Genomic DNA, 57,671 nt, shown 5'->3' with positions numbered 1-57,671 from the left:
ACCATTTAGAGCAGCAAATAGTGAATGATAACGACTGTTAAAATGGGGTAATAAACCTAGCAACAAGGCATCACGTTCAAATTCAGTGAGTTCAAAACGTTCAACCAATAGTGATAATGCATCAAAGGCAGGGTTTTCCTCGGTTGTTTCTGAGCAGTGAATAATATTATCTGCTTTAGGTAGCCAATGAGGAACGCCGAATGGTTCTGCCAGACGTTGTTCTATTTCATCTTCGGCAAGTAAAAAACTCTCCGGTAATGAATCGTATCTGTCTCTTTTCTGGTAATAATAGTGCTGCAATCGCAGGTCAATACGTTCCAGATGGGAATAAAGCCAGCGTAATTCAGGCGTTATAGGTTGAAGTTCACCGTGATTATTTGTTAGCAGGTAATCCATATAAACCTTTTAAATGTTTTGCCAGTTAATCCTTAAAGGGCGATCTAGCCAGGGGAATTTGGCGATATTTAATGGCCACGGCCAATCAGTTAACAGCACATCGAATGGTTGATTTTCTACCGTGATGTTGATTTCTTGCTCATTTATCAGCAATTCTCCTGGTCGTTGTAAAAATAGTTGACGAACGTCATTACAATTTAATTTTTTCCAGCCAGGAAGTTGATTGATAACCGCACTCAGCCATTGATCTATTATCAATTGTTTTTCTGGTTCAATAGAGATTGATTCACTGTTTTCATCAGCCATGAGTCCACACAGAACGTTATTCAGGACTTTTTGCTCTGTTGGTGTTTCTTCGGTTTCCCAAATCAGGTAATCAAGGAAATTGACGGCACTAAATTGGGCCTGACGATGGGTAAATTTTTGTTCCTTAAGTAAACCAAGCTGATTAAATAGTGCTGGTAGCATCGGCCATAGAATTAATATTCCAGCATTATTGACTTGGCACGATTTAGGTAATAAAACGGTTTTGGCGTGTGGCAGGTTAATTGTTTGACGTGGGTTATTGTTATTTACTCCTGTAATGAAAGTGTTATCTGATGCTGATTCTGCGTCAGATCTATTTTTATTTAATTTATCTGAAATGAAGTATTCTGATAAGTACGAGTATTCATTAACCGATAAATGTTTTTTACAGAGTTGTGAAACAGGAATAGTTTGCCAAAGTTGTTTTAACCAACTATTTAATGGAGTCTGGTGAGTTATAATTTGGTGAAATAATTCAATAATAGGTGTTGCATTTAGTCTACTGTTATTCAGTTCAGTTGTGATGCGCGATATGACTTTCACATCAAGTTTCGGTATTTCCTGTGTATTGTGCCGCTGCATGTATCCCAATGCGTTGAGTATCAATTGCCCGGAGGAGATAAACTCCTCCCGGTATTGTGGTCTGTTTGCTCTTTCAGATAATCTGTCATTGATAGCGCTTAATAAAGTAGGTTGTTTGATTGTCAAGAGTCGTTTTAGACTCGGTTCAGATAAACAGCTTTTTGCCAATAATAATGCTAGCTTGCTCTTTATCTGTATTATTTGGTTAGTTAAATGTTTAATATCACTATTTTTACTATTGATTATTGCCTCCATTTGATTTAATGTTGAGTCTTTTTGATATAAAGTGTGAATGAATTCCTCTGCATTGATTGAGCTATAATCGCCAAATAAAATGGGGCTGTGGATAACTTTATTTGGTATAGGTTCATTCAAACTGATTTTTTCTTGATGATTTATTTGATATTGATTTAGAGCTTTACTTAAGGCTATATTAAGCTGGCGTGGAAACACTGAATTGAAGTTATGTAAGCTTATTTCACCAAGATTTAAGGTCAATGTTTCTAGATATATATCCTGATTAATAGGATGTTGAGTAAAGAATGTATTGAATAAGCTATTTATATTGGCTTGATTAAGTAGGGAGCCATGCAATACTGTTTTAGCCACCTGTTGATTGTTAGCTTCAATAGTAATGGTAATCCGATTTAACAGATTTGGCTCCGAAGTCATATCAATATATCCTTGATGATTAGCAAATAATAGATAGTTTAGATCTGTATTTATGGAATTAAATCTTCATAATAAATGCCAGAATATAATAAGGAGGGATAATATTAGCGCTCGCATCAACATCATGGGTGTGTTCCTTTCCATTACCAATGTAAGATGTGTAAAAGTAATGAGGGATACTTTCCCTTCCTACAAAAAGGCTTCTACCATATTCTTCTGTTTTGCTCATAAAATCACGAGAGTAAGGATTATTATCAAGTTGTTGGGGAACTTGATTCTTATCAAGTTGACTAGAGCCATATTTTGCTCCTGTTAGGTCAAAGTAGGCCATTCCTCCTATATGTTGATGTTCTGGTATTTGATCCAAGGACAGTTTTGTACCTTTTATGGTGATTGTCAGTTCTTTATTGGTAGTACTTATTTTAAATTGCTTATTATTAGCAAAAAGACCAGAAGCTTTTTTTCCATTATTTTTATTAATATCGGAAACTTTACCGCCTAAAATAAACCGATCGATTAAATCTGGCGTGTCATTCTTACCATCACACAGCGCCCAACCATCAGGGATATCACTACCAGAAAACATCACAATTATCCCTTTGGGGAGTACATTATTGGAATCAATACTGACACCGCTTGAATCAACAATGATTCCGCTACCGGCTTTGACTGAAACACCATTATTATCAACGTTAATCCCATTGTAAGGTTTAATTGCTAACGCTTTTTTATCAAAATGCAGTCCGCCAGTTGAATTAATAATTGTCTGTAAAGTTCCGTCATCCGTCAAACTCAAGCCATCACCAGGTTCTCCTGATTGTCCGGGGGCTTGCCCGGTTGCTTTGCGGCCAATGTCAGCAATATCAATCAAGTCAGAATAATCGGTTTGTAGGGGAATACTGCCTTCTTTAAAACGGCTTTTTAGATCATTTGTTGAAGGACCTGTTGATTTAAGATGAGTATTTTCTAAATTGTTTTCTGAATTATACGGGTTATATTTATTTGCCATTTTATCACCTTGTATAAATTATCAAATAATTCTATTTTCTTGATTTCTCATTCGCAGGTTAAATCTGAGAATTTTAAAATGTTAGTATTTAAATATTTTTACTAGAGTAGGGTACATATAATAACTGGTTGCTGATAATGACTTCTGTATTCCATTCAGTACCGGATTCACCAATTACCTCAATACGCTGCTGTGCGGTAGCGATTCGCATACTACCAATACCTGTTACCGCGGAAGGTACTCTTCCTAAGGTTAAGGTTTCTAAAATGTTATATGCCTCGTCTCCTAAAGGAGCGCCATTATTTTGCCAACGTTTATAGGTACTGGCAAAGTTATTAAAATGTTCCGGTGACAGCCAGTGAATAATCATGGAAAGATGAGCGGGAAACTCAGATAAAATTTCGGTTTTCACCCAAGATTCCAATTTATAAGGATCAACGCCCTCATTCTCAATGAGTTGGCGATTAATCACCACACTGACCACGAATGAAAAGCGATCAGCTAAAGCATATTTTTCGCTGGAGAAATACCAACGATAGCGCCATGCTTCTGCCTCTGGTGGAAAATTACCTGATGAATCTTTACTGCGTTTAATGAGTATCTTTCCTTGAATGCGATCAAATTTAACCACTGTTGCTTTGAGTTCATAATCAGTTTCTTGGGTTGGTTTGGATGGGGTAATCACATATTTCAGTGTAATTTCATCATTTTCTTCGATCATCGCTGGAAAGGGGCTTTGAGTGCTGGAAGTGATCCAGCGTTCATCTTCGGCATCGCTTTGATAGGCTTGATTGGTATAAACCAATTGATAATCCATGTCTTCCAGCCATACCGGACTGTTTAGCCAGCGCAGTTTATCTTGCTCAAATGCCTGTTGCACTCTGCTCAGATTACGCTCCAGTTCGCTGCTGTTACTGATACTAAGAGAGAAGGTATCTTCTGTGACATCAGTAATCATTTGACCACGTAATACGAGTTTATTATCACCTTCATAGACAATGAGATTGATTACCTGTCCTTGCAGTAACCGGCCTGCTGTACCTTGCTGGGTAATTTTTAATTGATCGCCTTCAACTATTAGAGAATCAGGTTTTTGCTCGGTATCAAATGCTTTGTCAGGTTTTACCGGTAAGAGTTGACGATGTTCAATCAAATAGAAAGGCAAGTTAGCCAGATTAGGCGTTTCACTAAAACACTCTCCGCCCAGACCTAGCCGGGCAGCGATACGTTTCTGGAGCGCTGACACCTTATCGATACGAATATTGTTACGCTGATAGGCCAGTTCGGGCTGTTGAGCCAGGTATCCCCGTTGGGTAGATAAAAAATCCAGTAAATCTAGGGTAAGTGGCCGGGCAGCGCGCTGAGTGCCAAAATAGCCTAGTAGATAATCTACAATTGTCAGCTCTTTTGCATAGTTTTTGGTTTGAATAGCGCCTTGATGAGAGATTTGTGAATCGTTGTTGAGCTTTGTTAGCAATTCAGATGCTATATTTTGATGAACTTGCTGATTGACCGTATCAGCTTTAAAAGGCCATTGAATACCGTAGACGTTATTTTCTCGTTGTTTAAACGCCAACAGTTTTGGCAGCAAGTCGAGTTCGGCGCAGCCATTAGCCAGCATCTGTTCAAACGGCAGCATAAATTGGTGTAATTGTATCTGTTGTTGGCTATTGGCATAGGTTTGTAATCCATAGCAAGCAGGTAATTTATTGCTTACCGGATAGTAATCCAGGACTTTTCGATGTTTTCCCCAATTTAATAATTCCGGCTGGGTATTAATTAGCGGATCGGCAATGATTTTTTCCTCTATTTGTTGTTTGGAAACGATAATATTAATTCCACCTTTGGCGGTAATGGTGAGTGGACTGTTTGATGAGGTAATTAATGCCAGTGGATCGCTGCCCCATAATCTGGGGTAATATCCTTGGGCGATTTTCCAGGACCAATTATCGTTCGGTAGCGGGGAAATGATTTCATCGTGCTGAGTGAGAGCTAATCGGGTGATATTTTGCACCCCTTTAATTGCCAGTAATTGATTAACCAAGTGGCTTAAATTTAATACGGTAGCGCCGGTGTAATCTTTGACTTGCGGTAATGTCGGTATCCAGCCGTGACGCAAATAGGGGCCGGAGAATATCTCTTCGTTACTGTAACCCTGATCTTTTATGGTTTGCGTGGTATATCGTTCGGGTTTTGCCTGCGCCATCTGTTCCGCTGTTATATAAACTTGGGCAAATATGCCGGCGATATCGTTGACATCATCATCAAGTTCAATGTCAATTTGTAGAGGAAAATCGGTGGGTTGTAGCCAGATAATATGGCTGACAGATTCCCCCAAGTTACGATTATTTTTCAGGAAAGTCTGCAAACTTTTCTGAGCGAGTGTTTTATTGTTTTCAGTTTCCCGGCTAGGGAGTAAATAGAGCCAATAATTTCCTCTTAACGTTAATCGTTCGCTATTTGGGGTTGAAGTGAAACTGTATTCACGTTTTTCTTTGTTATACCAGTATTCATAACGTTGATTTTCAGGTTCGCGAATAAGCTGTACATCGTTAAAGAAAAAATAATCTGTGTTTTTTTCACTCGCTGCGTCGCTGCTATGCAGGTCCAGCAAAGCCCGGCGATAATCTTCCACAGTAATCGGTCCACAAGTCAGCATTTGTTGCGGGCCAAACTCTTGCGGGAAAATGCCGTCATTGGGAGGTTGTTGCTCTTCTTTCGGGGTAAGCAGATCCCTGAGCGGCAGTGAATGACGATAGGCCAGATCGGAAGCGCCGTAGCAGCACGCTTCTAGTAAGGTGATTCCGGGATCGCTGGTACTGGTATTGCTCCAACATTGGCCGGATTGCTGTTCAATAACGGTCTTGGCCTGCGAGAGTAAGGCGTCAAAGGTAATATCGTCTTTAACAATGGGGAATAGCGCATCCTGATTATTCATTATCAACTCCTTGGCTTGGGGAAGTGTCATCAGGCCAGACTAGAATCAGTACCTCGTTATCGGCAGCCTCGATACTTTCACCCACCGCGCTGGTGGGATGGTTGGCGATTGTCATACTTAGGTCAGTGACGCGTTCTACCAGCGGGGATTGTTGGATGGCGGCTAACAAGGGGTAGTAGTCAATGCGATTACCGGTTGTGACGCCAATAGCGCTATTTTCTCCCCACGGCATATATTTTCGGCTTAATTCCTGTTGTAACTGATAATGACCGTAATCAGGGTTAACGCCTGGAGCAAACACCAGTTGATAGCGGATCAGGACATCAACGTAGGTGGGATTGTCAATTTCAATGGTTGTCCAGAGGCTGCTTAATTGGCTTAGCCATTCGACCATCTCTGTCAATCGAGCCGGGTTTAGTGTTGGACGTAGTGCATCATCGTTATCTTTATAACGGCTGTCAGGGATCACAATCAGTCGTTGTATTTCCGGCGCCGGGATTTTGGTTAATTCATTGACGGAGGGGGATTGGACGTCAAATAAGCTGACAAAATGATCTTTTAGCAAGGTGGCGATATTTCCCCAACTCAGTACCCGATTACGGTGTGACAATCGGGCAGGGACCCTCGTCAGGAAGGATTGCCCGGTTTCTGGTGGGCGACCGTTCCAGGAGGCCCAGGGTTGTGTGACGCTACTGATTGCAACAGATGCGTTGACCGGTTGTTTAATGCTGTTGGCGATCAATCCGTTGATAAAGTGCTCCTGCTCAACGGTTTCTGGGTTGATTAAAGTCGCCGTGGCGGCGTTATACAGCAGGCCCTTAATGCGTGGGTAATCCTGAGGCTTAGTCTGATCAGTTATCTCTGCTTTTAGCCAGTATCGTCCCACTGGCATCAAGGCAGACTGATTTGATGCATCCTGTGGTAATAAGGTACGCCAGATACCCCGGTCAAATAGGTGACGAGTTTGATCATCAACTAATTTATCCAATTTGTTCCAAGTGTTGCTGGTGTTGAGGTAAAACCAGGATAAATTGAGCGCTTTAAAACCGACTAGTTGCCAGTAGAGAGACAAAGTTTGCCCCGGCAGTACATCCGTAAAGCCTAAGTAGAATGCTTCATGAGTGAGTGTTGGCGTTTCTGTGTTGGCATTACCCCAACCAAAAGGTGTCAGAGGATAAACGGTGTATTGCTCAGTTTTTACTTTAGCGCTGAATGTGATTTGCAACGCACTGATTTGCGGAGTGTAGGGTACGTTTTTGTCAGTAGGATTTTGCCAGTATTGGGCATGCATAAAATCCTGTTCGGCCAGTTCTATGCGTATTGAAGCAGGCCAATCATTGGGTGAGGGGCTGTCTGCGAGAGGGTAATCCATTGCAGGTAAAGTAAAAGTTAGGCTTTGCCCTTGCGGTTCGTTATCTCCACTGAATAATGATTGGAGTCCATTAATCGTCTTTCTTTCCTGAGGCGTGATTAAGTAACCCTGTACTTTAAATGCGCTATTGTCAGGTTCAGGGTTGTACCCTTTATACCACGCTTTAAAACTCTTGGTAGGTAAGCCAACCCATTGAGGCGTAAGGGTCAGTATCGCATTTTCGGAACCATACCATTCAGGGGCAACCAGATTAAAGCCGGAACCTGGCAATGGCGATTGACCAAAGGGGAAACTGGTGGTATCCGCCTGTTCGATACCGCTATCAGAGGCATAGTGCACATTGCGGTTGCCGTTAATATTGATTTCAATACCGGTAATTTTGGGCAACGAGGGTTGCTGAGTGGCGCCTAATTTTAGTACCGGTACGTCGAATGTCATGCCATCAAGGTTATCTGGCGGGCTGGTAGGATCATCTGTGGATGATAATTTAAGTTCAATAGTGGTTTTGTTAGCAAGATTTACCGATAACGATAACCAGTGATCTGCTGCACTGATTTTAGCGGTGAGGTGTTCAGCTTGACCTTGCCAATCGTTTTCCAGCGTCAATGTGATATGACGTTCTCCAGCGGACATAGCAAATAAAGATGAAGTGATCAGATAACCGGATAGAACCGGCATATCATGGGCTGTTGGGCTAAAAAGTTGAATGCCATTTTCAGGTAATGCAATGTTATTCGAAAGGTTAAAAGGTATCGCTGATTGCCAGCCATTGTTACCCTCTTTCCGATGCCAACGTAAATCGGTCAGCTCCCCTTGATTCGCCAATAAATCCATGTCTGATGCATATTGTAACGGGTTTCCTGCGCTATCCTGCCCGGCATCAAACAGCGTGCCTTGTGGTACCAGAAATTCCTCGTTATTGGTATTCAGGCTAATGCCGATGGCAACACTATCCGCTTGGGCGTTTCTGGGATTCAGCCCCAGTAATTCCCGGTAATAAAGATCACGGTGTCGTGCCGGGAAGGTGTTTAATAAGCGGTTGGTTGTTTCTAATAGTTTTAAAAAAGCCAGTACAAAAACTTGATGTGCGGGTAAAAGGCCATCCGCTTTGTTAGCATGTTGGTAAATATCGGCTAATTGCTGAGGACTATTTTCCTGAATAAAGTAAAAACTATCCCAGAACTGTTTTTTCTCTTGATCGAAAGGGATGATTGCGGTGTATTCTTTAAGCCAGTTTAAAATATCCAGCGTACTTCTTTCATCAAGTTTAAATTCAGTATCTGGCACAATAGCAGAGAGTTTATTGTCTAACTCGGCCTGTCCCATATTTATACCACCTGTTATTTGCATATATTCCTGATCGTTTTTCAGGAGATCGTTGTTATTTAAAAATAAGGTTGAAGAGGTTATTTATCCGGCAGTGACACTATATTTATCCGGTAGTGACACTATATTTATCCGGCAGTGACACTATATTGACTGGCAATAAAACGACCTTTTCCCATACTCGGCGTTGTCACATCTGGGCCCGTCGATGGATTATTAGCAGGTTGCGTCGGGGTAAAACGAGCGATAAATTGTTGCCCGACAATAATCATCGAGGCAGGAGTGCGGCAAAAGTTTACTTGCTGGCTGGCATTTAATTGAGCAATGGTGACGATTCCCATACCGGGTACCGGATGGCTAGGGGTAATATATTGTGCTTGAAGCTGTACTTTTTTTTCATCACCCGCAATAACGATTTTTTTGCCCTGGATTTTGGCGTGTCCGCTGCCCCGAATGGTCGCTGGTCCCAGGATGGTAACTTGCCGGTTGCCAAATAACGGTTCGAATAGCAGGTTGTCGCCATCAACTACCAGTTGCTTACTCATAGGTTCACCCGTACCCGGCCTTCGTTAACTTCAAGGACGCCTTCAAGCTGCTGGCTGATGTCGCTGCCCCTTAGGGCGTAAGTGACTTGAACATGCAGGGTATTGGGTAAGTTTGTTCTCTGGTTTACTTGAATCTCGGTAATTTCCGCACGCGGCTCATAGCGTAATACTCGTTCTTCAATGCGGGTTTGAATTTCCGCCATCAATTCATCGCTGATATTGGCAAACAGATAATCATTCAGACCACAGCCATAGTCTTCACGCATAATCCGTTCGCCGGGTTCAGTAAGAAAAAGAATATTTACACTCTGGCGGACATTTTCTGCTCCCTCCGCCATGATGACGCCGGATTGTATTTCAGGCGGGTTGTCATTGATAAAAAACTGTGGCGGAAATGCCCAACCGCGGCCATAAATATCGGTCAATATTTTATTTGTCATCTTATTGCCTTGTTATTGTGTTAGGTTAATTTTCGCCCCTTTAATATCAACGCCAGATTTTCCGGCGGCGGAGAGGGATTTTTCAGCCTGTAGGTTAATTTCTTGCGCATGAGTAATGAGATTCTTAGTTGAATTCAGCGTGATGTCTTTATCCTGTTGCAGAGATACGGTATTTTTTCCGCTATTCAATGCGAGGGTTTTATTTTGATTATCGAAGGCTAATGCTTGCTGATTATTCCCTTGTTTGATTACCAACGTTTTTACCGGATTTTTTTCACTCGGCTCTAGCGGGGATTTATTTTTCGGGTTGTGCATAGAACCTAATATCACCGGGAAACGGGGATCGCATTCAAAAAAGCCGACAATCACCTCATCACCCGGTTCAGGATAGAAGCAAAATCCACTTTCATGACTGGCGTAGGGTTTACCCAAGCGAGCGAAAAGTACGCCATTAGTTAAGTTTAGGGCCGGTATTTTGACCGGAATACGGTCCAGTGATTGTTGGTCTTGCTGGTATTTTTCCACGACGCCGATGTGTAGCTCTTTTACTTGCGGTACTGCATGCTCCGTTTCCGGCAATAAACCGAGTGTTAACCGGGTACGCCAGCCTTGTCGCTGTGAGAGCGTTTGACTGACGCCGGTGATAATGGCTTGACCATCCATCCCCTGACCAAAGCCGCTTAACGCCAGAACATCCCCCGGTTGATAACGATCATCGCCTTCGACTTCAACATTGCCGGATATATTATGGCTTCGCCGGTTGTCCATAATGCCTTGAGCAAGATGTCTGGCTTGTTCATTATCCAGTGGGTAGCTGAAAGTCCATTGCCACTCTTGATTGGTTAGATCTGACAGGCCATCTGTGGCAAGTTGACCACCGCCAAGGCCGCTGTTTTTTGCTTGAATTGCCTGAGATAGCTTTTGTTGGCTAATGTCCCAAGAGTGTACGCTCACCGTTTTAGGGCTATGTTGGTTATCCCATTGTAGATTCGCTTCAAACAGCACAATGTCCTGATCGTTGGCCCGTTGGCGAACAGTATGCACGGTTGATTGATTAAGCGCTTTCGGCGTAATCAGCGTGACCGTCTCGTTACCGGGCAGCAGCCAGGTGTTCGTGGCAAGCAGACGATTTTTTAAAAAGGTCCAGTCATTGCAACGGAACTGCACCATTTGTTCATGCACCGTTTTAAGTTGAGGGGCTTGTTTTATTGTTGCGGTTATACCTATTTGACTGCATAACTTTCTAATAATCGCTTCGTCACTCTGTTGACTGAATAGTTGCGAATGGAGGCCGTGAGTGAGTTTTTGTAGCGGATGTTTGGCTGTCAGGGTAATTAGGCTGTCTTGGCCTTTGAACTTAAGCGCTTGCCGAACAATGATCCCCTTAAACAATACCGTTTTTTGCATCTGGACGATAAGTTCATGATTCGGACGGCAGTTTGCCAGTTCAGCTTGTGCCTTGGCGCTAAAAATTTGGCTGGCATCACCGGCTATATTTAAGGTGATGTTAGCCGAAGGGATACCATTGATGTGATGGTTGACAGTAAGCGTGATGACAGAGAATTGGTTGAGTGTTTTTCCATCTATTTTAATGGTTATTGCGGGTGTCTTCATGCATCCCCCTGCGCTTGCAGTGTTTGACCGGGAGTGAAGTCATCAAGATTATCCAGATCGTTTTGCCAAGCTAGGGAGAGATAATCAATGCCGCCAGCTAAAGAAGCTCCGGCACCTAAGGCGATTAAGGGCAGGGAGATCATATCGGTTACGCTGACTGCGGTAACTGGCGGTGATTTTAGTTGTTGCTCGGTGGCTTGAATAACCAAGCTTTCGTCTGCGACTAAAGATAAAGTGGCGCTAGCCCGTAACGGAGTCGCATCACGATCAAATAGGGTGTAATTAATGGCGAGGCCGCTGGCTCGGCAGGCAAAATAGCCTTTGTTTTCCCAACGCATTTTGCCCCATTTGATTTTAAGAAAGTGGGGAACGTGGGTGCTGGCATCAACCGCACATAGGGATTTTAGCGTCGCCAGTTGGGTTTCTACCGGGGTGTTATTGCCGGGCATCGTGGCATCAAATAACAGGACTAATGACAGACCGGCGGGTTGGGATAACACATAGCGGCTGCTTTGACTGGCGCTGTTAACGCTTTCATCTTGTTGATAGCGAGTCTGATAATCGAGTTGGATGGCGTCGGGGTTATACATGGCTTGTAAACTGCCTACCGAGACTTTACCTTCCCGGTCTTTGAAGGCGGAGAGAGTGAGTCTGGATAGGCTACGTTCAATTAAGCTCATAGTGACCTCCTGCTTCACGCAATGCGTCTAATACTTCCCGTTTCACTATCTCAATCAGACGGGCATTATCCAGCGCTTCCTGAGCTAACGTCCGTGAAGGAGCGGAATCGTTCACGGAGTCGGTGACTTTGACTTGAATAATCAGTTCCTTAATTTCGACGGTCATATTTTCGCTCCTAACCAGCGCATATCCTGATAACGTAATTCCAACGAGTTCACCAAAACGGCATTGCTATTGGCATCAAAGTCGCTGGTGGACCAGCGAACCGGTAAGGCATTACTTAATGTCCAGCTTGCCACTGGTAACGCATTTTCATTCAGTAACATGATGACAACATCGGCATAAGTCGCTTTTTCTCCGCGCAGGATGCGATCAAAGATTAAAGTTAACGGGGTGACTGTCATCACGCCGCGTTCTAGTATCAAACTGCCATGCTGGATCTTCTCCACCAGCCAGGTATTGCGGGCGTTTTCTCCACCTTGACTGTGTTGGGTGGTTTGCAGTTCACGGTTAAGGCCCGATATACGCTGAAAGGCAATATCCAGTGGGCTAGGAATATTATTAAACAGGAAACTGGCGATAAAACGGTGTGACACCGATGGGGTGTAGAGGTTGTTCATATTTTGCCCCTGTTTAACTCGGTATGGTACCGGCACGGGTATCAAATGTCAGATTCAGCTCAATGAATTCCGCCGGAATTAAAACGGCCAGTCTGATCTTGATGATCATTTTTCCGGCCCGCAGATCCTCTTCGCTCATTGATTCGTCAACGCCCAGTAGTACTTCAAATGCTTGATCTTCCTGGGTTCCCCTTAGTCCGCCTTTTAGCCATAACTGACGCAGCCAGTTGTGGGCTTGACCTTTAAATTTCATCCAGGTAATGGCGTTATTCGGCTCAAAGACAAAGGCTCGGCCCAGTTGAGTCATATGGGCTTCGATATAGGAAATCAAACGGCGGATCTGAATATAGCGCCAAGGGGAGCCGGGAGTGTTGTCCAATGTTCGGCATCCCCAGATTCTGATGCCTTTACCGGGAAAACTGCGCACCAGATTCAGTGAGGTACCCTCTGGGTTAAAGAGAGCATCAGCTTCAATATAGGAACGTATTGGGCTGATCACTTTGGCTAACGCGACATTGGCTGGCGCATGCCAGACAGCCGTGTGGTTATCGTGGTGTTGGATGACGGCAGCAACCGCAGCGGTCGGTGAGAGCACGATAGACTGGCCGTTTTCCTGGTAGGCGCTTTTCACCCTTGGCCAATAGAGTGCGCCCCATTGTCGATCAGAGGAAGAAAACTGTTTTAAACATTCAGCGGCCAATATTGGATCGTCTGGCGCATCCAGTAATCCCATGATACCGCGACGACTTTTGCAAAGATCGAGTACTGATTGCCATGATTGTAACCAGAGCTGAATTTTATTGTGTTGGCCTGTTTTTATCGGATTAAGAAGATGGACAATATCAGGGACAACAATCAATGTGATTTCGTTCTCTGTGGCGATTGCCTGTTTAACCCAATCCTGTTGCAGTGTGGTGAGCAATGACGGGAGATCTTTTAGCTGCTTATCAGAACCCAGAGACAGGACATAAGCTTGTTGACCGTCGTTTTCAAAGAAGTGGCGCACGGAATAGTACATTAATCCTGACTTGTCCCAGATTAGGGGAAAATCGGCCAGGCTGTTTAGTTTGATGGTAAGGTTATCGTTAGTATTTTCATTTGTGACCGGTCGGGTATAACCAATAAAGACCGGTACGCCGATAAATTCATTATCCGGTTTTAGGGATATTAGATTTTCCGTTATCGCAACGCCTGGCTGTTTTATCTCCATTATCATCTCCTCAAATGGCTGAGTAGACGCGGTGTTAAGCCGCGTCTCGGTACGGTTACTGGGCTACATTTTGGCTAAATTGGAGGATAATAAATTCAGCCGGGCGTACCGCCGCCATGCCAATTTTGACGATCATTTTCCCTTGTTTAATGTCGTCGTCGGACATGGTGATACCCTGGCCGATTTGGACAAAATAGGCTTCTTGTGGTTTATTTCCCGCGAGTGCTCCTTGTTGCCATAAGGAATAGAGATAGTTGTCAATGGCTGATTTCACCCGTTCCCAAGTGGGTTGGCTGTTGGGTTCAAAGACGGCAAATCGCATTGCTTGCTTGATGTCCCGTTCTGCGCTATTAAATAAGCGACGAACTGGGATGTAACGCCAGTTGTCATTGTTTTGCAGAGTACGAGCGCCCCACACGACAAAACCTTTGTGGCTGAAATAGCGAATAGCATTGATGCCTTTCGAATTCATCTCCCCTTGTTCATCGTCAGTAAGCCGTTCGGCTACATCACTAATTCCGCTAAGTACAACATTCGCCGGTGCTTTCCAGACGCCACGGCTGGCGTCAGTGGCGCAATATACGCCTGCTATCACTGCGCTGGCAGGAATGATGTTGCCATTGGATGTTATTGCGCTCTTTATTGCATTAACCGTCTGCTGGTAGACGTTTTTGTTCTTCTCTTTGAGTTGCGCCAGATTTTTGACGACATCCGGTTTTGTTGTTGCATCCTCATAACCTGAAACGGTTATCGAGTTCTCTTCCGCTTGAATAAGCTGTGAGACTCTCACCGCAGGATAATAAGCGGCAGTTTGTGATGCGACGTTAGTGCTGATGGCGGTTGTTTTATTCTGATTGTCAGCGATCAGGAAGTAGCCTGCATTCAGTAATGAAGGTGTGAGGCTGTTGTATATTTGACTTTGGTAACTGGCATCCTGCTCAGGGCAAACTATTAAGGTGATTTCTAAAGCCTGCTCAATTAATTCGGGGATTAATGCCAGAGTGGCGCTATCTTCAGTATTAGCGATGGGCAGGATATAACAGGGCCCGCCGCCATTCTGAAAATAAAGTCTTAAAGCATCACTGCTCGTTGTATAAGTGCCGACAGTCACCTCGTAAGTGTAATCTGTGCCGGTATCGTCTGCATCAGGGGCGATATCGGTCATGGCGGCAACTTCTGCATTGCTGTCCGCTTTTTCAGGGGGCGGCGGTGGAGTAGGCGCAGTTGATTTGATTGTTATTGAGGTAATACAACCCACATTAAATAAGTGAGTGAAATCCAGCCAGCTACTAACGCGCGTCGCTTGTGGCTTTGTGCCGGTTTTTTTAGGTGAGAAACGGCCAATGAAAACGGGGATTGCGGTGTTTCCTTGGCTGACAGAAAGCGCCAGTGATGCATCTTCTTCAATATAGACGCCGGGGTAGGTTGGTGTTGTTGGCATTCTGCCTCCAATTATTGTGCGATATCCTGCGTGAACTGCAAGATAATGAACTCGGCTGGACGAACCGCCGCCAGACCCACTTTGACAATCATTTTGCCTTGTTTGATATCGTCATCGGTCATGGTGATACCTTTGCCGATTTGGACAAAATAAGCCTGCTCGGCTTTGTTGCCCATCAGTCCGCCTTGTTGCCAGAGAGCATAGAGATAGTTATCGATAGCCCGCTGGACGGCTTTCCAGGTGGGTTGGTTGTTAGGCTCAAACACCGCGAAACTCATGGCGTTTTTAATGTCTCGTTCTGCGCTGTTAAACAGGCGGCGAACTGGGATATAACGCCAGTTATCACTGTCCTCAAGCGTGCGGGCGCCCCAGACTGTGGCGCCAGTGTTCGGAAATTCGCGGATGATATTAATCGCTTTGCCGGTGTTATAGATGCCTTGTAAATCATCGGTAACTTTAAATATCGGTTTCATCCCACCTTGTAACATGACATTGGCGGGTGCTTTCCAAACGCCACGGGAGCGGTCAACCGAGCAATAGATGCCGGCAATGGCGGCGCTTGGGGGAATTAGGGTATCGGTTGCCCAATCTGCCGTTAGCCAGGGATAATAAACGGCGGCAAACGGGTTTTGATCATAATTATCTCGGGATGTGCCATCAGATTTTAACGCGGTCGTTGGGCCATCAAAAATGGCAAATAAGCCTTTGCCCGGTTGGCAAAGTGTGCTGACGGCATTGTTGATGGTTTCTCCGGCGGCAACCAGTAATGTCACATCGTCAAGTACTGGGACCTGCTTTTCTAAATCTTGAGTTCTGATGAGATAGCCATATCCCCCGCCGTTAATAAAATAGGCTCGCAGTGAAACATCAACGATATTTTTAGGATCAAATTGCTCACCTTTTAGCGCCAAATAATCCAGCCAGCTATTAATACGGACTGGAACATCTGTGGGTAAAAATGAATTGTCATTTGCAACGGCGAAAACAGGCACTGCTGTTGCTCCCGAGCTAACTGAGAGTGCGAGTGAGGCGTCTTCTTCAATATAAACGCCGGGATAGGTTGGTATCGTTGGCATATTGCCTCCAATTATTAGGTGATATTCTGCATGAATTGCAGAATGATGAGTCATACATTGTGATGATCATTTGTCGGCGTATTGGCAGCTTGATTAGGCTGCTTGAATTGTCACTCGGTCTGCTGTCAGGGTGATTTCCTGAATTGCAATTTCATTACTGGCGGCATCAAAAGAAGGGGAGGTTAATGAGGTTGGAAAGGCATTCGCCACGCTCCAGGACATTAAAATTTCAGTGCCTGTTTCATTGGTTAAGCTAATAGAGATATCTTTTTTTTCAACCTGATTAAGCTGAATAGAATTAATCCAGTCAAAAAGTTTGGTATCGCCGGAGAATATACCTTTGCGTAAAGTAATATTAATAGACTGACGTTGGCCTGGCATTTTATAGTAATTACCGATGCCATCTTTATACTCGATTACGTCATGAGAAATATCGAGTCCAGAAACGCTGGTAAAAGGAATTTGTTCATCACCAATCGACACAACAAATCGATAAGTGGGAATAGGATAGTCAACAGCAATTTGTTCTGGAGTTATAGCCATGATTTTTTCCTTTGTTTATTATTTACATTTAAAATATTCAGAAAGTGTTTTTCACTTTATTTTCATTAGTCACGAATTATGGGTATAGCTACCGCAACAACCTGAATTTAGCGGGTTATTATCTATAATAAATATTTGTTCAGTGATTTATTTAAATCACTTGTAGTTAAATAGTGAAATTATAAGTGGCAAGGTATACATATATTTTTTATTTTATAATTATCATTAATTAATAGGAAGAGCAAGATGAATTTATTAATGATGTTACATATCCACATATTTATATTGTTTTTATAATTCAGACAGGGTAATTAATAGAGTTATTTTCTATTTATCTGGATTAATGACTTAATTTTATTTTTTTATCTGATCAACTTATGATCATTATGTGTATTTCGTTCTGTTATTTAAAAGATGAGATTGGTATTATTTTGCTTTAATTGAGCCCTATTCCTTTCTCAATAGATGGCGAGCAAAAATTCGCTTTCGGCGTTTAAAAAAACCTTGGTTAATGAAAGGCATTTTCCTTCAACAAAGTGCACTGTCACATCCCCCATTTTTACAAAAAAGTTATCGATGATAAACGCGGTACAACAGCGAATCTTAACAACAACATCATTAAATTTATTAATAAATTTAATGATTAATTATTTTCAACTGATTGGTATGACAAAATACATTGGTTTTTTAATAGGCTATATTATCAATTTTAATCGATATTCACGATAGAAATTAAAATATTTGATAGTTTTTAACGATTGTTTGTATGATTTTTGAGCGATTTAAGCAATTTTATTTTTATAATTGGAATCTATAACATTAGTTTCAATATGAAATACTAAAGTGTTTTAAATATTTAAATGTATGTTATTATTGCGTTAATATTTTGTTTTATCTGGTTGGTATGTGAGTGGTAATGCGTCTGTTATTTTGATTTTGGAGTGATTAGCATGAATAAGAAAGTCAATGTACTGCGTGGCGCCAGGCGTCAATCGGGTTTTACGCTGATTGAAGCATTGGTGGTGATGATTGTCGGTATTGTGATATTGGCCGCCGCCGCCGCCGGAATTGGTAAGTTGTTTCGGGCTTCGGAAATTTCAACCGAATCGTCGAATATTACTCAGATGGCTGCAAATTTGAAGTCAATTAAAAATGGCGCCAAAGGCTATGACAGTTTGGATAACAAGATTGCCATTGATTACAAAGTCGTTCCCGCCAATATGACTCAGGATGGTAAGAGCGGGATTATTTTTAATAGTTGGAATGGCAAGGTAATCATTTCTCCGGGAGATACCACTGCTCAGACTTTTAAGATTGAGTATCAAAATGTGCCTGATGAGGCTTGTCAACAACTTTCGCTGAAATTGCGGGTTGCCGGTTGGTCGAAAATGACCGTGGGTGGCGGAGGTGGAAAAGGGCAGAAATCTGGCATAGAAATTAAACCAGATTCGACTTTGGCGCAAATTGAATCAGCATGTAATGCCAATGATGCAAATACCGTGACGCTTGTTTCCGCCAGTTAGAACATTGATTTTAGAACATTGATTGTTTTGATGTGGTATGTGGCTTGGCAAGCTTGGTGAAGGCTTCTCAAGCTGCATTTTCTTGGTGAGGGAAGTCGCCGGTTTCTCTGGTTTTGTTGTTGTTTCCCTTATTTAATGGGGTTCATTGTGTGCTGAATCTGCCGGGAGATCATCATGGTGATAGGGTGGTTGCAATCTTCTACCGGATGTTTGGTTCTGGCGTCAGGGTTGCTGGGGCTGTGTGTCGGAAGTTTTCTTAATGTGGTGATCTGCCGCCTGCCGATTATGCTTTTCTCTGAAATCAATGACTCTGAAATCAATGATGAGGCTGCTAGCTTTAATCTCTGTTTTCCCCGCTCCCATTGTCCACGTTGCAGCCATGTGTTAGCGGTCCGCGATAACATTCCCCTGTTGAGCTATTTATACCAGAAAGGGCTCTGTCGATACTGTAACGGTACGATTTCTATACGCTATCCACTGGTTGAAGGCGCGGTAGCGGTACTGTTTTCTTTACTGGCTTTGGATCTGGGCTGGAGTTACTCGTTGTTAGGGTTATTGGTGCTGAGTTCGATGTTGATTGCACTGGCGGTAATTGATTTCGAGTATATGTTGCTGCCCGATCAACTGACGCTTCCTTTGTTATGGTTAGGGTTGCTGTTCAATCTGTATTCTGCCGGCTTTGTGGCACTACCTTTGGCCGTCAGCGGCGCGGTTTGCGGATATCTGTTTTTCAGGCTGGTAGCGTGGATTGCTCGGCAATGGGGCCAGCGTGATGCATTGGGAATGGGAGATGCTAAATTTTTGGCGGCGCTCGGGGCTTGGTTGGGGGTGGAGGCGCTCCCATTAGTGATTTTGCTTGCAGCCAGTTTCACATTAATAAGTTATCTGACGATTTGGCGGCTACGCAGAATGAGAACGGCGCCACAGATACCTTTCGGCCCAGGTCTGGCAGTCGCTGGATTGATTGTGGCGCTTTTCAATAGGTAGCCAGACATGAGTGGGCCGCAGTGTAGTTCCCTTGGGGCGGGATCGCTTTGGGGATAAATAGTTTATCGGATGGAATAGGTTTTCTTACTTAATGATTAAGAAGGACTATTTATGCATGTTATGCATGATGATGAGTCTGTATCTGTATCGATGATAAGCCGCCATGATGCAGGTTTCACTTTGCTGGAGGTGACTGTTGCTCTGATAGTACTGGCATCAATGATGGTAGTTGGTGTGATTTATCTGAATAGGCAGAGTGATATGTTGGTGAATCAGGTCGTCGCCGGGCAGATCCAGCATCTTGGCGATGCGGTGGTGGATTATGTTAATGATAATTATGTCGCTCTAAGTCGTGGACCCACTCCAGCGCCAATTAATTGGGCAGAGATGACCCCTTATTTACCGCCGGGGCTTGACCAGAATACGGTCAATCCGCTTGGTCAAAAATATGATGGCGTATTACGAGTTGTCATACTGCCTAATGGCAAAAAACGCATTGATCCGTTGGTTTATACCGTTCCGGCAATGGCCGATGGAAAACAACCAAATGTTGCTGAACATTCGATGAAGATTGCGCAATTGATTGGGGTTGGCGGTCTGTATCTGGATTACAGAAATCGAGATCATCGTAATCCGGCCACTTATTGGAATAGTTATGGCCAGGTCAATGCGCCTGAATCTTTTGCTGGTTTTTTTAATGAACAACCCAAGGAAATTGGCCGTATTTTTTATGCTCCGTTCATGCGGGATGCGTCAATCTATGGCCCAGGAACATTGGCGGGCGATTTGCTTCATCGACAAAAAATAGGCGGACATCCAGAATGGAATAGGATGGAAACCAGCATCAATATGGGGGGGAATGGCCTTGAGCAGGTGGATATGCTGTCGATGCAAGGCCCCGGCATGGTTAATGGTGTGAATAAGATCGCCTTCTCTTCCCGCTCTCAGGGAAAACCCTCCTATATTGAACAAAATAGCGATGGTGAAGTGGTTGTCAATCCAGAACATGGCACGTTGTTTATCCTTGATGGTAATGCTAATCCCAGTAATAAAGGGACTTTGGCTGCCGGTGATGTTCATGCAGATAAGAATGTCATTGTTGGCAATAACTTAGTGATAAACACTCAAACTGGAAATCTTGTCGGCGGCAAGTGCCCTGCGTTAGGTAATGTGTCCATGAGCAAGCAGGGGGAATTGCTGGTGTGTCAGGGAATTAATGTCGATAAGTCAGATTTGGAATGGAGAGATGCGAGTGGAAGCAGGCGGTTATTGGCAAGTCAAGCGGTAATTAGTCGTGGTTATTGGCTTGCATCGGGAATGTCAAGTAAGGGAGAGGGAGGTGACTATTATGCTGGCAGTGGCGGTAAAGCAAACAGTCGGAGTCAGCCTTTTTTTAATAATTCAAATGCCCCTGTGTTAGTCACCGTCTCTACACCTCCGATTTCTAATAACCATCGTATGCGTTGCGTGTTGGCTGTGTATGAAGCGGATGAAAATGGCAACAGCCAGGAATCTGATTTGCCGCTTGTTTTTCAACGATCTGAGCTGGTGGATTATCCAGAAGCGAGTTCCAATGTAAATCGAAAGAATACAAGAACTTGTATAGTGACATTCATTGCTGGACCACATCGCAAATATAATATTGCCAGCGTATTCCATTCTTCTAATAACAGGTCCCATATTTTGAGAAGTCATCACTGATGAACAGAATTTTGTGCATCTGATGATTTGGCATTAACCAATCTAGAGTAATAGGAGAACATAAATGTGGCCATTAGCGATTGTTGGGATTGCCGTCGTATTTTTCATGCAACTGATTTTTGGCGAGTTGTTGTATGAAGTGCGTGTGCAGTCAGTGCGTGCCAAGACTGATGTAGCCGCGCTGTTTCGTAACTATGCTTCAGTCGGCGCGCAATTGCTTAATAAGCATTCCGTTGGCGTGATCAAGAGTCGCAAGATGCGGCAGGCATTGGCTGCTCGACATATGACGTGGGTGAATACCGATGCCTGGTGTGACAACGTTGCCAGCCAGTGCCTCTGGGGCGGGTTTATTTCAGGGGCTCATGTCTATATTTTCCGCAAAAATAGCCTCCCCGGCGACAATGGGTTGCTGCATCGCGCTTTCGGAGAGTTGCTTAAATGGAGTGCTGAGCCCGATCAGATAGGTTTTAAGCAGGGTTCCAGACTTATCGACGGTAGAGGAAAACGGGTAGAAAGTCTGCTTGCCAGACAGTTACCGGATGGTGTGCGGAAGTTTGTATCTGACGGAGCGCTGGTGGAAATACTGTAGTTGTTGTTTCGCAAGCGGGCTTTCCTTCGGTCACTGGGCTTTGTTAATAGGTTGTTTGGCTATTTTTTTCTTTTTGGAAAAATCGATGAACAAAATAATCACATATGTTTTTACGGTGCTTGTCTGTATGTCAAGTGTCGCCGTTTATGCAACACCGATGCTGACGCCAGTTCCTGCGGCGGCGGTGTGGACAGCAACTCCGGGGCAAACTCTGCGTGATGTTACACAAGAATGGGCCAGTAGATCTGGCTACCAAGTGGTATGGGATGCTTCCTATGATTTCCCTATCCGAGCTAGTCTGCGTTTTAATGGCACGTTTATCCATGCGGTAAGCGAGCTGTTCGAAGCCTACACGATGGCGAATCGTCCTTTCGTTGTCGATATTTATCAGGAACAGCGGCTTGTTCATGTCCAGGCTCGGGGGTAATAACATGCATATCCAGTTTTTGACGTTTTCCAGATTGGTGTTGTTGCCCTGCATAGCGGCTGGCCTGTCAGGTTGTGCGGCAATCTCTAATGTCGATCGGCAGGCAGATGCCGAGATGGCAAATGCTACCGGTATTATTAAGGAGTTGCGCAATACTCCCGCCATGACGGCGGTGCATGTGCATGAGCATGGTTATTGGGTATCAACTAAGGAGATTCCATCAAAGAAGGAGGGGGAAACGGTTTCCTGCATGTTGACTTTGCAGGAAGCTGAACCGATGACGCTGAGTCAGTTTGCGGAAAAGATCAAGCGTATCTGTGGCGTGCCGGTGCAGATCAGCGCTGATGCGCGGTTTGCAGTGCATCCCAGTGCGGCGCCGGCATTGGAGGAGAAAGAAAATGGTCAGGGGATTGTTGTTGACAATTCGAACGCGCAGTCAGTATCTGAAAGCGGTGAATCAGAAGAGATGAGAATAAACGTGAATTGGCATGGTTCCTTGGCAGGTTTGCTTGATTCGGTCATTTTGTCGTCAGGATTGCATTGGAAGGTACATAATGGAACAGTACATATTTTCAAAACAGAGACGCGGGTATTTCAAATATATGCATTGCCGGGTACGGATGCATTGTCTGCCAGCGTGACAGCGACGACCAGCGCAACGTTCGGCGGCGGCTTAAATGGAAGCGATAGCGGCAATAGCGGCAGTTCCCAAACTCTCGCGACTTCTTTGACCCGTTCGGTTATGGATGAGATCCAAAAAACAGTGTCGAATATGTTAACACCTGGTGAAGGTAAATTAACTTTATCTATGGCGACGGCATCATTGGTGGTGACCGACTCACCTGAAGTACTCGATAGAATTAAAGATTATATTGATCAGCAGAACAAATTATTGACAACGCAAGTGGTGCTTAATGTCAAGATCCTTAACCTGACGTTCGATAGGTCTGATCAGTATGGCGTTGATTGGTCACTGGCCTATAAAAGCGCTCATATCGGCGTGGGCGGTGAAGGCAGCAGTGTTACTGATGGGCGTGATATCAGTACCAATATTCATATTCTCAAGGGGCCATTTAGTGACAGTAAGTTACTGATCAAGGCGTTATCGGATCAAGGTAAAGTCTCTATAGTGACTCAACCTTCTGTGACTACATTGAATTTGCAAGCAGTACCGATGCAGGTTGCAACGCAGACCGGTTATGTTTCATCAATTTCTAGTACTTCAACGCCACAAGTCGGCATTTCAGTCGGGATCGAGCCGGCGACAGTGACGACGGGTTTTAATATGTTGATGCTGCCTTATGCAATGGCCGACAAGCAAATATTGTTGCAGTACAACATTAGTTTGAGCGATTTAAAGAGGCTGGAGAAATTCGGCAAGGAAGAGACCGGTCAGGTGCAGTTGCCGACAATAGATTTACGCGCATTCAGTCAGAAGGTGAGACTACATTCAGGTGAAACGCTGGTGCTATCAGGGTTCGAGCAACAGTCAGATACCAGTGATCGTAATGGTTTGGGTAGCCCGGATAATCAATTCTTGGGTGGGAGCCGTCAGGGTAAAAGAAACCATAATGTGATCGTAGTCATGATTACCCCTATAGTGGTAGATTGAAAAATGACCCAGACTGAAACAGGCGCGGAGCGCGCTATGCAAATCAAACTATATGGTAAAACTTTGGTCGCAGGCATCATCTGGCGACCGCCTGTCACTGTGTTAACACGTTCTAACATCCGTAGGAATGGGATTGCCGCAGGGTTTACTTTGGTTGTCCGGCATCGTGCTGGGCGAAGTATACAGATCGGGTATGTACCAAAAGAGGCAGGAGCGCCAGGTTGTTACTCATTGGCGGCCGTGCTTGCTAAAGCGGTGGATAAGCCTAATTGGATAGGTGCGTTTCATTTGCCTGATGGGCATTATGCATTGGTAGCGGTACATCAAGGCTCGATCATGGCTGGGCGTGATTTAATCGGCACTCGTGAAGAAATCGAAGCGAAATTGCGCGATACGGTGCAGTTGGTCGAGGGAGCCAATGGGGTGTGGAATGCGATTTATGCGCCGAAGGAGTTTGAATCGCCGTGGTTGGAGATGCCATTAGCGCAATTGTTGCCGCAGTCCGCATTGAGAAAATCTGTCGGCCAGCTTGAGAGTTTAACCGGCGAAATGTCGAAGCATCAAATTAAGATCTTTGCCATGACCGCAGGTATTGCGTTTTTGTTAGCCGGCGGTTGGTGGATATGGCACATCCATCAGCAGAATACGCAAATAAGGGTACCGGATTTATCCAATGAGGTGGTGGAAGTTCCGCCGCCGCATCCGTGGCTTACGCAGCCGACAATGGAATGGCAGTTTGCTGCATGGAATAAAGCTTTAGCCAAAGTTCCCTTATCGCTTGCGGGGTGGCAGGTTGAAGCCATTATGCTGGATGCTGATGCGGTTTCTGTGAGTTATCAGCGTCATGACGGGATGCCGATCAATGTTTTCCAGGTTGCTGCTATCAATATTTTCCGGGCTGGCCCGGTGATTTCCAATGGTGGGGAGCAGGCACAGGTATTGATACCGTTTGGGCAGTCGCAGAGTCATGATCAGGAAAACAACGACGATGTATTGCAGTCGACAGATCAGGCGCTGATTGAGCTGATGTCTTATTTTCAGGCGCTAGGTTTGCCGTCTCCAACTTTGACCGAGGGCGCTTCCGTTTTGCCGCCGCCTCCGCCCCCTTTGCCGGAGGGAGAAACACGCATGTGGGCCAATCCTGATTGGCAGACTTATAACTGGACGTTGACTTCTCAATTATCTCCAGATGCTTTGTTTTCAGGTAAGCCGCTCCCCGGATTGAGAGTGACCAGCGCCAGAATTGTGTTATCTGATGGTTTTCCTGAGTGGAAGCTGAGTGGAGTTTTCTATGCAAAAAATTAGCCAGCTTATAATCAGTCTATTTGTGGCGTCGGTATTTTCCCTGACATATGCGCAAACGTCATCTACTGAGCTACCGGCAGCTCAGGCGAAGCATGGTGCGCAGAAGCCTGCATTGCCAGCGGTAACGGCTGACAGCGTTGCCGCGCAACTGGAAAAGTTACAGACGGATTTGATGTTGCTTAAAGCTGAAACCGCAAGGGCAAATGCTCAAGCTGAATTCGATAAAATTTCCAAGATGGTGAATAAAGGAGCCGTTAATAATGGCCTGCCTCTGGTTAAGTCAATCTTCGGGCGCAATGGGGTTCTGACCGCTACGCTCCGGCTTCGTTCAGGCGGCATCATGGATGTGAAAACAGGTGAACAGTTGCCGAATGGTTATAAAGTGGTCCGCATTGATACCGGGGTAGTGACTTTCTCCAAACAGGGGCGATTCTATGATGTAGGTCTTACTGCTACCAACGATGCATCGTTGCTGGATAGCCTTGATTTAATGGTTGCGCCGCCGCTGCGTTAAACCGTTAGTTACTGATGGGTGGAGATATTTATGGCAATAACATGCTCCGATCTGTTGTGTATGGTCAGGCAGGGCGCAAAAGTTTTATCTGCCTTGAGCGGAGTGCTTGAAATAGAGTTAGCTAACCGCAGTTTGATATGTCTTGTTGAGTTGCCCCAGCAGAAGGGGCAATGCGTACTTGCCGTGTCTGCTTCCCACCGGCTTGATCCACATGTGCTGGCCTATGAAGAGACGGTTAAAAGGCATGGCTTTGTCTATCAAATTGTCACTTGTGGCATGGGGAACATATTGGAATTGTACCGCCTCAGTAAGGGCGAGAGTCATGGACTGGGAGGGACTGAATCGGATGTTCAGCGTTATATCATTCGCTTAATCGGTGAAGCCACTGAGGAACGCGCGTCGGATTTGCATATTGTCGCTCGCCGTAATTATTGTGAAATCCGTTGCCGGATCGATGGTTATTTGCGGCCAATAGGACAACTGCGGCCGGAAGAAGGGTTGCGATTATGTGCGACTATCTATCAAAGTATGTGCGACGTGGCAGAGCCGACTTTTAAACCGATGCAGGCGCAGCGCGCACGCATGAAGGATGAGTTCTTGGCCGAGTGCGGACTTTCTGGAGCGCGGATTAATACCCGTCCGCTTGATCGTGGCATGTTGATGGTGCTGCGATTGTTGTATGCGGACAGCCCCGGCACGGTGTGTACTTTAAGCGATCTCGGCTATTTGCCGGAACAGTGCCAGATACTGGAAGAACTCATGGACCATCGGGCCGGTGTGGTCCTTTTGTCTGGCGCGACCGGTAGCGGTAAGAGTACTACCTTGAAGATTGTGATGCAGAAGATGATAGCCGAGCAAGCGGGTATTCATCTGCTCACGCTTGAAGATCCGCCTGAATATGAAATTGAAGGGGCTAATCAATCCCCCATCACCGGCGATCGTGGCGATAGTCTGATTATCGAACAAGAATGGGCGATGGCGATTGCTGATGCAATGCGACTCGATCCCGATGTGATTATGGTCGGTGAGATTCGCGACGCAGTGACTGCAAAGATGACATTTCGTGCAGCCATGACCGGCCATCTTATTTGGACCACCATACATGCAAACGATGCTTTAGCGATCTTGCCCCGTTTGCAGGATGAGGCTGTGATGGAGTCGTTATTGATGGATTCGCGATTGGTGATTGGTTTGGTCAGTCAATCGCTGATTCAAGTGTTATGTCCTCATTGTAAAGTTCCCCTGCAAGGGCATGAGCAGGAAGTGTCAGAGCGTCTGCTGAAACGACTGAATCTTTATTGTCAGCCTAAATCGGTTTGTCTACAGGGCAAAGGTTGCGACTATTGCAAACAGTGCGGCACCGTGGGCCGAACGGTAGTCGCTGAAGTAATACGCACTTCCCCGGGTTTAATGCAAGCTTATCGAATAGGTCACCATCATGAAGCGACTCGATATTGGATCTCGGAGATGGGGGGATTAAGCAAGATCGACGCGCTTATTCGCAAAATAAATGATGGAATAATCGATCCCCGTGCCGCAGAACGAGTGATGGGGCCGATTATTCCTGCGATCCATCAAATAGAGTGAAACGATATGTCCATGACCGATTTTATTGCAAGACTGAACTATCGGATGGTGAAGATACAGTTCAGTAAGAAAGTGCGGGTCCGTTTCTATGAACATCTGATTATGATGTTAGAGAATCGTGTCATGCTGATTGATGCATTACGTGAAATGTACAATGTCGCCAGCGACGAAGGCCATAAACCTAACGGTAGTTATGCGTTGGTGTTGAGTAGTTGTTATGAAGCTGTGAGCCAGGGCAGCACGTTGGCAGAAAGTTTGCTGCAATGGATCGGTCCTAATGAGGTGGCGGTGATTGCCGCAGGTGAGCGTTCCGGTGATATCCGTAGCGCTTTCATGGATGCGATCGCCATGATCGACGCGAGTAGCAAAATTCGCCGTGCAGTCATCGGCGCATCTATTTATCCCGCAGTGCTCATTGGGATGATATGCGTATTGTTGCACATTGTGGCAGGCAATTTGGTGCCAAAATTGGCTGCGGTTTCCAAGCCGGAAACCTGGGATGGTGCGGCTTATACCTTGTATTTGATGGGAACATTTGTTAATGACTATGGGCTGTATTCTCTGATATTCCTGATGATATTGTTCATATTAGTGGCATTATCGTTGCCTTTTCTTGGCGGACGGTTACGAACGGAACTTGACCGGTTTCCACCGTGGTCACTCTACCGAACCATTCATGGCAGTATGTTCATACTGAATGTGTCGTTGTTGATCCGCTCAGGGATGATGCTGCAATCGGCGTTAGAATTATTGCTGGAACAGGCCGGTTCACGTTGGTTGTATGTGCGTATCGCCGCCACGCTTGAGCATATCTCAATGGGGGCCGGTTTCGGTGAGGCGTTGCGCGATACCGGGTACCGTTTTCCTGATAACGAGGCGATCAGTTATCTGCGGTTGTTGTCGCGGTTACAGGGGTTTGATCAATCAATGGCGAAGTTTGCACGGCACTGGTTGGATGAAACGATTGTTAAAGTGCAGATAGTGACCCGTGGGTTCCTGTTCGCTTCGATCCTCATGATCGGTGGTATGTTGATGCTGGTGGTTACGGCGGTATCTGGCATTGAAAATGCTATTGAGCAGTCGTTATCTATGCCGTCTGTTTAGCTGTAAAGTTCAATAGGCAATACTTAATATTGGGATTAACGATGAAAATCAGGCAGGACATTGAAGCTGGAACCCGCCAAAATTTTAGAATGCCATGCTGCACGATATTCGTCATCCTGCATCCACTCGTTATGCAGTTCTTTATGACTTACGAGTTTCATTAAGTACCTCCGCTAACCGCTTTTTGGCGAGTTCGATTTCTTTCGCTGGCGTCTTCTGTGACTTCTTGATGAAAACCCGGAGCATGATAATGGTATTGCCTTTGTGATATACCCAGATACCTCTGGCTATCCTCAGATTATTTTACATTTATTTAGTTCGACATGACCATTTAGAAGTGAAAATACAGAGAGATTAAGGCTTTTATATAAGCGGCGAGTTTAACATAATAAATAAATTTTTTAGTCAGAAAGTTAATGGCAAATTTTCATCGCTGGTTTAATTCATTCCTCATCTTGCTCAGATGTTTTTTCATTATCAAAAAAATCATTATCCGGATCGACCAACCGACTTTTAGAAAGTGAATCTAAAACGGTACTACCCAATTGGCTGTCAGTTACATTAGGAGATAAGATATGGTTGCCTCCTAAAGGGTATAAATGCAAAGCACGATAATCGGAATAACTTATTATGTGAATCTACCATATAAAATGGTAAATTAAATTAATTCATATCTTTTAAATTAAATAGATTTAAAAATATATAATTTCATAAATTTTTGTAGCCCGGATAATATGGAGTTAAGCCATTGTAAATTTGGCAAAAATCGACCAAATAATCCGGGCATGGATTTTTATTATATTTTTTAGACAAAGATATTCTGGCCGTTGCGATAGTAAATAATCGATTCTGCCTTATCAAGTCTTTATTTTTCAAAAAAGAAGTTCTCACTGGTTTACCAAAACCAGACCCCATTCTTGGGACGACGCAATATTACAGCAAATTCTTTGCTAATCGTTTATTCAAGTTATCTGGCGGTAAAGTGGAAGCCTCTTTATTGCGTACTACTAAAAGAATGTGTAGTACTTAATTTTATTTTTCCCTGGTGTTGCGCAGATTTTGTTATCGGGAATAGCACTCGCTTTATTGGCGGTAAAGTTTGTGCAACCCGAAGTACAGTTCGAAACAGTATTCGCTTGATCATTGAGCGATCGGCTGCATTTAGCGCGGTACGTAACGAAATATCAACGGCCTCATTAGCATATGTTCGCATTTGTTGTTCATAATCTGAAATCGCCTTGATTAACTCTTCATGACCAGAGGCTACGCGAGTCAGCGTCTGGGTAAGTAAAAGTGCGTCTCGAAGCGCTGTGTTGGCTCCCATTCCCACCATTGGCGTCATGTTGTGAATAGCGTCGCCGAGTAGGGTGACAGCGCTAGAACGCCAAGGTAAGAGATGATCCATACTGTGTAATCGAATCACAGAGATGTTTTCCATATCACTTTGCTTAATCAGGGTATGCAGGTTTGGGTCCCATGAAGCAATCCGGGAGCAGATCAGATCACACAGAGATTCCGCAGGAAAATCAGTAATCGTATTCGGATAGCTATTCGTTGCTGCTGCATAGGCCCACATGACGAAATCGCCAATTTCTGTCGATGTGGCCTTTACCCGGGTATTGACTGGAGCACGCCATAGAGAGACAAACAATCCACCAGGGCTTTTAGGCACGATATTGTTGGGCGAACCATCCAGCAAATAGGGAGGCAATGAGGCAGCAAGAGCTTGGGTAAGGCGCACACGCCCAACGGTGAGAGTGACGCCAATATCAAGCCTTTTTATCGCCGGGAGGTACTGTTTGCGTACTTTGGAATTGCTTCCATCCGCACCGATAAGAACATCAACATCTTCGTGACTTTTATCTGTGAAAAAAAGCCTGACTTTACCGTCTTGCATGTGTTCATAACGCTCGAACGTTTTGTTCCATTGCACGGTATCTGAGAGTCCCTCATTGAGTACTTCTATAAGTTCAGATCTGCTGATTGACATTCGATCTTCGGTAATGATTTCCCCATCTTCTTGGTGAATATCTCTCTGAGCTGCGAGAAGAAGATGCAGATGCTCATCATAGAATCTTGTCTGTCCGCCAACAGGCTTTGAAATCTTTTTAAAGGTTAGCCAGTTGGTTTCTGGGAGGCATTCCTGCATTGCTTGCTGGCCGAATGTATCGACGTAAATTCCATAACCAGGAAGTATGGATGACGTAGCAGAGCCTCGTTCATAGACTTTCACCTTTATTCCGTTTTTGCGCAAGCCATGTGCCAGGCATGCTCCTCCAATCCCTGAACCAATTATTCCAACGTTCATTTCTTTTTTCTCCATAAGTAGTACGATGTGATTCTGAAAGAATCATGGTGACTGTAGCTGGCTAGGACCATTTGATCACAGCCATCGGTTGTGTTACTGCTATAGTCTTAATAATAGTATACCGTACCGTTCGGTACCAATAAAAATTTAGGTTTTTTACATGACAAATACACCTAAAGCCCAAACAGATCACAAAAGAACCCGTTCGTACTCTAGAATTTCAGGAGAACGAGTTAACGAGCTGTTAAAAATTGCTGCTCAGGTATTTGCAGAACGGGGTTTTGATGGTGCCAGTATCAATGAGATGGCGAAACGTGCTAATGCTTCGAAGGGAACCTATTATAGTCGATTCCCTTCCAAAGAAGAGCTGTTAGTAGCCGTTGTTAAGCAGAGAATAGAAGAGGTTGAGGGCGATCTGGACAAGACCATGAATCCCGAACCAGATATTGGGAAAGCCTTAACAATTTTTGCAGAGGAAATTTTCACGGTAATTCTTTCTGAGGCCATGATTGCAAATTACCGGGTGGTCACTCTGGAAGCCCAACGTTTTCCGCAACTAGGTAAAATCTATTATGAAAAGGGAGTCAAAAAGATAGTCGATTTTCTTGTCGAATATCTGCTACGAAAGATGAAGGAGGGAAAATTGAACATAGTCGACCCGAAAATTTCCGCAGAGCTGTTTATCGATGGCATCATTGGTGCGCCAAGGCTTAAGGCTACTTTGGGTATTGGTTTGCCTACTCCAGAGGAGCAATCCCAGCGAATTGCCATCGCGGTTCAATCATTTCTCGCTGCATATGGTACTGCCTCATGTGATAGCACTTCTTCATCATGATAGTCGCGTTGTCGTAAATCGGAAATTATCGTAGGAATGGCGTTAAATTGGGGGCCTGCCTGTTATCAGGTAGGTCTCTCTGCTGAGTTAAGAAAGTGGTTTGCATACCCGTTATCTTTCAAGTTGCCTCTTTGTTGGCTGCACTCGCTCACCCCGGTCACATAGTTCTCTATGCTCCCGGGGATTCGCTCCCTGGCCGTCGCGATGCATCTTGAAATCCATAGGGTATATACTTTGAATATAGACGAGACGCTTTGGCGTCTTTTTTGCTCTTGTGTGCTGAATTGGCTGGCGATGACTTATTATATTTCCTTTGTAGATAAATAGTTTACAATGTAAATAACTTGTTGTTTTTCTTTGATTAGAGCCTGAATTTGTCATAATTAAAATTAACTCATGAAAATGTTCTGAAGATGGGTATGTTGATATGGTAAAAAGAGCGATAAAGCCACTGTGCATTTCGGTTATTTGTAGTACATCAATAGTAGCTGGATATGCTTTAGCTAAGCATCAGAGTAGGCTTATTGAAGGTGATATTCAAAATCTGCCAACAATGCAGGTTGAAAAAATATCTGAAACAACCACACCTGAACAAGTACAAATTCAAGCTGCTGCAATTTCAGAAACAGAACGTCGTGAAATGCTACGAAGCTGGATACCAGCACAAATTAAGCCTGTTTTCTTTAACCAATTGGTTAACTTGTATTCTTCCAATCAAATGCAACCTTTGTGGCAAGATGAAATCGCGGTTCAACGCTTTGAACAACAACTTTCAGAACTGGCATTGGCTGGGTTTCAGCCGCAATTCGGCCAATGGCTGACTGAACTCAATGATGGTCAATTGAGTCAGATGGGACGTGATCTGATCTTGTCGGATGCTATGCTAGGTTATTTACAATTTGTCTCAGATGTCGATCATCAGGGCCAAAGCTGGCTCTATCGCACTGTGTTATATAACAGCGCTACACCTTATAAAATTGCATTGCCTTCACCAGTCGTTATCGGTCAGTGGCAGCAAGCTATTATCGATCACAATATGGCCGCTTATATTGCAGCATTGGCGCCACAACATCCTCAATATGAAAATATGCGCAAGGAGATGATGAAACAACTGGCTGATGGTGAACCGTGGCCGCAGCTTTCTGATAAAAGTGCGCTAAAACCGGGGCAGAGTAGCTCTGATGTCGCTGTGTTGAGAGAAATACTTATTCGTATCGGGATGTTGAGCGAACTGACAACCCAATCAGATCATGTCTACGATCCTGAATTGGTGACTGCGGTAAAAAATTTCCAGCATTGGCAAGGGTTGGCGCCGGATGGCGTAATTGGTAAACGCACAAGAGATTGGCTAAATACTTCACCTCAAACTAGAGCTGGCTTGATAGCGCTTAATATCCAGCGCTTACGTATTATCCCAGGACATGTGTCCACAGGAATTATGGTCAATATTCCAGATTATTCATTGCATTATTATCTTAATGATCAGGAAGTGTTGAACTCGAAAGTGATCGTTGGTCGTCCAAGCCGTAAGACACCTATTATGAGTAGTGTACTGAATAATGTGGTGATTAACCCTCCCTGGAGTGTGCCAACTAGCCTGGCAAGAAAAGATATCGCACCACGGGGGGTTGATGATCCCGGATATTTTCAACGGGGAGGGTACGTTATCTTTTCAAATTGGCGTGCTGATGCCAGTGTAATCGACCCTTATACTATTGATTGGAATGTGATTACACCTGCTAACTTTCCTTATCGAATATGGCAAGCTCCGGGGCCGACTAACTCATTGGGCCGCTATAAATTTAATATGCCAAATTCGGATGCTATTTATTTGCATGATACGCCGAACCATAGCCTGTTTAACAAAGACATCCGAGCGATCAGCTCTGGTTGTGTACGGATTAACAAGGCTTCAGAATTAGCGAATATGTTATTGGAAGATGTGGGTTGGACTCAAAACAAAGTGACTAATACCGTGCAACAGGGCAATACCGTTTATGTTAACATCCCACAGCGTATCCCTGTTTATTTGTATTATTTAACTGCCTGGGTAGATGAACAGGGGGTTCCTCAGTATCGTACCGATATTTATGACTACGATAATAGTGTGAGGCAAGGTTCCCAGTTTTTGTCAAAGTTGTTACCTTTACAAAACTAAATGCAACTAATTCTTGTTATTAGTTGTCATATTCACCAGTGACCAGTGACCAGTGACCAGTGACCAGTTGCCTGGTGATTTATTTTTTCCATAATCTGAGTAGATGTTTCTTCATGGATATAATTGATCATAATCGCCGTAAGTGGCTTTGTGTGGGGGCTGCTACTTTAGGCTTGAGTTTTTTGCCGGGGCATGCTTTTGCGACTTTGACCACTCCACGCCCACGGATTTTACGTTTTGACAACTTACATACGGGGGAAACGATTAAAGCCGAATTTTTCGACGGCTATCGTTACAACAAAGAAGAGCTAGCCCGTTTGGATCATCTGTTTCGAGATTATCGTCAAAATAGAGTTAAGACTATCGATCCTAAATTATTTGATCAGATTTATTTGTTGCAAATGATGATGGGGATTAATAAACCTGTACAACTCATTTCTGGTTACCGTTCACTGGTGACCAACAATCAGTTGCGCAAGCAAAGTAAAGGCGTGGCTAGACAGAGTTACCATACTCACGGGCGGGCGATGGATTTTCATATTGAAGGTATTGAACTTAGTCGTATTTGCAAGGCTGCTCTAAAAATGAAAGCGGGAGGGGTAGGATACTATCCACACAGTAATTTCGTTCATATTGATACAGGTCCCGTCAGGACATGGTAATCTGGTGAGTAACTATTTTGTTTTGACTATGGAGTAAATGAAATAATGAAATACCAAATTATTCCTGTTACTGCTTTTATGCAGAATTGTACTCTTATTTGGAATGAAGAGAGTAAGGAAGCGGCAATTGTTGATCCGGGGGGGGAAGCAGAGAAGTTGATCGCCGAGATAGAACGCCGTGGTTTGAAATTGACCCAGATTTTATTGACTCATGGTCATTTTGACCATGTTGGGGCAACCACGGAAGTCGCTAAACATTTTAATGTGCCGATCTACGGGCCACAGCAGGAAGATGCTTTCTGGATTGAAGGTTTGCAAGCTCAAAGTCGAATGTTTGGCATTGAAGAATGCCCATCATTTGAACCTGATCGCTGGTTAAATGAAGGTGATGAGCTACGGGTAGGGGGCGTTGATTTATCTGTATTGCACTGTCCAGGGCATACGCCAGGGCATGTTGTGTTTGTAAATCATGAAGATAAGCTGATTTATATGGGAGATGTTCTGTTTAAAGGGGGAGTTGGGCGTAGTGACTTCCCACGCGGTAATCACCAGCAGTTAATTAACTCAATTAAAGATAAACTTCTGCCGCTTGGTGATGATTATGAATTTATTCCAGGGCACGGGCCAATGTCGACGCTAGGTTATGAGCGGCAGACTAATCCATTTTTACAGGATGAAGTACCAGGTTGGTGATGTGGTGTAGCGTTTATATGCAATAAGTGTCAATTTGAGGGCTGGCTGATAGTTGTTTGATGGCAACTATAACTGATTGGAGACTTCAATCAGATTTTGATCCGGATCACGAAAATAGACGGACATAATAGCTCCGTTTGCTCCGGTACGTTTAACCGGCCCTTCAAGGATTTCAACTTCATGTTGCTGTAGATGTTGAATAATCTCATCCATAGGCAATAGGCTGATAAAGCATAAATCAGCAGAACCGGGCAGTGGCGTTTGAGCTTTAGGTTCAAATTCCCGCCCATATTCATGTAGATTAATTTTTTGGTTACCAAATGACAGCGCGATACGGCTTTCACTGAAAGTCACAATCGACATACCAAGAACGCGTTGATAAAAATGGCTACTGGTTTCAAGGTCTTTAACTGTCAACACCAGATGATCAAGCCGTTCTATTTTCATTTTGATGCACTCAATAAGATTAATATCGCAATTGTGTCGGATGACGAATCTTCTGAATGATAAAAGCCGCTGAAATTCAGCGACTTTTTCATAAGGCAAATATAGTAAGGTAAATATTAACTAGAGTACCGCAACAATGGCTTCACACAGTGGAGCCATGTTTTCCAACGTCAAGCCAGCGACGTTAATACGACCGGAACTGACAGCGTATATACCAAACTCCTCACGCAGACGTTCTACTTGCTCTTTTGTCAGGCCACTGAATGAGAACATACCATTTTGGCTACTAATAAAGTTGAAATCCTGTTTTGCCCCTTTTTCCTGCAAGGTATTGACAAGCAGTTGACGCATACGCTGGATACGTTCGCGCATGGTGGTTAGTTCTTGTTCCCAAGCCGCTTTCAGATCTTCATTTGACAAAATGGTGGTGACAACAGATGCACCATGAGAAGGTGGGTTGGAATAGTTGGCTCGGATGATCGCTTTAGCTTGGCTGAACGCTTTTTCTGCTGTATCGCTGTTACTAGCAACAATGGTACAGGCACCGACACGTTCATTGTATAGGCCAAAGTTTTTAGAGTAAGAACTGGCAACAATCAGTTCATTATGATTTTTCGCAAAAATACGTAGACCTTCTGCATCTTCATTCAGGCCCTTGGCAAATCCTTGATAAGCGAAATCAAAAATAGGCAACCAGCCTTTCTCCGCGGACATTTCTGCCAGCTTAGCCCATTGCGCCGGGGTTGGATCGATACCTGTCGGATTATGGCAGCAGCCGTGGAACAGAACAACATCTCCTGCCTGAGCTCCAGACAGGCTTGCTAGCATGTTTTCGAAATTCAACGCGTGTTTTTCAGCGTCATAGTATTGATATTCACAAACTTCCAGGCCTGCGGCGGAAAAAACGTTTTTATGGTTTGGCCAGGTTGGGTTGCTAATCCAAACGCGTTTAGCATTAGTCTGTTTGGCAATGAAATCCGCAGCAATACGTAAAGCGCCTGTACCGCCTGGGCTTTGTGCTGTGCGGGCGCGTTTATCTGTGACGACTGGATGATCTTTGCCAAACAGTAATTCTTGAGTTACGCGGCCAAATTCGGCTAAGCCGCTAATCGGCAGATAATTCTTTGTTGTTTCGTTTTCCAGTAAATATTGTTCAGCTTTTTTAACACTGGTCAGAACAGGGGTTTTTCCTGTTTCATCTTTATAGACACCGATACCAAGGTTGATTTTATTTGTACGAGGATCAGAACGGAAACTATCGGCTAAGCCAAGAATAGGGTCGGCAGGCGCTGCGGTAATTTTCTCAAACATGTTTGTAATTCCAAAGCTCAGGTTAAGCCCAAAAGGGTAGTCAGGTTAACGTTGCTAAAACAGTTTGCCAACTATTTGTCGTAAAAAGAAGATAATCTTGTGAGGCAGCTTGCGGAGTGAGAAAAAGTTGGAGTAGTAGAGAGAAAACGTAAGACAAAAAAAGCAGCACATAAGCGCTGCTTTCTCTTAATGATGTTTAACTTGTTTAGCTAAATCTAATTTACCAACGGTAATTAGAATTGGTAAATCATACCTACGCCAACAACGTTGTCAGTGCTGATACCTGTTGCTTTGGTGAATTCATTCTTATCCAGCAGGTTGATTTTGTAATCAACATAGGTAGTCAAGTTTTTGTTGAAGTAGTAGTAACTACCAACAGAGACATATTTCACCAGATCGCGACTGTCGGATTCTTTCCCATCATGATCAATGTCGCCGAACAGATTTTTACCTTTGGACTGAACGTATGCCAGAGATGGACGTAATCCGAAGTCGAACTGATATTGGGCGGTCAATTCGATGTTCTGGGTTTTGTTAGCAATGCTTTCCCAGTTTACACCATCAACTTTTCCACCAAAACGAGTCATGTTACGGGTTTCACCGTACATGGCAGCCAAGTAGATGTTGTTAGCATCGTATTTAACACCAATGTTCCATGCTTCAGCGCGATCACCTAAGGCAGTAGAGCCAGTAGGTTTGTCTTTGCCTTTTTCTTCAATAACGCTAAAAGTAGTCTTTTGCGCAGAAGTACGGGCAGAGTTAGAGTATGCGCCACCGACGCTGATACCGTAACCTACGTCATAGGTTGCAGCAAAACCGTAACCATCACCATTGTCCTTACGGTTGATACGGCCGTTAGCAGTGTTTTCACTATTTTCACCCTGATATTGCAGAGCAAAGTTCAGGCCATCAACTAAACCGAAGAAATCGGTATTGCGGTAAGTCAACAGACCAGTAGAACGGCCAGTCATGAAGTTATCAGTCTGCGCCATTGAGTCGCCGCCGAATACTGGCAACACGTCGGTCCAAGCGTTGACTTCATAAACTACACCGTAGTTACGGCCATAGTTCATTGAACCGTAGTCGGACAGTTTCAAACCAGCGAAAGCCAGACGAGTTTTAGTTTCTTCGTCAGTACCTTCTGCACGGTTACCTTTGATATTGTATTCCCAACGGCCAAAACCGGTCAGTTGGTCATTAACTTGAGTTTCGCCTTTGATACCCAGACGGGCGAAGGTGTTATCGCCATCTTCGCCGCTTTTGTTGTTAGCGAATTTGTGCTGGACTTCAACTTTACCGTACAGATCCAGTTTGTTGCCGTCTTTGTTATAAATCTCAGCCGCGTTTGCTGCGCCAGCAGCTAACAGAGCTGGAATTACTACTGCAAGAACATTGCGTTTCATCATTATTATTACCCTCATTGGTGTTATTCGGACACCTGCCACTGCCAAAAATAATTCTTTAAAAATTTACGGAACTATTTGTGAGAGTTTAGTGTCGTCTGTTTCGCTGTCAAGTGTTTCATTGGTTGTTATTTTTATCCACTCACAAAATGCTATAAAAAAGAAAATTTAGTAAAAATGTGAAACAAAGTGTTTCAAAATGTAAATAAGAGATTGTTTTTTGAGCTCTGGTTGGTCCAGTTGATCAAAAAAGTGAAAAATGAATCGCAGTCAGGGGCGGAAAAGAATTACCTGTTGATCTTAATAAAAAGAGTAAAATATGGTGTTTATTTCATCAATAATGTTTTTTATATGTAACTTACTGATATGCTTGTCGATGTGTTATATACCATTTTTTAACAGATACCTAATAATGATTATTCTTGAAAAAAGTAGCGCTCACTTTTAAGTGAGCACCATAAACATGTTAATTGGAGCTCCTGTTAACCTACCTGGTTGTTAGAATTGATATACCAAACCTATACCCACTGCGTTATTCGTGTTGACATCCAAGTGTTTGGTGTAGAAGTTGTCATGGACTAAGTTGATTTTATAATCAACATAGGTGGATAAATTTTTGTTAAAGTTATAATAAGAACCAATAGAGATATATTTTACCCAGTTCTGATGAGTGAAAAAAGTTGTTCCTCTGGATTGAACATATGCCAGAGATGGACGCAGGCCAGAATCAAACTGATATTGGGCAGTTAATTCGATATTGCGGGTTTTTGCGGAGACGAAGTCTTGGTAGCCGAAAGAGGTCATATTGTGAGTTTCGCCATACATGGCAGCCAGATATAGGTTGTTTGCATCATATTTGGCTCCGACGTTCCATGCTTCAGCTCTTTCACCGCGAGCGACGGATGTAACGAGCCTTTCATGTGTAATAGGGCGGTCGGCATTGGAGTAGGCTCCCCCTACGCTGATACCATTGCCGATATCATAAGTAACAGAGAGGCCGAAGCCGTCACCATTACTACCGCCATTGGGCTTAATGCTATCACCGCGTTTACGAATTGAATTGCGGCCGTTTTTGCTGTCTTCGTCGTTCTTACCTTGGTATTGCAGGGCGAAGTTCAGACCATCAACCAAGCCGAAGAAATCCGTATTGCGATAAGTCAAGACACCGGTAGCACGGTTAGTCATGTAGGTGTCAGCTTGCGACATGGAGTCAGCACCGAATACTGGCAATACGTCGGTCCAGGCATTGACGTCATAAAGAACACCGTAATTACGACCGTAATCCAGAGAACCATATTTAGCCCACTTTAGACCAGCGAAGCCCAGACGGGTTTGATTGCCTGCGGAATCGTTTGCTTCAGCTTTGTTAGCCTGAATATTGTATTCCCAACGACCATAACCCGTTAATTGGTCATTGATTTGGGTTTCACCTCTGAAACCCAAACGAATGTAGCTTGCATCGCCATCTTCACTATAGATAGGGTATTTATCTGATCTTTGGGTAATTTTAGAGAATTGATGACGCGCATCAACTTTGCCATAGAGATCCAGTTTATTACCGTTTTTGTTATAAATTTCAGTGGCATTTGCTACACCAGCAGTCAACAGCGCTGGGATGACCACGGAAAGGATACTACCCTTCATTATTGTTACCTTCATTTAATTACAATCGTTAATTACCATCATTGGCGTTATTCGGACATTTGTTACTGACAGAAATAATTCCTCTAAGAAACTCGTTGAAATTATTTATGAAAATATCGTTCCGTCCGAGTCGGGGCACAGTTTTTCACTAGTCGTGGATTTTATCCATCATTAAATTGATACAAAGTGAAGGTTTTTGTAATAAAGTGAAAATAATATATTGCAAAATGTAAATGAAATAGAATTTTTGATCGTGTGTTGAATTGGGAGGATAAAAAAAGCCAGCTTTTGCTGGCCTTATACATAATAATTTTTTAATGTTTGTTTTACGCAATCATTAGAAATTTGCACTTCTTGGTGTGCGAGGGAATGGGATGACATCACGTACATTTGGGACACCAGTCACGTAAGCAACCAAGCGTTCAAAGCCCAACCCGAATCCAGAGTGAGGTACAGTGCCATAACGACGGAGATCACGGTACCACCAGTAATCTTCTTTATTAAGCCCCATCTCTTCCATACGTTTATCCAGCATATCCAGACGCTCTTCACGCTGTGAGCCACCGATAATTTCGCCAATGCCTGGTGCAAGTACATCCATTGCCGCGACAGTCTTACCGTCGTCGTTCATTCGCATATAGAAGGCTTTAATATCTTTTGGATAGTTTTTCACGACAACCGGAGCTTGGAAATGTTTCTCTGCCAGATAACGTTCATGTTCTGAAGAGAGGTCAACTCCCCAGAAAACTGGGTTTTCAAATTCCTGGCCACAGTTTTGCAGAATTTCAACGGCATCGGTGTAATCAATTTGAGCAAAGTCAGAATTAATAAATTTTTCCAAGCGGGTGATAACATCTTTATCTACGCGTTCAGCGAAGAATTGCAGATCATCAGAGCGCTCTGCCAGCGCAGCTTTGAAAACATATTTCAGCATATTTTCAGCCAATGAGGCGGCATCATCGAGGTTGGCGAAAGCGATCTCTGGTTCAAGCATCCAGAATTCTGCCAGATGGCGGCTGGTATTAGAGTTTTCAGCACGGAAAGTCGGACCGAATGTGTAAACTTTACTTAATGCACAAGCGTATGCTTCACCGTTCAACTGGCCGGATACGGTCAGAAAAGCTTCACGGCCGAAAAAATCTTGGTTGAAATCCACTTCACCTTTGTCAGTTAAAGGCAGATTTTGCAGATCTAGCGTAGAGACGCGGAACATTTCGCCGGCGCCTTCTGTATCAGCGGCTGTGATCAACGGAGTGGAAACCCAGAAGTAACCATTTTCATGGAAGAAACGGTGTAATGCCTGAGCAAGGGTATGACGCATACGAGCAACGGCGCCAATCAGGTTAGTGCGTGGACGCAGGTGAGCTACTTCGCGCAGGTATTCAATGCTGTGGCGTTTAGCGGCCATTGGATAGGTGTCAGGATCTTCAACCATGCCGATCACCACGACTTGGGTCGCTTGTAGTTCAAAACTCTGCCCTTGACCAGGGGAAGCAACGACTGTCCCTGTCACTTCGACAGAACAACCCGTAGTTAAGTTTAGAACTTCATTTTGATAATTAGGCAAATTATTATTAACGACGGCCTGTAATGGATTAAAGCAGGAACCGTCATAGACGGCGAGGAAAGAGATGCCAGCTTTAGAATCTCTCCTTGTACGTATCCAGCCGCGAACGGTGACTTCGCTATCAACCGCAACCCGGCCTTGCAGTACGTCGACTACAGGCGCTACGCTCATAGATTTCTCTCTTCTTTATCAGTTCAAGTTTATGAAAATGAATATCCCCATAAGGGGAGACTTATTCTATGTTACTTGCCTTGTTTTAAGAAACAAGGGGAAATCATCAATTTAAATAGTGAAATAGTAGGGAAATAGCGCTTTTTAGATGTGCTGCTGTCTTATCTGCCAGCAGCACAATAGTATTTTTTAATGAAATTTGAGTTAACAAGCTTGTTTAACTTGGGGGATATCAAAAGCGGCGCGTAGCCTGTTGACAAACTCGTTATCTTCACAAATGGTTTTGCCGGGGCTGTCTGAAAGCTTTGCGACTGGTTTGCCATTACACTCAACAAGTTTGATGACGATATTCAGTGGATTAACCCCTGGAATATTACAGGTGAGCTGTGTACCGATACCGAAAATTAGGTTTATTCTGTTGTGGAAATGACGATAGAGCGCTAGCGCTTTTTGGAAATCTAAGCTGTCAGAGAACACCAGCGTTTTCGTCATTGGGTCGATACCTAGTTTTTGATAGTGGGCGAGCGCTTTCTCGCCCCATTGAACGGGATCGCCCGAATCATGGCGTAAGCCTTGATAACTTTTGGCGAACTGAGCATCAAAGTCCCGCAGGAAAGCGTCCATTGTAATGCAGTCAGTCAAGGCAATACCTAGCTGGTTAGGATATTCTTTCAGCCAACTTTGTAATGCTTCTCGTTGACTGCTAGCCAGATCTGGGCTGATTTGCTGATGAGCTTGAAACCACTCATGCGCCTGTGTACCAACCGGAGGGAGTCCAAGCTGTTGTGCAAGTTGATAATTGCTAGTGCCAATCAGATAAGGGAAATGCTGTTGCAGTTCACTGACGATAGCGTGTTGCACACAGTGTGAGAAACGCCGACGTGTACCGAAATCCATCAGTTTGAAACTGGAAAGATCAATTCCTTCACTTTCAGCATCTTGATAAAACAGTTTGATCAACTTGCGTAGCTGATTAACTGCATTTTCCACTGCATTATCTGGTGAGCGATAGCGATGAACTAATTCGCTAATTAGCGCCAATAATGGAACTTCCCACATAATGACTTCATGCCATAATCCTGAAATACGGATGGCTAATTGGCCGCCATCTGTAACAGAAATATTGACTTGCTGTGGGTTAAAACGAAAAGTTTTTAACCAATCCAGATAATCAGCCTTAAAAAAAGGCAGACTGGAAAGGTAATTAAATTCAGCATCGGTTAGTGCCAGATCAGCCATCATATTAACTTGATAGCGTAATTCTGTGGCATATTCGCCTAGTAGTTCATCGCCGCGGCAGCGAAACTCTGCAACAACAGGCATGTGACTGTAGCGGTGATATACTGCTTGTTGCATATGAAGTTTATAAGCGTCAGTATCAAGCAGTGATTTTATAATTGGGGTAGCGTCTAGTGTCATAGCGCGTTATGCATCCTCACGGAGCGTATTTTCGTATTAGCTAAATCGATAAAGTTGGAAGAGTATACCGGGATTATTTTGTTATTGAAGTCACATAACATCATATAGTTCACCAAAATATCGAAGCTAAACAGGGCCTTTGGTCAAATGTTATCATGTTATTTGATCATTAGGTGATGACAAGCACCAAAGAATAAACATATTCCTCACACAATATCATACTCGTTCTTAATGAATGTTTAACATCAGAAGGTGCGTTATTCACTCTTGAAATTTAACCTCTTTCTATGGCAGCGTAAGGCTTAGTATTGAATTAATTCCATCAGGCATGAAACAAAAAGGTTTCTTATGACACAACAGCGACAAGCTAAGTACCGCCGGGATTATCGCGCTCCCGACTATACGATTTCTGATATTGAACTCGATTTTAATCTTGATGCCGATAACACAGAAGTTACTGCAATTAGCCAGATAAAACGTCTGAGCCACGAAATAACACCATTAGTATTGGATGGTGAAGGCTTGACACTGAAAAGCCTTCATGTGGATGGTCAACCGTGGGTCCATTACCGTGAACAGGAGCGAGCGCTGATCATTGAGCAGTTGCCGGCTCAGTTCACTTTGCAGATTGTCAATGAGATTCATCCATCGAAAAATACGGCGCTGGAAGGTTTGTATGTTTCTGGTGATGCGCTTTGTACCCAGTGTGAATCAGCAGGGTTCCGCCACATTACTTACTATCTCGATCGCCCTGATGTATTGGCTCGTTTTACAACACGTATCACAGCCGATAAAGCCAGGTATCCGTATTTGCTTTCAAACGGTAACCGGGTTGAGCAGGGAGAAACTGATGATGGGCGTCATTGGGTGAAATGGCAAGATCCATTCCCAAAACCTTGTTATCTGTTTGCTCTGGTCGCGGGTGATTTTGATGTGTTGCGCGACACATTTACGACGCGCAGCGGCCGTGAAGTTGCATTGGAACTGTTTGTTGATCGTGGCAATCTTGATCGGGCTGATTGGGCAATGACTTCCCTGAAAAATTCTATGAAGTGGGATGAAACCCGTTTTGGCCTTGAATATGACCTCGATATTTATATGATTGTCGCGGTAGATTTCTTTAATATGGGCGCTATGGAGAATAAAGGGCTGAATGTCTTTAACTCCAAATATGTGTTGGCAAAATCTGAAACTGCGACTGATAAAGATTACCTTGGTATAGAAGCTGTGATCGGCCACGAATATTTCCATAACTGGACCGGGAATCGCATTACTTGTCGCGATTGGTTCCAACTGAGCTTAAAAGAGGGATTGACGGTATTCCGTGATCAGGAATTTAGCTCCGATCTTGGTTCTCGCTCTGTTAATCGCATTAATAATGTGCGTGTTATGCGTTCGGCGCAGTTTGCGGAAGATGCCAGCCCAATGGCCCATCCAATTCGCCCGGATAAAGTGATTGAGATGAATAATTTCTATACCCTGACTGTGTATGAGAAGGGCTCGGAAGTTATTCGTATGATTCATACCTTGCTAGGGGAAGAGCAATTCCAGGCAGGGATGCAGCTTTATATTCATCGCCATGATGGTAGTGCTGCAACATGTGATGATTTTGTTCAGGCAATGGAAGATGCGTCAAATGTTGATTTGTCGCTTTTCCGTCGTTGGTATAGCCAGTCTGGTACACCGATACTGACAGTTCGCGATGAATATGATGCAGAAAAGCAGCAATATAAGTTGCATGTCAGTCAGATGACGCCACCTACTGCCGATCAAAAAGAGAAACAGCCCCTGCATATTCCTCTGGATATTGAGCTCTATGACAGCAAAGGTCATGTGATTCCGCTGCGTTATGATGGTCAACCGGTTCATCATGTACTGAATGTGACCAATGCAGAGCAGACATTTGTATTTGATGATGTGCCATCACTGCCGGTTCCCTCTTTATTACGGGAATTCTCAGCACCCGTGAAATTGGATTACAAGTTCAGCGATCAGCAATTAGCATTTCTGATGAAACACGCCCGCAATGCGTTTTCACGTTGGGATGCGGCTCAGTCGCTGATGGCAAACTATATCAAACTGAATGTTGTCCGTTATCAGCAGAAGCAACCGATAGAACTGCCAATGCATGTAGTGGATGCTTTCCGCGCAGTGCTATTGGATAAAGATATTGATCCGGCTCTGGCTGCTCACATTCTGACTTTACCATCAGAAAGTGAGATAGCGGAATTGTTTACGATCATCGATCCTAAAGCGATTCATGAAGTTCTGGATGCCATCACCCGTATTTTGGCCCAAGAAATGGCTGATGAGTTTGCGGTGGTTTATAACGCTATCAATATCGGTGCATACCGCGTCGCTCATCAGGATATTGCTAAGCGTTCTCTGCGTAATATCTGCCTCTATTATCTGGCTTTTGGCGATCAAGAGCAGGCTGATAAAGTGGTATCAAATCAATATCATCAATCTGACAATATGACCGATGCATTGGCGGCATTATCTGGCGCGGTGCTGGCGGGGTTGCCTTGCTGTGATCAACTCATGACGGAATTTGATGATCGATGGCATCAGGATGGTCTGGTGATGGATAAATGGTTTAGCTTACAAGCAAGTAGCCCGGCGGCAGATGTTCTGGCTAATGTGCGTAATCTTCTGAATCATCGTTCATTCAGTATCAGTAACCCAAACCGAGTGCGTGCTCTGATTGGAACATTTGTTAATAATCCAGTTGCATTCCACGCTGAAAATGGCAGTGGTTATCAATTCCTGGTAGAAATTTTGACTGATCTTAACAGCCGTAACCCACAGGTTGCTTCCCGTTTGATTGAGCCGCTGATTCGCCTGAAACGTTATGATGAAAAACGTCAAAACATGATGCGTAGTGCGTTGGAACAGTTGAAAGAATTGGAAAATCTGTCTGGTGATCTGTTTGAAAAAATTACCAAGGCATTAGAAAGCTGATAACTATTTATTTATCGGGCTAATGGTTATTGGCCCGATATTATTTCTGACTTATTTTTCCGGATAATAAATTTCTTCACTTATTATGGATATACATACAGCAGTTAAGGCACTTAAAGCGTCTGGTTTTAATGATGAGCAGTCTGAAAAAATCGTTGAAGTTATTACAGAACTGCAAAACATAAGCGTTGTTACCAAAGCAGATCTGACTGTTGCTACTGAGAGCATTAAAACCGATATTGGTACTATAAAAATAGATTTAGATTGGATTAAGAAACTGGCATTAGCAGTTGGTATTGCTGTTGTTACTGTGGCATTGAAATACATTTTTATTGGTTGATGCTTGATACTTCATTGGTCTGCTCCCCTTTGAGTTGTTCCGAGAGAAGAAGAGTATCTTGGGCAAGAAATGCCAACGCTTATAGTTACAGTGTATTCTTGATATACCAATATATTCTCCCGATTTTCACTCGCAACATATGGGAAAGATTTGTTCCTAATTAGCATATTTCTGTAGATTCAGCCCATGTTATTCGGTTACCCTACTTGCCGAAATATTTTGGCGGTTAAAGATGCGCGTTTTTTAGCTCAAAAACCTCCAAGTGGTACATGAATGTGTATAGAAACGTGTGTAGTTTAATGTTTATAAATTAATTAATGGGTTTAGAATTATGTACTACCCACTAGTCAGGAAAGCGTTGTTCCAGCTTGATCCGGAACGGGCGCACGAATTAACCTTCCGTCAGCTCAAGCGTATTACCGGTAGTCCTTTCGAGTTTCTTATCCACCAGTCAGTTGCGACAAAACCTGTTACTTGTATGGGGCTGTCATTTAAAAATCCCCTTGGTCTGGCTGCCGGCCTTGATAAAGATGGCGATTGTATTGATGCATTTGGTGCAATGGGATTTGGTTTTATTGAAATTGGCACTGTAACCCCACGTGCTCAGGCAGGAAATGATAAACCGAGATTATTCCGTATCGTTGAAGCAGAAGGGTTAATTAACCGTATGGGCTTCAATAATCTTGGTGTTGATAACCTGGTAGAGAATGTCAAAAAGGCAAAATATGGCGGGGTGATTGGGATCAATATTGGCAAGAATAAAGATACACCAGTAGAGCATGGAAAAGATGATTATTTAATCTGCATGGATAAAGTTTATCCTCACGCGGGTTATATCACGATTAATATCTCTTCGCCTAACACACCTGGTTTAAGAACGCTGCAATACGGCGAAGCGCTGGATGATCTATTATCGGCGATTAAAAATAAACAGAGTGAACTTCAGCAAAAATATCAGAAATATGTCCCTGTTGCGGTAAAGATCGCGCCGGATCTTTCTCAAGAAGAGTTGATTCAAATTGCAGATAGTTTAATTCGTCATAATATTGATGGCGCTATTGCCACTAATACAACGTTAGACAAGAGATTAGTTGAAGGACTTAACTATTGCCAACAAGCTGGTGGGTTAAGTGGGCGACCGGTTCAATTACGTAGTACAGAAATCATTTGCCAACTCTCTCAGGAATTAAGAGGTAAAATTCCCATTATCGGTGTTGGCGGAATAGATTCACTTGTCTCCGCCAGAGAAAAAATAGCGGCAGGGGCTTCCTTAATACAGATTTTCTCTGGATTTATCTATCATGGTCCAAAATTAATCAAAGATATCGTCAATCATATCTAAATCTTGCTGTTAATTTATCATTGGGGGTTTATTTTTGCCCCCAACTCGTCTATATTCGCTCTGATCATCTAAATTTTATCTGTATCTTCGCATGTCTTTTAATTATGGCAGGGCTTATTTCACTGAATAGCGGACAAGTTATTTACAATCTGTTTAGCGATGTAAGTTTTTCTGGCATAAAAGGATAACTCATGAACATTAAACCCGATGACCAATGGCGCTGGTATTTTGATACTGACCATGACCGTGTGATGCTTGATCTGTCTAATGGTATGGTTTTTCGTTCCTGTTTTCCTGCGAAGATGCTGATACCCTATGCAATGGGAGAAACTTCGTTTTCTGTAGAAGATGCGACGCTTTATTATTGTTTTGAAGAACAGACACGCCGAATTAATATTTCAGATGAATCCAGGGCTGAATTAATTCTTAATGCGTTAGTGGCTTTTCGCTTTATTAAGCCACAGATGCCAAGGAGCTGGTATTTTTCCCGTTTTGCCATGATAGAAAAGCCAGTGCAAGGAGAGCTGATTCAGGTACGGCTCCAGGATTGTGGGGCAGACGCTATATTCTTGGTAGTAGAGGCAGGGGATAGTGCAAGCCTTTGTCTGCTAGCTCAACCGCAATTAACGTTATCTGATCGGGCAATGAATTTTTGCGATCCAATTAAGATTATGAATGATCGATTGATGCCATTTGTGGAACCAGTTTGTATGCCAATTTATGGCACTGCGGTTTGATTTGGGTTTAAGATCTCATCGTTCCGTGATTTCCAAGAGTTAAGCCGCTTTTTGAAAATAGAACGACGAATCAGAAGATAATCACTGTTTTTAATTGAGAGAATTGTTCTTTATCATCTGAGGAAATTTTATCACATTCACATCTTTCCATCTGATTATGAGTAAGTCACTTTTTTTCTTGGGTTCTAAAATTTCCTGTTGGCTATTATCACAGAAATTTACCTATTATAGTAATAGCTATAGCTTACTCATTTGAAGTTGGTGTGAAAAATATATAAGCAGTATTTTAATAATTCCCTCCCCTCTGGATAGCATTAGCTTCGAGATGGGGAGGAGAGATAATGAAGTTAATTAGCACGATTTTCGAGGATTAATTGTTCTGCGTGATGAGATATTGCTGCCAATGCGTCGTGACTAGCGTAGTCGTCTTGGACGATTTGCGCCCGTTGTTTAAATAAATTTGTACGCAGCATATTTTCCACGGTTTGCTTAAGCTGAGATTCTGTCGGTTGTGCTGTATCCAGATTAATACCGCATCCAGCCCATACGACACGAAACGCTGTTTCCTGCTTACCTTCTCCTGTATCGGCAATGAGCACTGGTGTTCCGTGGTTGAGGGCGTAATTAATGGTTCCATAACCCCCGTTGGATATTAGCAATGAAGCTTTTGGCAGCCAGTGCTCAAATGAGATAAATTCTTCGATACATGCGTTGTCAGGTATGTTCTCTGGCTGTATTTCTACTGAACTACCACCGGTGGTTGCTAATACACGCACAGGTAATGTAGCTAGTGCACGCAATGTGGGGAAAATTAACTGGTTTAGATCAGTATTAGACATGGTGCCTTGAGTCACTATAACCAATGGGCGTGGATCATCTTCTTCCCATAATTGAAGTGATTCTGTTATCGGAGCGGGATTGGGGAGGGGGCCAATAAAATGGACTGTATCAGGCAATTCTTCTCGTGGGTACTCAAATGCCAAGGTTGAAAGTTGCAAAAAGCGATCAGGACCCAAAATGACTTCGTCATTGAAAAATCTAGTTAACGTAGCGCATCCTGACTGAGTTAATGCGTCATTGAAGCTATCCTGAACTTCGGTTATTAATTGTCGTGTTTCCTCATCTACGAGTTGTTCATGTGTCAACTCTGATGGTAGTAATGCGGGGGGAATACGTGGCCCCCAGAAAATTGAATCTTTCGAAGAGTAAGCCAGAGGCGTTATACCAATTATGATCACGGGAAGACGATGAGCTTTTTCTTTTTGCAGCAGTGGCAATATGCCATAGAAACAGTTCTCGGCGATAAGTAGTTCTGCTTGCTGTTCATGGATGATTTGTTGTAGTTGGCGGTCAAGGAAGGGGATTGGAGTACAGAAGAAATCTTTAAACGCTAGCGCCATTTGCAGATTTCCCGGAGGAAGATGCGCTCGGTCAGGAAAACGTTGTTTTAAGTGGCGGTAATCAAAGTCTATCTGCTCATCAAAAGGGATAAATTGTGCATTTAAAGCCTCTACTTGTTGGCGAAATAATGCGCCAGTGAAGACAGTTACCTGATGTCCTTGTGCTATCAGTGATTGAGTTACCTTTAACATCGGATAGACATGCCCGGGTGTTGCAACCGCGGCAATGACAATTCGTGCCATAACTTGCTCCTTTGTACTGTTTTGATTTAATTACGCTAACTAGCTCCTAATTCAGAGTGTGATCATTTCATGACTACTGTTACAAATTCATTGTAGTAATAATAATTTGTTATGACAATAATCACGGTAGTTTATTTTTTTATGAAGTTATGAAATATGCCGATTTCCTCCCCCTGTTAGTCTGTGTTAGCGCTAAAGCGGAGGGAGGTATCTAGAGCTTAGTTACTGCGGCTTTATTCAAAAATTAATTGTTCTACGTGATGGGATATTGCGGCTAATGCATCATGTTTTGCGTAATCTTTTTGGACAATTTGCGCACGTTGTTTAAACAAATCGGTACTCAGCATATTTTCCACGGTTTGCTTAAGTTGAGATTCAGTAGGATGTGCTGTATCCAGATTAGTACCGCATCCAGCCCATACAACACGAAAAGCGGCTTCCTGCTTGCCTTCACCTGCATCTGCAATGAGTAACGGTGTCCCGTGACTAAGAGCATAATTGATGGTTCCATAACCCCCGTTGGATATTAGCAATGAAGCTTTTGGTAGCCAGTGCTCAAATGAAATAAATTCTTCAATGTGCGCGTTTTCGGGTAGATCTTTACTCAGTGTTTCTACCGATCTGCCGCCGGTGGTTGCCAATATACGTATCGGTAATGTTGCCAGTGCATGCAATGTGGGGAGAATCAACTGATTTAAATCGGTATTTGAGATAGTACCCTGAGTAACTATAACTAATGGACGTGGATCATCTTCTTCCCATAACTGAGGTGATTCTGTTGTCGGTGCAGGGTTGGGGAGGGGCCCAATAAAATGGACTGTATCAGGCAATCCTTCTCGTGGGTATTCAAATGCCAGAGTTGAGAGTTGCAAAAAGCGATCAGCGCTGAGAATCACTTCATCGTTGAAAGGTCTGGTTAACGTAGAGCTTCCTGACTGAATTAATGCGTCATTGAAGCTATCCTGAACTTCGGCTATGAGCTGCTGGTTGGTTTCATCTACGAGTTGTTCATGTGTCAATTCTGGTGGTAATACCGCAGGTGGGATACGTGGTCCCCAGAAAATTGAATCTTTTGAGGAATAGGCCAGAGGAGTTATGCCAGTAACTATTATTGGCAGGCGATGGGCTTTTTCTTCTTGCAGCAGAGGTAATATGCCGTAAAAACAGTTTTCGGCTATCAGTAATTCCGCTTGTTGTTCACGAATGATTTGTCGCAGTTGATGGTCGAGCAATGGGATTGGGGCGGAGAAGAAGTTCTTGAATGCCAGCGCCATTTGTACATTTCCCGGAGGAAGTTGAGCGCGGTCGGGGAAATGCTGTTCTAAGTGGCGGTAGTCAAAATCTACCTGTTCATCAAAAGGGACAAATTGCGCGTTTATAGCTTCTACCTGTTGGCGAAATAACGCACCGGTGAATACGGTTATTTGGTGTCCCTGTGCTATCAGTGATTGAGCAACCTTCAACATCGGATAGACATGTCCGGGGGTTGCGACCGCCGCAATGACAATACGTGCCATGACTTACTCCTTTTGTATTTTGGTTGAGCTGTTTTAGCTCTTGATTATTAGAGTGTAATCATTTTATGACAGTAATCGTAAATTCATTATGGTAATAATTAATTCATTATTGAAATAATCAACGGAATTGATTTTTTGATGAAATTATGAAACATGGTTAATTGGTTTCTTCCATTTTAGGCATTTTAGGCTACAGGGTGTTCCGTATTGATGTGAATACTGCATCCAGTCCATCCTATGCGGAAGGTGATTTCCTGCCTTCCTTCTCCTGAATCTGAGAGGAATCCGTGGTTCAGGACATAATTAACTGTTCTGTAACCGCCATTGGTTATTAGTAATGAAGATCCCGTCAAATGAGATAAATTCCTCAATGCAGTCATATCGTTAGCGTAGGATTACTAAGAGCTATAGCAGAATTGATGTGATTCCCGATAAACCAACGTGCCAATTTATGGCACGGTAGTTTGATTCTAATTTAAAGATCTATTCTTCGCTATTATTAAGAATAAGATTACTTTTTGGAATACAACAGCAAGCTAGAATATGGCCATCGTTTTTAATCGCTGTGGCTTTTAAAGGAGAAACCTCTCCTTTAATTAAAGAAATCTTACAACAGCCACATATTCCTGCCCGACATGAATAAGGTACTTTAATTCCTTGTTGTTCCAATTGTTCTAAAATGATTTGTTGATTATTACCTGTAAAGGTTTTCCCGTTATATTCAATAGTGACAGATTGCTCATTTATTTCTGGTAAATCAATATCTTCAGCTTTTTCGCCACTGCCATATTTACGTGGATCTTTTTTAGCTAATATAGTGACATTATCTCCGATTCTAATAATACCACTTGAGCGGGCAATGAGATTCTGACCAAAATCGACATCGCCATTTTCTGCTGTTCGGAATGATTGCAATGTCGCTAATGGCTCTCCGTTGGGATTTTTAACGCCTTTATCAATGCTGACCGTGGTCAGAATACAGCGGCTACACGGTTTAGGTAAATCAAAAATAACATCGCCAATCTGAATTGATTGCCAATTGTCTTCTGCAAATGCTTCTGCACCGGTAATAACGATATTTGGACGAAATTGCTCTAATTTAATACTGGCCGGGCAACGTTGTTGTAATAAATGAAATGAGGCTTCATTAATTAATAGAAATGGATAACCATCCGCAAATGATAATGGAATGTCAGGGTGTTTTTTTACCCTACGGCTTAATTCATGGCTTAACCAGCGCAATTGCACGGGAATATCAAAGAAACCGCTTAGCCATTGATTAATTGTTTCTGGTGCAATTAGGGCCGTAAAATGGTTGCCCCATACTTCCGTAGGCTGTTGTTCAGGTAGGAAATCACTGTAAAGTACCGTGGCATTTTGTCCGTTGGGCGCGCGTAGATAAATACCGTTATTTAACATAGCTGGAGTAAATAACAACATCTGAGGATATTTACGGGCAGTAATAAAAGTCCCGTCTGTTGTTGTGATCATAAAGTTGCGATCAAATATAAGGCCGCTTTCACTGACTAATGCGTGGGAAAGTTGCAAACCACGCATAGACTTTACCGGGTGGGTATACAGGCGAGACAGAGTGATCATCCGTTAATCTCCATGAAACATTTTTTACACGCGCAACTTTATGACATGTCACCTGGATTAGCTATAATGCGTGACAATTTTCTTTTTGGTGATATGTAACATGAACTCTCTGTTTGCCAGCACGGCGCGTGGATTAGAAGAATTATTGAAGAACGAACTGGAAATGCTGGGGGCGCAATCATGTAAAATTGTGCAAGGCGGAGTTCATTTTCAAGGTGATGACAGAGTGATGTATAAAAGTCTGGTGTGGAGCAGGCTGGCATCACGTATTTTGCTACCGCTAAACGAATTTAATGTTTATAGCGATTTAGATCTCTATCTTGGGGTTCAATCTATTGATTGGAGCCAGATTTTCTCTGTAGACAGTACTTTTTCTGTGCATTTCAGCGGCACAAATGAAGAGATACGGAATACTCAATATGGTGCGCTCAAGGTTAAAGACGCCATTGTCGATAGCTTTATTCGTAAGTTGGATCAGCGTCCCAATGTGGCAAAGCAACAACCGGATGTTCGCATTAATGTTTTTTTGAATAAAGAGAAAGCCAGTGTCGCATTGGATTTGAGTGGTGATGGTTTGCATATCCGAGGTTATCGCGATCTTGCTGGTCAGGCTCCGCTGAAAGAAAATCTGGCGGCTGCGATTATTCTACGTTCAGGCTGGCAGATTGGCACTCCGATGGTCGATCCTATGTGTGGTTCCGGCACATTATTGATCGAAGCCGCAATGATGGCGGCTGATCGTGCGCCAGGTTTACATCGTAACCATTGGGGCTTTACTGCCTGGTTGAAACATGATGAAGCAATTTGGCGCGAGGTAACCACAGAAGCGCAGATCCGCTTTCGCAAAGGTCTTCAGGAGACAACTTCCCGTTTTGTGGGTTCTGATATTGATCGCCGAGTGCTGGATATGGCTCGGTCAAATGCTCGTAGAGCAGGGATTGCACAGTTGATAACTTTCCAGCAAGGCGATGCCAGCCGTCTGGAAAATCCGTTATCAGAAGGCCCTGTCGGAACAGTATTAAGTAATCCGCCTTATGGTGAGCGCTTGGAAAGTGAACCTGCATTGGTTGCGCTGCACAGTTTGTTTGGGCGGATAATGAAAAGCCGTTTCCCTGGCTGGCGTCTGTCTCTATTCAGTGCGTCGCCTGAGTTGCTGAGTTGCTTGCAATTACGGGCTGAACGTGAGTTTAAAGCTAAAAATGGTCCGCTGGATTGCGTACAGAAAAATTATCAGTTGTCAGATAAACCACTCTCATCAGGGGGGAGTGTGGCGGAGGATTATGCCAACCGTCTGCGCAAAAATGAAAAGAAATTAACCAACTGGGCGAAACAGCAAGGGATTAATTGTTATCGTCTGTATGATGCTGATTTGCCAGAATACAATGTGGCTGTTGACCGTTACGCAGATAAAGTGGTGATTCAGGAGTATGCTCCGCCGAAAAGTGTTGATGCTAATAAAGCGCGTCAGCGTTTATTCGATGTTATTAGCGCGACGATGCAAGTTCTTGGGCTTTCATCAAATCAATTAATACTTAAAACTCGTCAGCGTCAGAAAGGTAAAAGCCAGTATGAAAGAATGGCAGAAAAACGGGAATTCTTTCTGGTAAATGAGTATGACGCCAAATTTTGGGTTAATTTAACAGACTATTTGGACACAGGCTTGTTCCTTGATCATCGTATTGCCCGGAAAATGCTAGGTGAAATGAGTGAAGGAAAAGATTTTCTGAACCTGTTTGCTTATACCGGATCAGCGACAGTACATGCTGGATTAGGAGGCGCGCGTTCAACAACAACGGTTGATATGTCTCGCACTTATCTTGAATGGGCTGAGCGGAACTTACAGGCTAATGGATTAACAGGGCGTCAGCATCGGTTGATTCAGGCAGATTGTCTCGCGTGGTTGGCTCGGTCCAGTGAACAGTTTGATTTGATTTTTATTGATCCGCCGACTTTCTCCAATTCTAAACGAATGGAAGATGCATTTGATGTACAACGCGACCATATCATATTGATGAAACAGCTTAAGCGCTTGTTGCGTCGCGGGGGAACGCTGATGTTCTCTAATAATAAACGAGGTTTTAAAATGGATTTTGCTGAGCTGGAAAAAGTTGGCTTGGTGGCGGAAGAGATCACCAATAAAACCCAGTCGCAGGATTTTGCCCGTAACCGTCAGATTCACAACTGCTGGCTATTACGTCATGCTGGTGAGGAAAAATAATTACTATGTCGTTGATTAATTTATCTGGTGCGTGGTTGTCGTTCAGTGATGCGCCATTACTTGATAATGCAGAATTGCATATAGAAGAAAATGAAAGAGTTTGTCTGGTTGGTCGTAATGGTGCTGGAAAGTCGACCTTGTTACGGGTATTAGCGAAAGAGCAGCCGTTGGATGATGGTCAGGTTATTTACGAGCAGGATCTGATTGTTTCCCGTTTACAACAGGACCCTCCCCGTGATGTGGAAGGGACGGTTTTTGATTTTGTTGCCGAAGGTGTTCAGGAACAGGCCGAATATATTAAATCTTTTCATCAGGTTTCCCGTCTGGTGGAGCAAGAACCGAATGAGAAGAACCTCAACCGCTTGGCAGAATTGCAGGAGGTGCTGGATATCCGCGGGCTATGGTCACTGGACAGCCGGATTAATGACGTATTGAAACAGCTCTCTTTACCTGCGGAAGCGAAGCTCTCTTCTCTTTCAGGTGGTTGGTTGCGTAAGGCGGCATTGGGAAGGGCGTTGGTCAGTTCACCAAAAGTCTTGCTTCTTGATGAACCAACTAACCACTTGGATATTGATACGATTGAATGGCTAGAGAACTTCCTGAAAGATTTTCAGGGTAGCCTTGTTTTCATTTCCCATGACCGTTCATTTATTCGCAATATGGCAACCCGTATTGTCGATTTAGATCGCGGTAAGTTAGTGTCGTGGCCAGGTAATTACGATAAGTTTCTTGAAGGCAAAGAAGAAGCATTGCGTGTGGAAGAGATGCAAAATGCTGAATTTGATCGTAAGTTGGCTCAAGAAGAAGTGTGGATTCGTCAGGGAATTAAAGCGCGTCGTACTCGTAATGAAGGGCGCGTCAGAGCATTGAAAGCATTACGCATTGAGCGTTCACAACGCCGTGAAGTAATGGGAACGGCTAAAATACAGATGGAAGAAGCGAGTCGTTCCGGCAAAATTATCTTTGAGCTGGAAAATGTTAACTATCAAATTGGCGAAAGGAAACTGGTCAATAATTTCAGTGCGCAAATTCAGCGTGGGGATAAAATTGCACTGGTGGGACCAAATGGTTGTGGCAAAACAACTTTACTGAAACTGATGTTAGGCGAGCTGCAATCGGATAGTGGCCGTGTTCATTGTGGTACTAAACTAGAAATTGCTTATTTTGATCAGCATCGGATAGCGCTTGATCCGGAAAGAACCGTAATGGATAACTTGGCTGAAGGTAAGCAGGAAGTGATGGTGAATGGTCGTCCTCGTCATGTTCTGGGTTATTTACAGGATTTTCTGTTTCATCCCAAACGGGCAATGACACCGGTTAAAGCGCTTTCTGGTGGTGAAAGGAACCGGTTGTTACTGGCGCGTCTGTTCCTGAAACCCAGTAATCTATTGGTACTTGATGAGCCAACCAACGATCTGGATGTGGAAACATTAGAGTTGCTGGAGGAGCTGGTAGACAATTATACAGGTACTGTATTGTTGGTCAGTCATGATCGTCAATTTGTTGATAACTCCGTGACCGAATGTTGGATTTTCGAAGGTAATGGTGTGATCAATAATTATGTTGGTGGTTATTATGATGCTCAGCAACAGCGCGAACAAACTGTATTGTTGCGCCAGCAGAATGAGAAAAAACCGCAAACGGAAGTTAAAGTAGAAAAGGTTAAGGAGTCGCCGAAAAATTCTCGTAACAAAATGAGTTACCATTTATTGCGAGAATTAGAGCAATTGCCATCATTGCTGGAGAAACTGGAAGAAGAGCTTGAGCAGTTACAATCTCAAGTGAGTGATCCTGAATTTTTTAATCAACCTCATGTAGCAACCCAAAAAATATTGACTGAGCTGTCCGAAAAAGAGCAAGCATTAGAAGCTGCTTTTGATCGCTGGCAGGAACTGGAAACATTGAAAAACAGCCAATAGTTAACATAATGAGCAGAATCATATGGCGAAATTCTTCTGAGTATGATTCTGTGAATATTGCCAATTTCCTTGCAGGAGAAAAACCTTGTGTTCCAGTAACCATCATCATGAAATGGTATTGTGTCCTCAATGTGATTTACTGGTGACATTGCCAGAATGGGTTCAGGGAACGAAGGCAGTTTGTCCTCGTTGTAAGACGACATTAGTCACATGGTGGAAAGAACCTAAACATCAGCCAACAGGTTATGCAGTCAGTGCATTATTTATGCTGTTAATGGCTTGCCTGTTTCCATTTGTCAGCATGAGCGTAGCGGGAATTGGCAGTGAAATTACCTTATCTCAAATCCCTCAGGTGATGTTTAATGAAAATTACGTCAGTGTGGGAACATTCTTTTTGCTCTGTGTTCAACTGGTACCTGCGTTTTGTATGGTAGCGATTATTCTATTGTGCCAAGGTGTTGTTATTTCTCAGAAGGTAAAAGCCTGGTTAGCCAGGGTTTTATTTCAGATGAAAAGCTGGTGTATGGTTGAAATCTTTCTGGCAGGGGTATTGGTCAGCTTTGTTAAGTTAATGGCTTATGGTGATATTGGGTTAGGTCTAAGCTTTTTGCCATATTGTCTGTTCTGCCTTCTCCAGGTGAGAGCATTTCAATGTTT

At 43.6% G+C, this 57,671-nt stretch carries 47 protein-coding genes and 2 pseudogenes (2 of these 49 cut by a window edge); 21 read left to right on the top strand and 28 right to left on the bottom strand.

What is annotated here, in order from left to right:
* From OO184_RS05635 to OO184_RS05565, 15 genes are all read right to left on the bottom strand, one after another.
* A protein-coding gene (locus OO184_RS05635; RefSeq protein WP_265378338.1) for an ATP-binding protein crosses the window boundary here: on the bottom strand, positions 1 to 396 show its 5' portion. The gene continues 1,704 nt to the left of window position 1, outside the view; 396 of the gene's 2,100 nt are visible here — the first part of the coding sequence; its start codon is at positions 394 to 396; the stop codon falls past the left edge of the window.
* 9 nt (positions 397 to 405) lie between these two features.
* The gene (locus tag OO184_RS05630) at positions 406 to 1,956 is read right to left on the bottom strand and encodes a contractile injection system tape measure protein (RefSeq protein ID WP_265378337.1); all 1,551 of its coding nucleotides are present in this window, start codon (positions 1,954 to 1,956) and stop codon (positions 406 to 408) included.
* 58 nt (positions 1,957 to 2,014) lie between these two features.
* A complete protein-coding gene (locus tag OO184_RS05625; RefSeq protein WP_265378336.1) occupies positions 2,015 to 2,965 on the bottom strand; it encodes a hypothetical protein in 951 nt (316 codons plus the stop codon).
* Between the two features lie 88 nt (positions 2,966 to 3,053).
* Entirely contained in the window at positions 3,054 to 5,903 is a 2,850-nt protein-coding gene (locus OO184_RS05620) for a baseplate wedge protein (protein ID WP_265378335.1), read from the bottom strand.
* A complete protein-coding gene (locus OO184_RS05615; protein ID WP_265378347.1) occupies positions 5,896 to 8,601 on the bottom strand; it encodes a baseplate J/gp47 family protein in 2,706 nt (901 codons plus the stop codon). Before OO184_RS05615 ends, OO184_RS05620 begins: the two co-directional genes overlap by 8 nt.
* 128 nt (positions 8,602 to 8,729) lie before the next feature.
* Positions 8,730 to 9,146, bottom strand: coding sequence for a contractile injection system spike tip protein (locus tag OO184_RS05610; protein ID WP_265378334.1), 417 nt, complete (start codon positions 9,144 to 9,146; stop codon positions 8,730 to 8,732).
* Positions 9,143 to 9,586 carry a GPW/gp25 family protein gene (locus OO184_RS05605; protein ID WP_265378333.1) on the bottom strand — a complete coding sequence of 148 codons (444 nt, stop codon included), beginning with the start codon at positions 9,584 to 9,586 and terminating at the stop codon, positions 9,143 to 9,145. Before OO184_RS05605 ends, OO184_RS05610 begins: the two co-directional genes overlap by 4 nt.
* 12 nt (positions 9,587 to 9,598) lie before the next feature.
* Positions 9,599 to 11,200, bottom strand: coding sequence for a phage baseplate assembly protein V (locus OO184_RS05600; RefSeq protein ID WP_265378332.1), 1,602 nt, complete (start codon positions 11,198 to 11,200; stop codon positions 9,599 to 9,601).
* Positions 11,197 to 11,880: a CIS tube protein gene (locus OO184_RS05595; RefSeq protein ID WP_088372170.1), complete on the bottom strand. Its 684-nt coding sequence runs from the start codon at positions 11,878 to 11,880 to the stop codon at positions 11,197 to 11,199. Before OO184_RS05595 ends, OO184_RS05600 begins: the two co-directional genes overlap by 4 nt.
* Positions 11,867 to 12,046 (bottom strand): DUF5908 family protein, encoded by a 180-nt coding sequence (locus OO184_RS05590; protein WP_088372168.1) that lies wholly within the window; start codon positions 12,044 to 12,046, stop codon positions 11,867 to 11,869. The genes OO184_RS05595 and OO184_RS05590 overlap by 14 nt, the downstream gene beginning before the upstream one ends.
* Positions 12,043 to 12,501 (bottom strand): phage tail protein, encoded by a 459-nt coding sequence (locus OO184_RS05585; protein WP_265378331.1) that lies wholly within the window; start codon positions 12,499 to 12,501, stop codon positions 12,043 to 12,045. The genes OO184_RS05590 and OO184_RS05585 overlap by 4 nt, the downstream gene beginning before the upstream one ends.
* A gap of 13 nt (positions 12,502 to 12,514) precedes the next feature.
* Positions 12,515 to 13,711, bottom strand: a complete 1,197-nt coding sequence (locus tag OO184_RS05580) for a phage tail sheath family protein (RefSeq protein ID WP_265378330.1) — start codon at positions 13,709 to 13,711, stop codon at positions 12,515 to 12,517.
* Between the two features lie 55 nt (positions 13,712 to 13,766).
* On the bottom strand, positions 13,767 to 15,152 hold the full coding sequence (locus tag OO184_RS05575) for a phage tail sheath subtilisin-like domain-containing protein (protein ID WP_265378329.1): 1,386 nt from the start codon (positions 15,150 to 15,152) through the stop codon (positions 13,767 to 13,769).
* Positions 15,153 to 15,163: 11 nt separating this feature from the next.
* Entirely contained in the window at positions 15,164 to 16,228 is a 1,065-nt protein-coding gene (locus OO184_RS05570) for a phage tail sheath family protein (RefSeq protein ID WP_265378328.1), read from the bottom strand.
* A 93-nt stretch (positions 16,229 to 16,321) separates the two neighbouring features.
* Positions 16,322 to 16,771, bottom strand: coding sequence for a contractile injection system inner tube protein (locus OO184_RS05565; RefSeq protein WP_049585311.1), 450 nt, complete (start codon positions 16,769 to 16,771; stop codon positions 16,322 to 16,324).
* 950 nt (positions 16,772 to 17,721) lie between these two features.
* Here OO184_RS05565 and OO184_RS05560 point away from each other — a divergent pair.
* The 10 genes from OO184_RS05560 to OO184_RS05515 all read left to right on the top strand — a co-directional run bounded on the left by OO184_RS05560 (position 17,722) and on the right by OO184_RS05515 (position 28,120).
* Complete coding sequence (locus OO184_RS05560) at positions 17,722 to 18,294, top strand: type 4 pilus major pilin (protein WP_265378327.1); 573 nt, start codon at positions 17,722 to 17,724, stop codon at positions 18,292 to 18,294.
* A 174-nt stretch (positions 18,295 to 18,468) separates the two neighbouring features.
* Entirely contained in the window at positions 18,469 to 19,281 is an 813-nt protein-coding gene (locus OO184_RS05555; RefSeq protein ID WP_265378326.1) for a prepilin peptidase, read from the top strand.
* A 111-nt stretch (positions 19,282 to 19,392) separates the two neighbouring features.
* The gene (locus OO184_RS05550) at positions 19,393 to 20,982 is read left to right on the top strand and encodes a prepilin-type N-terminal cleavage/methylation domain-containing protein (protein WP_265378325.1); all 1,590 of its coding nucleotides are present in this window, start codon (positions 19,393 to 19,395) and stop codon (positions 20,980 to 20,982) included.
* Between the two features lie 145 nt (positions 20,983 to 21,127).
* A complete protein-coding gene (locus OO184_RS05545) occupies positions 21,128 to 21,571 on the top strand; it encodes a hypothetical protein (RefSeq protein WP_265378324.1) in 444 nt (147 codons plus the stop codon).
* A 127-nt stretch (positions 21,572 to 21,698) separates the two neighbouring features.
* Positions 21,699 to 21,998, top strand: a complete 300-nt coding sequence (locus OO184_RS05540; protein WP_265378323.1) for a toxin co-regulated pilus biosynthesis Q family protein — start codon at positions 21,699 to 21,701, stop codon at positions 21,996 to 21,998.
* A 4-nt stretch (positions 21,999 to 22,002) separates the two neighbouring features.
* Complete coding sequence (gene pilN / locus OO184_RS05535; protein WP_265378322.1) at positions 22,003 to 23,610, top strand: PilN family type IVB pilus formation outer membrane protein; 1,608 nt, start codon at positions 22,003 to 22,005, stop codon at positions 23,608 to 23,610.
* 36 nt (positions 23,611 to 23,646) lie between these two features.
* Positions 23,647 to 24,915: a type 4b pilus protein PilO2 gene (gene pilO2 / locus OO184_RS05530; RefSeq protein WP_265378321.1), complete on the top strand. Its 1,269-nt coding sequence runs from the start codon at positions 23,647 to 23,649 to the stop codon at positions 24,913 to 24,915.
* Positions 24,902 to 25,429, top strand: coding sequence for a type IV pilus biogenesis protein PilP (pilP, locus tag OO184_RS05525; protein WP_265378320.1), 528 nt, complete (start codon positions 24,902 to 24,904; stop codon positions 25,427 to 25,429). The genes pilO2 and pilP overlap by 14 nt, the downstream gene beginning before the upstream one ends.
* A gap of 30 nt (positions 25,430 to 25,459) precedes the next feature.
* On the top strand, positions 25,460 to 27,016 hold the full coding sequence (locus OO184_RS05520) for a GspE/PulE family protein (protein WP_265378319.1): 1,557 nt from the start codon (positions 25,460 to 25,462) through the stop codon (positions 27,014 to 27,016).
* A 6-nt stretch (positions 27,017 to 27,022) separates the two neighbouring features.
* Complete coding sequence (locus OO184_RS05515) at positions 27,023 to 28,120, top strand: type II secretion system F family protein (RefSeq protein WP_265378318.1); 1,098 nt, start codon at positions 27,023 to 27,025, stop codon at positions 28,118 to 28,120.
* An 83-nt stretch (positions 28,121 to 28,203) separates the two neighbouring features.
* Here the strand turns inward: OO184_RS05515 and OO184_RS05510 are convergent.
* The 4 genes and pseudogenes from OO184_RS05510 to OO184_RS05495 form a co-directional block, all read right to left on the bottom strand.
* Positions 28,204 to 28,281 (bottom strand): annotated as a pseudogene (locus OO184_RS05510) (helix-turn-helix domain-containing protein); the annotation flags it as partial.
* Positions 28,262 to 28,411 (bottom strand): annotated as a pseudogene (locus OO184_RS05505) (type II toxin-antitoxin system RelE/ParE family toxin); the annotation flags it as partial. The pseudogenes OO184_RS05510 and OO184_RS05505, both read right to left, overlap by 20 nt.
* A 152-nt stretch (positions 28,412 to 28,563) precedes the next feature.
* A complete protein-coding gene (locus OO184_RS05500; RefSeq protein ID WP_265378346.1) occupies positions 28,564 to 28,749 on the bottom strand; it encodes a contact-dependent growth inhibition system immunity protein in 186 nt (61 codons plus the stop codon).
* A gap of 365 nt (positions 28,750 to 29,114) precedes the next feature.
* On the bottom strand, positions 29,115 to 30,428 hold the full coding sequence (locus OO184_RS05495; RefSeq protein ID WP_265378317.1) for an FAD-dependent oxidoreductase: 1,314 nt from the start codon (positions 30,426 to 30,428) through the stop codon (positions 29,115 to 29,117).
* 160 nt (positions 30,429 to 30,588) lie between these two features.
* Here OO184_RS05495 and OO184_RS05490 point away from each other — a divergent pair, with 160 nt between their 5' ends.
* The 4 genes from OO184_RS05490 to OO184_RS05475 all read left to right on the top strand — a co-directional run bounded on the left by OO184_RS05490 (position 30,589) and on the right by OO184_RS05475 (position 34,776).
* Positions 30,589 to 31,263, top strand: coding sequence for a TetR/AcrR family transcriptional regulator (locus OO184_RS05490; protein WP_265378316.1), 675 nt, complete (start codon positions 30,589 to 30,591; stop codon positions 31,261 to 31,263).
* A 427-nt stretch (positions 31,264 to 31,690) separates the two neighbouring features.
* A complete protein-coding gene (locus OO184_RS05485; RefSeq protein WP_265378315.1) occupies positions 31,691 to 33,421 on the top strand; it encodes a L,D-transpeptidase LdtD in 1,731 nt (576 codons plus the stop codon).
* A gap of 113 nt (positions 33,422 to 33,534) precedes the next feature.
* Positions 33,535 to 34,083 carry a peptidoglycan L,D-endopeptidase MepK gene (mepK, locus tag OO184_RS05480; RefSeq protein WP_265378314.1) on the top strand — a complete coding sequence of 183 codons (549 nt, stop codon included), beginning with the start codon at positions 33,535 to 33,537 and terminating at the stop codon, positions 34,081 to 34,083.
* Positions 34,084 to 34,128: 45 nt separating this feature from the next.
* On the top strand, positions 34,129 to 34,776 hold the full coding sequence (locus OO184_RS05475) for an MBL fold metallo-hydrolase (RefSeq protein WP_265378313.1): 648 nt from the start codon (positions 34,129 to 34,131) through the stop codon (positions 34,774 to 34,776).
* Between the two features lie 66 nt (positions 34,777 to 34,842).
* On the opposite strand, the gene OO184_RS05470 is transcribed toward OO184_RS05475, so the two are convergent.
* The 6 genes from OO184_RS05470 to pncB all read right to left on the bottom strand — a co-directional run bounded on the left by OO184_RS05470 (position 34,843) and on the right by pncB (position 42,738).
* A complete protein-coding gene (locus tag OO184_RS05470; RefSeq protein ID WP_265378312.1) occupies positions 34,843 to 35,223 on the bottom strand; it encodes a VOC family protein in 381 nt (126 codons plus the stop codon).
* 120 nt (positions 35,224 to 35,343) lie between these two features.
* Positions 35,344 to 36,534, bottom strand: coding sequence for an amino acid aminotransferase (locus OO184_RS05465; RefSeq protein WP_265378311.1), 1,191 nt, complete (start codon positions 36,532 to 36,534; stop codon positions 35,344 to 35,346).
* Positions 36,535 to 36,767: 233 nt separating this feature from the next.
* Entirely contained in the window at positions 36,768 to 37,940 is a 1,173-nt protein-coding gene (ompC, locus tag OO184_RS05460) for a porin OmpC (RefSeq protein ID WP_283256226.1), read from the bottom strand.
* A gap of 495 nt (positions 37,941 to 38,435) precedes the next feature.
* Positions 38,436 to 39,581 (bottom strand): porin, encoded by a 1,146-nt coding sequence (locus OO184_RS05455; protein WP_265378310.1) that lies wholly within the window; start codon positions 39,579 to 39,581, stop codon positions 38,436 to 38,438.
* Between the two features lie 337 nt (positions 39,582 to 39,918).
* Positions 39,919 to 41,319: an asparagine--tRNA ligase gene (gene asnS, locus OO184_RS05450; RefSeq protein WP_265378309.1), complete on the bottom strand. Its 1,401-nt coding sequence runs from the start codon at positions 41,317 to 41,319 to the stop codon at positions 39,919 to 39,921.
* A 204-nt stretch (positions 41,320 to 41,523) separates the two neighbouring features.
* Positions 41,524 to 42,738 (bottom strand): nicotinate phosphoribosyltransferase, encoded by a 1,215-nt coding sequence (pncB, locus tag OO184_RS05445; RefSeq protein WP_265378308.1) that lies wholly within the window; start codon positions 42,736 to 42,738, stop codon positions 41,524 to 41,526.
* Positions 42,739 to 43,086: 348 nt separating this feature from the next.
* On the opposite strand from pncB, the gene pepN reads away from it, so the two are divergent.
* The 4 genes from pepN to OO184_RS05425 all read left to right on the top strand — a co-directional run bounded on the left by pepN (position 43,087) and on the right by OO184_RS05425 (position 48,118).
* Complete coding sequence (pepN, locus tag OO184_RS05440; RefSeq protein WP_265378307.1) at positions 43,087 to 45,699, top strand: aminopeptidase N; 2,613 nt, start codon at positions 43,087 to 43,089, stop codon at positions 45,697 to 45,699.
* A gap of 85 nt (positions 45,700 to 45,784) precedes the next feature.
* A complete protein-coding gene (locus tag OO184_RS05435) occupies positions 45,785 to 46,039 on the top strand; it encodes a CCDC90 family protein (RefSeq protein WP_265378306.1) in 255 nt (84 codons plus the stop codon).
* Positions 46,040 to 46,370: 331 nt separating this feature from the next.
* Positions 46,371 to 47,381, top strand: coding sequence for a quinone-dependent dihydroorotate dehydrogenase (gene pyrD / locus OO184_RS05430; RefSeq protein WP_265378305.1), 1,011 nt, complete (start codon positions 46,371 to 46,373; stop codon positions 47,379 to 47,381).
* Positions 47,382 to 47,572: 191 nt separating this feature from the next.
* A complete protein-coding gene (locus tag OO184_RS05425) occupies positions 47,573 to 48,118 on the top strand; it encodes a cell division protein ZapC (RefSeq protein WP_265378304.1) in 546 nt (181 codons plus the stop codon).
* Between the two features lie 347 nt (positions 48,119 to 48,465).
* On the opposite strand, the gene OO184_RS05420 is transcribed toward OO184_RS05425, so the two are convergent.
* The 3 genes from OO184_RS05420 to OO184_RS05410 all read right to left on the bottom strand — a co-directional run bounded on the left by OO184_RS05420 (position 48,466) and on the right by OO184_RS05410 (position 52,877).
* Entirely contained in the window at positions 48,466 to 49,761 is a 1,296-nt protein-coding gene (locus OO184_RS05420; RefSeq protein WP_265378303.1) for a glycosyltransferase, read from the bottom strand.
* 233 nt (positions 49,762 to 49,994) lie between these two features.
* Positions 49,995 to 51,278, bottom strand: a complete 1,284-nt coding sequence (locus OO184_RS05415) for a glycosyltransferase (protein WP_265378302.1) — start codon at positions 51,276 to 51,278, stop codon at positions 49,995 to 49,997.
* Between the two features lie 483 nt (positions 51,279 to 51,761).
* Positions 51,762 to 52,877, bottom strand: a complete 1,116-nt coding sequence (locus tag OO184_RS05410) for a YcbX family protein (protein WP_265378301.1) — start codon at positions 52,875 to 52,877, stop codon at positions 51,762 to 51,764.
* Between the two features lie 100 nt (positions 52,878 to 52,977).
* Here OO184_RS05410 and rlmKL point away from each other — a divergent pair, with 100 nt between their 5' ends.
* From rlmKL to pqiA, 3 genes are all read left to right on the top strand, one after another.
* Positions 52,978 to 55,095 (top strand): bifunctional 23S rRNA (guanine(2069)-N(7))-methyltransferase RlmK/23S rRNA (guanine(2445)-N(2))-methyltransferase RlmL, encoded by a 2,118-nt coding sequence (rlmKL, locus tag OO184_RS05405; RefSeq protein ID WP_265378300.1) that lies wholly within the window; start codon positions 52,978 to 52,980, stop codon positions 55,093 to 55,095.
* Positions 55,096 to 55,100: 5 nt separating this feature from the next.
* Complete coding sequence (locus OO184_RS05400; RefSeq protein WP_265378299.1) at positions 55,101 to 57,014, top strand: ABC transporter ATP-binding protein; 1,914 nt, start codon at positions 55,101 to 55,103, stop codon at positions 57,012 to 57,014.
* Positions 57,015 to 57,099: 85 nt separating this feature from the next.
* Positions 57,100 to 57,671: the start of a membrane integrity-associated transporter subunit PqiA gene (gene pqiA / locus OO184_RS05395; RefSeq protein ID WP_265378298.1), read on the top strand. It continues 676 nt past the right edge of the window; 572 of the gene's 1,248 nt are visible here — the first part of the coding sequence; the start codon lies at positions 57,100 to 57,102; the stop codon falls past the right edge of the window.

Source organism: Photorhabdus aballayi (assembly GCF_026153155.1).
Classification (GTDB): domain Bacteria; phylum Pseudomonadota; class Gammaproteobacteria; order Enterobacterales; family Enterobacteriaceae; genus Photorhabdus; species Photorhabdus luminescens.
This window is presented reverse-complemented; position numbering and strand designations above follow the sequence as displayed.

Coding starts and splice junctions, on each gene's coding strand:
- pyrD (WP_265378305.1), top strand. CDS start 46,371: ATGTACTACCCACTAGTCAGGAAAGCGTTGTTCCAGCTTGATCCGGAA.
- OO184_RS05605 (WP_265378333.1), bottom strand. CDS start 9,586: ATGACAAATAAAATATTGACCGATATTTATGGCCGCGGTTGGGCATTT.
- OO184_RS05555 (WP_265378326.1), top strand. CDS start 18,469: ATGGTGATAGGGTGGTTGCAATCTTCTACCGGATGTTTGGTTCTGGCG.
- pepN (WP_265378307.1), top strand. CDS start 43,087: ATGACACAACAGCGACAAGCTAAGTACCGCCGGGATTATCGCGCTCCC.
- OO184_RS05410 (WP_265378301.1), bottom strand. CDS start 52,877: ATGATCACTCTGTCTCGCCTGTATACCCACCCGGTAAAGTCTATGCGT.
- OO184_RS05600 (WP_265378332.1), bottom strand. CDS start 11,200: ATGAAGACACCCGCAATAACCATTAAAATAGATGGAAAAACACTCAAC.
- OO184_RS05515 (WP_265378318.1), top strand. CDS start 27,023: ATGTCCATGACCGATTTTATTGCAAGACTGAACTATCGGATGGTGAAG.
- OO184_RS05465 (WP_265378311.1), bottom strand. CDS start 36,534: ATGTTTGAGAAAATTACCGCAGCGCCTGCCGACCCTATTCTTGGCTTA.
- OO184_RS05470 (WP_265378312.1), bottom strand. CDS start 35,223: ATGAAAATAGAACGGCTTGATCATCTGGTGTTGACAGTTAAAGACCTT.
- ompC (WP_283256226.1), bottom strand. CDS start 37,940: ATGATGAAACGCAATGTTCTTGCAGTAGTAATTCCAGCTCTGTTAGCT.
- OO184_RS05490 (WP_265378316.1), top strand. CDS start 30,589: ATGACAAATACACCTAAAGCCCAAACAGATCACAAAAGAACCCGTTCG.
- mepK (WP_265378314.1), top strand. CDS start 33,535: ATGGATATAATTGATCATAATCGCCGTAAGTGGCTTTGTGTGGGGGCT.
- OO184_RS05590 (WP_088372168.1), bottom strand. CDS start 12,046: ATGACCGTCGAAATTAAGGAACTGATTATTCAAGTCAAAGTCACCGAC.
- pncB (WP_265378308.1), bottom strand. CDS start 42,738: ATGACACTAGACGCTACCCCAATTATAAAATCACTGCTTGATACTGAC.
- OO184_RS05415 (WP_265378302.1), bottom strand. CDS start 51,278: ATGGCACGTATTGTCATTGCGGCGGTCGCAACCCCCGGACATGTCTAT.
- OO184_RS05400 (WP_265378299.1), top strand. CDS start 55,101: ATGTCGTTGATTAATTTATCTGGTGCGTGGTTGTCGTTCAGTGATGCG.
- OO184_RS05520 (WP_265378319.1), top strand. CDS start 25,460: ATGGCAATAACATGCTCCGATCTGTTGTGTATGGTCAGGCAGGGCGCA.
- OO184_RS05435 (WP_265378306.1), top strand. CDS start 45,785: ATGGATATACATACAGCAGTTAAGGCACTTAAAGCGTCTGGTTTTAAT.
- pilO2 (WP_265378321.1), top strand. CDS start 23,647: ATGCAAATCAAACTATATGGTAAAACTTTGGTCGCAGGCATCATCTGG.
- OO184_RS05630 (WP_265378337.1), bottom strand. CDS start 1,956: ATGACTTCGGAGCCAAATCTGTTAAATCGGATTACCATTACTATTGAA.
- rlmKL (WP_265378300.1), top strand. CDS start 52,978: ATGAACTCTCTGTTTGCCAGCACGGCGCGTGGATTAGAAGAATTATTG.
- OO184_RS05550 (WP_265378325.1), top strand. CDS start 19,393: ATGCATGTTATGCATGATGATGAGTCTGTATCTGTATCGATGATAAGC.
- OO184_RS05580 (WP_265378330.1), bottom strand. CDS start 13,711: ATGGAGATAAAACAGCCAGGCGTTGCGATAACGGAAAATCTAATATCC.
- OO184_RS05615 (WP_265378347.1), bottom strand. CDS start 8,601: ATGGGACAGGCCGAGTTAGACAATAAACTCTCTGCTATTGTGCCAGAT.
- OO184_RS05575 (WP_265378329.1), bottom strand. CDS start 15,152: ATGCCAACAACACCAACCTACCCCGGCGTCTATATTGAAGAAGATGCA.
- OO184_RS05485 (WP_265378315.1), top strand. CDS start 31,691: ATGGTAAAAAGAGCGATAAAGCCACTGTGCATTTCGGTTATTTGTAGT.
- OO184_RS05560 (WP_265378327.1), top strand. CDS start 17,722: ATGAATAAGAAAGTCAATGTACTGCGTGGCGCCAGGCGTCAATCGGGT.
- OO184_RS05585 (WP_265378331.1), bottom strand. CDS start 12,501: ATGAACAACCTCTACACCCCATCGGTGTCACACCGTTTTATCGCCAGT.
- OO184_RS05420 (WP_265378303.1), bottom strand. CDS start 49,761: ATGGCACGAATTGTCATTGCCGCGGTTGCAACACCCGGGCATGTCTAT.
- OO184_RS05475 (WP_265378313.1), top strand. CDS start 34,129: ATGAAATACCAAATTATTCCTGTTACTGCTTTTATGCAGAATTGTACT.
- asnS (WP_265378309.1), bottom strand. CDS start 41,319: ATGAGCGTAGCGCCTGTAGTCGACGTACTGCAAGGCCGGGTTGCGGTT.
- OO184_RS05455 (WP_265378310.1), bottom strand. CDS start 39,581: ATGAAGGGTAGTATCCTTTCCGTGGTCATCCCAGCGCTGTTGACTGCT.
- OO184_RS05425 (WP_265378304.1), top strand. CDS start 47,573: ATGAACATTAAACCCGATGACCAATGGCGCTGGTATTTTGATACTGAC.
- OO184_RS05565 (WP_049585311.1), bottom strand. CDS start 16,771: ATGGCTATAACTCCAGAACAAATTGCTGTTGACTATCCTATTCCCACT.
- OO184_RS05595 (WP_088372170.1), bottom strand. CDS start 11,880: ATGAGCTTAATTGAACGTAGCCTATCCAGACTCACTCTCTCCGCCTTC.
- OO184_RS05570 (WP_265378328.1), bottom strand. CDS start 16,228: ATGCCAACGATACCAACCTATCCCGGCGTTTATATTGAAGAAGACGCC.
- OO184_RS05620 (WP_265378335.1), bottom strand. CDS start 5,903: ATGAATAATCAGGATGCGCTATTCCCCATTGTTAAAGACGATATTACC.
- pilP (WP_265378320.1), top strand. CDS start 24,902: ATGCAAAAAATTAGCCAGCTTATAATCAGTCTATTTGTGGCGTCGGTA.
- OO184_RS05625 (WP_265378336.1), bottom strand. CDS start 2,965: ATGGCAAATAAATATAACCCGTATAATTCAGAAAACAATTTAGAAAAT.
- OO184_RS05495 (WP_265378317.1), bottom strand. CDS start 30,428: ATGAACGTTGGAATAATTGGTTCAGGGATTGGAGGAGCATGCCTGGCA.
- OO184_RS05540 (WP_265378323.1), top strand. CDS start 21,699: ATGTCAAGTGTCGCCGTTTATGCAACACCGATGCTGACGCCAGTTCCT.
- pilN (WP_265378322.1), top strand. CDS start 22,003: ATGCATATCCAGTTTTTGACGTTTTCCAGATTGGTGTTGTTGCCCTGC.
- OO184_RS05610 (WP_265378334.1), bottom strand. CDS start 9,146: ATGAGTAAGCAACTGGTAGTTGATGGCGACAACCTGCTATTCGAACCG.